Annotated in this window: 52 protein-coding genes (1 of these 52 running past the window's edge); 27 read left to right on the forward strand and 25 right to left on the reverse strand. The window is 66.3% G+C overall.

The features are described from left to right. The coding region (locus tag B0F77_RS33615) for a hypothetical protein (RefSeq protein WP_211294177.1) at positions 1 to 813 on the forward strand (813 nt) is incomplete at its 5' end. Positions 814 to 886: 73 nt separating this feature from the next. Next, entirely contained in the window at positions 887 to 1,702 is an 816-nt protein-coding gene (locus tag B0F77_RS33620) for a hypothetical protein (RefSeq protein WP_086667058.1), read from the forward strand. Between the two features lie 381 nt (positions 1,703 to 2,083). Here B0F77_RS33620 and B0F77_RS48170 read toward each other — a convergent pair whose 3' ends face one another. Further along, positions 2,084 to 2,224: a hypothetical protein gene (locus tag B0F77_RS48170; RefSeq protein WP_158102890.1), complete on the reverse strand. Its 141-nt coding sequence runs from the start codon at positions 2,222 to 2,224 to the stop codon at positions 2,084 to 2,086. Positions 2,225 to 2,369: 145 nt separating this feature from the next. Here B0F77_RS48170 and B0F77_RS33625 point away from each other — a divergent pair, with 145 nt between their 5' ends. From B0F77_RS33625 to B0F77_RS33670, 10 genes are all read left to right on the forward strand, one after another. After that, positions 2,370 to 3,248, forward strand: a complete 879-nt coding sequence (locus B0F77_RS33625) for a DNA-processing protein DprA (RefSeq protein WP_211294178.1) — start codon at positions 2,370 to 2,372, stop codon at positions 3,246 to 3,248. After that, positions 3,245 to 4,042, forward strand: coding sequence for a M48 family metallopeptidase (locus tag B0F77_RS33630; protein WP_086667060.1), 798 nt, complete (start codon positions 3,245 to 3,247; stop codon positions 4,040 to 4,042). The genes B0F77_RS33625 and B0F77_RS33630 overlap by 4 nt, the downstream gene beginning before the upstream one ends. A 57-nt stretch (positions 4,043 to 4,099) precedes the next feature. After that, entirely contained in the window at positions 4,100 to 4,942 is an 843-nt protein-coding gene (locus B0F77_RS33635) for a deazapurine DNA modification protein DpdA family protein (protein ID WP_425435757.1), read from the forward strand. Between the two features lie 104 nt (positions 4,943 to 5,046). Beyond that, positions 5,047 to 6,969: a ParB/RepB/Spo0J family partition protein gene (locus tag B0F77_RS33640; RefSeq protein ID WP_086667062.1), complete on the forward strand. Its 1,923-nt coding sequence runs from the start codon at positions 5,047 to 5,049 to the stop codon at positions 6,967 to 6,969. Between the two features lie 86 nt (positions 6,970 to 7,055). Continuing rightward, on the forward strand, positions 7,056 to 7,811 hold the full coding sequence (locus tag B0F77_RS33645) for a hypothetical protein (protein WP_086667063.1): 756 nt from the start codon (positions 7,056 to 7,058) through the stop codon (positions 7,809 to 7,811). Positions 7,812 to 7,865: 54 nt separating this feature from the next. Beyond that, positions 7,866 to 8,396 carry a hypothetical protein gene (locus B0F77_RS33650; protein ID WP_143467017.1) on the forward strand — a complete coding sequence of 177 codons (531 nt, stop codon included), beginning with the start codon at positions 7,866 to 7,868 and terminating at the stop codon, positions 8,394 to 8,396. Positions 8,397 to 8,435: 39 nt separating this feature from the next. After that, a complete protein-coding gene (locus tag B0F77_RS49275) occupies positions 8,436 to 8,777 on the forward strand; it encodes a hypothetical protein (protein WP_211294179.1) in 342 nt (113 codons plus the stop codon). Positions 8,778 to 8,854: 77 nt separating this feature from the next. Next, positions 8,855 to 9,073 (forward strand): hypothetical protein, encoded by a 219-nt coding sequence (locus B0F77_RS33660; RefSeq protein ID WP_086667066.1) that lies wholly within the window; start codon positions 8,855 to 8,857, stop codon positions 9,071 to 9,073. Between the two features lie 327 nt (positions 9,074 to 9,400). Beyond that, positions 9,401 to 9,874: a single-stranded DNA-binding protein gene (locus B0F77_RS33665; RefSeq protein WP_086667067.1), complete on the forward strand. Its 474-nt coding sequence runs from the start codon at positions 9,401 to 9,403 to the stop codon at positions 9,872 to 9,874. A gap of 625 nt (positions 9,875 to 10,499) precedes the next feature. Beyond that, on the forward strand, positions 10,500 to 10,928 hold the full coding sequence (locus B0F77_RS33670; RefSeq protein WP_086667068.1) for a hypothetical protein: 429 nt from the start codon (positions 10,500 to 10,502) through the stop codon (positions 10,926 to 10,928). Here B0F77_RS33670 and B0F77_RS33675 read toward each other — a convergent pair. Then, entirely contained in the window at positions 10,925 to 11,410 is a 486-nt protein-coding gene (locus tag B0F77_RS33675) for a hypothetical protein (RefSeq protein WP_143467018.1), read from the reverse strand. The genes B0F77_RS33670 and B0F77_RS33675 overlap by 4 nt on opposite strands. Before the next feature lie 804 nt (positions 11,411 to 12,214). Here B0F77_RS33675 and B0F77_RS33680 point away from each other — a divergent pair. Next, positions 12,215 to 13,234, forward strand: a complete 1,020-nt coding sequence (locus B0F77_RS33680; protein WP_143467019.1) for a hypothetical protein — start codon at positions 12,215 to 12,217, stop codon at positions 13,232 to 13,234. Between the two features lie 282 nt (positions 13,235 to 13,516). Further along, on the forward strand, positions 13,517 to 18,379 hold the full coding sequence (gene mobF / locus B0F77_RS33685) for a MobF family relaxase (RefSeq protein WP_158102892.1): 4,863 nt from the start codon (positions 13,517 to 13,519) through the stop codon (positions 18,377 to 18,379). A 183-nt stretch (positions 18,380 to 18,562) separates the two neighbouring features. Here mobF and B0F77_RS33690 read toward each other — a convergent pair whose 3' ends face one another. From B0F77_RS33690 to B0F77_RS33735, 10 genes are all read right to left on the reverse strand, one after another. After that, positions 18,563 to 23,839 carry an ATP-binding protein gene (locus B0F77_RS33690; RefSeq protein WP_143467020.1) on the reverse strand — a complete coding sequence of 1,759 codons (5,277 nt, stop codon included), beginning with the start codon at positions 23,837 to 23,839 and terminating at the stop codon, positions 18,563 to 18,565. Between the two features lie 130 nt (positions 23,840 to 23,969). Next, positions 23,970 to 24,545: a hypothetical protein gene (locus tag B0F77_RS33695; protein ID WP_086667073.1), complete on the reverse strand. Its 576-nt coding sequence runs from the start codon at positions 24,543 to 24,545 to the stop codon at positions 23,970 to 23,972. Continuing rightward, a complete protein-coding gene (locus B0F77_RS33700; RefSeq protein ID WP_245848974.1) occupies positions 24,542 to 26,101 on the reverse strand; it encodes a type IV secretory system conjugative DNA transfer family protein in 1,560 nt (519 codons plus the stop codon). Before B0F77_RS33700 ends, B0F77_RS33695 begins: the two co-directional genes overlap by 4 nt. 305 nt (positions 26,102 to 26,406) lie before the next feature. Continuing rightward, entirely contained in the window at positions 26,407 to 27,468 is a 1,062-nt protein-coding gene (locus B0F77_RS33705; protein WP_245848977.1) for a C40 family peptidase, read from the reverse strand. A gap of 75 nt (positions 27,469 to 27,543) precedes the next feature. Then, complete coding sequence (locus tag B0F77_RS33710; protein WP_245848979.1) at positions 27,544 to 29,013, reverse strand: ATP-binding protein; 1,470 nt, start codon at positions 29,011 to 29,013, stop codon at positions 27,544 to 27,546. A gap of 26 nt (positions 29,014 to 29,039) precedes the next feature. Beyond that, positions 29,040 to 30,545: an SCO6880 family protein gene (locus tag B0F77_RS33715; protein WP_086667075.1), complete on the reverse strand. Its 1,506-nt coding sequence runs from the start codon at positions 30,543 to 30,545 to the stop codon at positions 29,040 to 29,042. Beyond that, positions 30,542 to 31,825 carry a hypothetical protein gene (locus B0F77_RS33720; RefSeq protein WP_086667076.1) on the reverse strand — a complete coding sequence of 428 codons (1,284 nt, stop codon included), beginning with the start codon at positions 31,823 to 31,825 and terminating at the stop codon, positions 30,542 to 30,544. The genes B0F77_RS33715 and B0F77_RS33720 overlap by 4 nt, the downstream gene beginning before the upstream one ends. A 2-nt stretch (positions 31,826 to 31,827) precedes the next feature. Beyond that, positions 31,828 to 32,589, reverse strand: coding sequence for a hypothetical protein (locus B0F77_RS33725; RefSeq protein WP_245848980.1), 762 nt, complete (start codon positions 32,587 to 32,589; stop codon positions 31,828 to 31,830). Positions 32,590 to 32,639: 50 nt separating this feature from the next. Beyond that, on the reverse strand, positions 32,640 to 32,927 hold the full coding sequence (locus tag B0F77_RS33730; protein WP_086667077.1) for a hypothetical protein: 288 nt from the start codon (positions 32,925 to 32,927) through the stop codon (positions 32,640 to 32,642). Next, the gene (locus tag B0F77_RS33735; protein WP_245848981.1) at positions 32,924 to 33,982 is read right to left on the reverse strand and encodes a hypothetical protein; all 1,059 of its coding nucleotides are present in this window, start codon (positions 33,980 to 33,982) and stop codon (positions 32,924 to 32,926) included. The genes B0F77_RS33730 and B0F77_RS33735 overlap by 4 nt, the downstream gene beginning before the upstream one ends. 989 nt (positions 33,983 to 34,971) lie before the next feature. Here B0F77_RS33735 and B0F77_RS33740 point away from each other — a divergent pair. Next, positions 34,972 to 35,844 carry an aminoglycoside phosphotransferase gene (locus B0F77_RS33740; protein WP_245848983.1) on the forward strand — a complete coding sequence of 291 codons (873 nt, stop codon included), beginning with the start codon at positions 34,972 to 34,974 and terminating at the stop codon, positions 35,842 to 35,844. 7 nt (positions 35,845 to 35,851) lie between these two features. Here B0F77_RS33740 and B0F77_RS33745 read toward each other — a convergent pair whose 3' ends face one another. Further along, positions 35,852 to 36,715, reverse strand: coding sequence for a DUF5753 domain-containing protein (locus tag B0F77_RS33745; RefSeq protein WP_086667078.1), 864 nt, complete (start codon positions 36,713 to 36,715; stop codon positions 35,852 to 35,854). A gap of 226 nt (positions 36,716 to 36,941) precedes the next feature. Here B0F77_RS33745 and B0F77_RS33750 point away from each other — a divergent pair, with 226 nt between their 5' ends. After that, on the forward strand, positions 36,942 to 37,448 hold the full coding sequence (locus B0F77_RS33750) for an NUDIX domain-containing protein (protein WP_236703429.1): 507 nt from the start codon (positions 36,942 to 36,944) through the stop codon (positions 37,446 to 37,448). A 26-nt stretch (positions 37,449 to 37,474) separates the two neighbouring features. Here B0F77_RS33750 and B0F77_RS33755 read toward each other — a convergent pair whose 3' ends face one another. Together B0F77_RS33755 and B0F77_RS50610 are read right to left on the reverse strand one after the other, a co-directional pair. After that, on the reverse strand, positions 37,475 to 38,710 hold the full coding sequence (locus B0F77_RS33755) for an acyl-CoA dehydrogenase family protein (protein ID WP_143467021.1): 1,236 nt from the start codon (positions 38,708 to 38,710) through the stop codon (positions 37,475 to 37,477). An 8-nt stretch (positions 38,711 to 38,718) separates the two neighbouring features. After that, entirely contained in the window at positions 38,719 to 39,471 is a 753-nt protein-coding gene (locus B0F77_RS50610) for a hypothetical protein (RefSeq protein WP_030466868.1), read from the reverse strand. Between the two features lie 241 nt (positions 39,472 to 39,712). On the opposite strand from B0F77_RS50610, the gene B0F77_RS33765 reads away from it, so the two are divergent. Then, positions 39,713 to 41,080 carry a helix-turn-helix domain-containing protein gene (locus tag B0F77_RS33765; RefSeq protein WP_086667081.1) on the forward strand — a complete coding sequence of 456 codons (1,368 nt, stop codon included), beginning with the start codon at positions 39,713 to 39,715 and terminating at the stop codon, positions 41,078 to 41,080. Positions 41,081 to 41,137: 57 nt separating this feature from the next. Then, positions 41,138 to 41,779, forward strand: a complete 642-nt coding sequence (locus tag B0F77_RS33770) for an HAD family hydrolase (RefSeq protein ID WP_086667082.1) — start codon at positions 41,138 to 41,140, stop codon at positions 41,777 to 41,779. Between the two features lie 5 nt (positions 41,780 to 41,784). Here the strand turns inward: B0F77_RS33770 and B0F77_RS33775 are convergent, their stop codons facing one another. Then, positions 41,785 to 43,065: a helix-turn-helix domain-containing protein gene (locus B0F77_RS33775; RefSeq protein ID WP_086667083.1), complete on the reverse strand. Its 1,281-nt coding sequence runs from the start codon at positions 43,063 to 43,065 to the stop codon at positions 41,785 to 41,787. Between the two features lie 260 nt (positions 43,066 to 43,325). On the opposite strand from B0F77_RS33775, the gene B0F77_RS33780 reads away from it, so the two are divergent. The 8 genes from B0F77_RS33780 (at position 43,326) to ligD (ending at position 49,286) form a co-directional block, all read left to right on the forward strand. After that, positions 43,326 to 43,631 (forward strand): HC3 family zinc finger protein, encoded by a 306-nt coding sequence (locus B0F77_RS33780; RefSeq protein WP_086667084.1) that lies wholly within the window; start codon positions 43,326 to 43,328, stop codon positions 43,629 to 43,631. A gap of 220 nt (positions 43,632 to 43,851) precedes the next feature. Further along, positions 43,852 to 44,205 carry a hypothetical protein gene (locus B0F77_RS47315; RefSeq protein WP_143467022.1) on the forward strand — a complete coding sequence of 118 codons (354 nt, stop codon included), beginning with the start codon at positions 43,852 to 43,854 and terminating at the stop codon, positions 44,203 to 44,205. Next, entirely contained in the window at positions 44,202 to 44,882 is a 681-nt protein-coding gene (locus B0F77_RS33790) for a helix-turn-helix domain-containing protein (protein ID WP_086667086.1), read from the forward strand. Before B0F77_RS47315 ends, B0F77_RS33790 begins: the two co-directional genes overlap by 4 nt. Before the next feature lie 87 nt (positions 44,883 to 44,969). Beyond that, a complete protein-coding gene (locus B0F77_RS47320) occupies positions 44,970 to 45,497 on the forward strand; it encodes a hypothetical protein (RefSeq protein WP_143467023.1) in 528 nt (175 codons plus the stop codon). Positions 45,498 to 45,534: 37 nt separating this feature from the next. Further along, positions 45,535 to 46,503 carry a tyrosine-type recombinase/integrase gene (locus tag B0F77_RS33800; RefSeq protein ID WP_342746865.1) on the forward strand — a complete coding sequence of 323 codons (969 nt, stop codon included), beginning with the start codon at positions 45,535 to 45,537 and terminating at the stop codon, positions 46,501 to 46,503. Between the two features lie 66 nt (positions 46,504 to 46,569). Continuing rightward, positions 46,570 to 46,899, forward strand: a complete 330-nt coding sequence (locus B0F77_RS33805; RefSeq protein ID WP_086667089.1) for a hypothetical protein — start codon at positions 46,570 to 46,572, stop codon at positions 46,897 to 46,899. Beyond that, complete coding sequence (locus B0F77_RS33810; RefSeq protein ID WP_086667090.1) at positions 46,892 to 47,200, forward strand: hypothetical protein; 309 nt, start codon at positions 46,892 to 46,894, stop codon at positions 47,198 to 47,200. The genes B0F77_RS33805 and B0F77_RS33810 overlap by 8 nt, the downstream gene beginning before the upstream one ends. A gap of 94 nt (positions 47,201 to 47,294) precedes the next feature. Beyond that, positions 47,295 to 49,286, forward strand: a complete 1,992-nt coding sequence (gene ligD, locus B0F77_RS33815) for a DNA ligase D (protein ID WP_086667091.1) — start codon at positions 47,295 to 47,297, stop codon at positions 49,284 to 49,286. 59 nt (positions 49,287 to 49,345) lie between these two features. Here the strand turns inward: ligD and B0F77_RS33820 are convergent, their stop codons facing one another. From B0F77_RS33820 to B0F77_RS33850, 7 genes are all read right to left on the reverse strand, one after another. Further along, positions 49,346 to 49,963: a methyltransferase family protein gene (locus B0F77_RS33820; RefSeq protein WP_086667092.1), complete on the reverse strand. Its 618-nt coding sequence runs from the start codon at positions 49,961 to 49,963 to the stop codon at positions 49,346 to 49,348. A 125-nt stretch (positions 49,964 to 50,088) separates the two neighbouring features. Further along, positions 50,089 to 50,745: a DUF305 domain-containing protein gene (locus B0F77_RS33825; protein WP_086667093.1), complete on the reverse strand. Its 657-nt coding sequence runs from the start codon at positions 50,743 to 50,745 to the stop codon at positions 50,089 to 50,091. Positions 50,746 to 50,806: 61 nt separating this feature from the next. Beyond that, the gene (locus B0F77_RS33830) at positions 50,807 to 51,382 is read right to left on the reverse strand and encodes a vitamin K epoxide reductase family protein (protein ID WP_211294181.1); all 576 of its coding nucleotides are present in this window, start codon (positions 51,380 to 51,382) and stop codon (positions 50,807 to 50,809) included. 20 nt (positions 51,383 to 51,402) lie between these two features. Further along, positions 51,403 to 52,089, reverse strand: coding sequence for a DsbA family protein (locus B0F77_RS33835; protein WP_086667095.1), 687 nt, complete (start codon positions 52,087 to 52,089; stop codon positions 51,403 to 51,405). Positions 52,090 to 52,171: 82 nt separating this feature from the next. Continuing rightward, entirely contained in the window at positions 52,172 to 52,579 is a 408-nt protein-coding gene (locus B0F77_RS33840; protein ID WP_143467024.1) for a hypothetical protein, read from the reverse strand. A gap of 13 nt (positions 52,580 to 52,592) precedes the next feature. Continuing rightward, a complete protein-coding gene (locus B0F77_RS33845; RefSeq protein WP_086667097.1) occupies positions 52,593 to 54,626 on the reverse strand; it encodes a heavy metal translocating P-type ATPase in 2,034 nt (677 codons plus the stop codon). A 3-nt stretch (positions 54,627 to 54,629) separates the two neighbouring features. Then, on the reverse strand, positions 54,630 to 55,034 hold the full coding sequence (locus B0F77_RS33850) for an ArsR/SmtB family transcription factor (RefSeq protein WP_086667098.1): 405 nt from the start codon (positions 55,032 to 55,034) through the stop codon (positions 54,630 to 54,632). Positions 55,035 to 55,255: 221 nt separating this feature from the next. Here B0F77_RS33850 and B0F77_RS33855 point away from each other — a divergent pair, with 221 nt between their 5' ends. After that, positions 55,256 to 56,038, forward strand: coding sequence for a sulfite exporter TauE/SafE family protein (locus tag B0F77_RS33855; RefSeq protein ID WP_245848984.1), 783 nt, complete (start codon positions 55,256 to 55,258; stop codon positions 56,036 to 56,038). Between the two features lie 70 nt (positions 56,039 to 56,108). Here B0F77_RS33855 and B0F77_RS33860 read toward each other — a convergent pair whose 3' ends face one another. Both B0F77_RS33860 and B0F77_RS33865 read right to left on the reverse strand, forming a co-directional pair. Next, positions 56,109 to 57,308 (reverse strand): trans-sulfuration enzyme family protein, encoded by a 1,200-nt coding sequence (locus B0F77_RS33860; protein ID WP_086667100.1) that lies wholly within the window; start codon positions 57,306 to 57,308, stop codon positions 56,109 to 56,111. 21 nt (positions 57,309 to 57,329) lie between these two features. Beyond that, positions 57,330 to 57,671, reverse strand: the final stretch of a protein-coding gene (locus B0F77_RS33865; protein WP_086667101.1) for a cysteine desulfurase family protein. The gene runs 807 nt beyond the window's last position; 342 of the gene's 1,149 nt are visible here — the last part of the coding sequence; its start codon lies off the right edge, out of view — the gene reads right to left on this strand; its stop codon occupies positions 57,330 to 57,332.

Consider the following 57,671-nt stretch of genomic DNA (forward strand, 5'->3'; position numbering starts at 1 on the left):
CGCGCCGACTCGTTCGAGATGGTCAACCGAGCGCAAGCCGCCAGCCTTCTGGAGCTGGCCGCGCTCTCCGCGGAGCTTCGGTGCCAGGTTGCCGACCTGGCTGACAACGCCTTGAGCTCGGAACCCGTTCCCCTGCAACGTCTGCGCAACGTCACAGGTCGCATGAACGGGTTGACACAGACGCTGAGCAGAGCCGCGCACGGCTACACCGGCGCCCGGACCACCGACATGCTGTACCGGACCGTCGACGACGATCTCCGGTCCCACAACTGGACGCCTCGACCTGATCAGGGCCTCCAGGGAGCCCTGCCACCGATCCCGATCTCAGAGATCGGCGACGGCGTCCGAGGCTTCACCCGCGGCTGGCACCGCGGACCCCAATGGATCACGTTGTGGTTCACCAGTCCGACGACGATCGCCTACGCGGACAGCAGCGATCATGGCCGCCTGCCAGACGTCGACGCCGTACATGCGGTGATCACCTCTTCTCGCTCCTTGTCCGCGTCAGCGTTGGCCGAGTGGGCGGCTGCATGCCAGCAGGCCCACATCACTCCGTTCGACGCGCCCTACAGCCGAGTGTTCGAGCATCTCCGCGCCGGCCCTTGGTTCGAGATCGAGGTCGACCGATGCGACGAGTACGGGGTGCGGACACCCGGCGGTCTCGGCAACACCTCCGAGTGGGCGAGCCCGAGCGATCCCGACTTCAGGCTCTACGCCTGGGGAATCGGCGATGAGCCCGCTCACGTCCGCTACTGGGCCGGCCCCGTGGTCGACATGGCCCATCTGGTCCAGGTCACCGGCGAATACCGCTGACGCTTCCCGTTCCAGGCGCCTCCAGCTCGAGCTGGCGGTTCCGCACCCCTCACGAAGGTCGAGGCGAACAACCATGCCCATCAACAACCTGGCGAAGGCTTCTCCGAACGAGATCGATGCCGAACTCGCCCGCCTGAACGTGGAACTCACCAAGGCGGAGCAGACCCTCGTGGCGCTCAGGAAGCGTCGTCGAGATCGCATCGAACGCGGCGAAGTCGATCTGGCGGACGAATTGGTAGTCCAGATCGAGCAGGCGTGTTCTGCTGCCGACGCGTGCGAAGCCGCGGCAATGCCCTTTGAGCAGGAGTTCACACGGCGCGGTGGTTGGACGCGCGCCTGGCTCGTGCTCAACACCGGCGGGCACGTGCATCGCACCACCGCCTGTCGAACCTGCTTCCCCACCACGAAGTTCGCGTGGCTCACGCATCTGTCCGGACGCGACGAGGTGGAGATCGTCGATCTGGCCGGCAAGGCCGCCTGCACCGAGTGCTACCCGAGCGCACCGGTCGAGGTCCGAAACCAACCTAGCCGAATCAAGACCTCTGAGCAGCTCGCACAGAGCGCCGGGCGAGAGCAACGGGCACGTGCAAAAGCTGCGAAGGCAATCTCCTCCCCTGATGGAACTCCTTTGCGCACCAAGCACTGTGGACTGATCGAGACCGAGTTCACCGCCCGACGCTCGTACGCCGACTTGCTGAGCTACGCCAGGTACTTGACGCGGCAGAACGTGGTCTTCCACCGCGCCAGCATCGCCGAGCACCAGGAAGACGCACGACTCATCCTCGCCGCGCTGTCGGCAAAGCACGGCCGCACCGAAGACGACCTGCGTGAGGAGCTCGCGCCCAAGGTCGAAGCCAAGTGGACGCGCGAGCACAGCAAGTGGGGATGACGACCCAGCCCTGATGTCTCTCTCACGTGAAGCCCGAAGGAAGGTCCAATGTGTACACAACAGTGGGCTGCCATCCCAGTGTTTCCGTCATGCCCTGAATGCGGCGGCGACCTGCAGCTTCGTCCGGAGGAAGACCTCCGGTACGTCTACTGCGTTCGCGGCACCTGCCCCTTCAACGGAGACAGCGCAGGCGATGTCGTCATCCAACACCTCCAACCTGACGCGGGCTGGCCCCGCCCAGAGATGGAAGGCCGCAAGGTCCCCTGGGTCACACCGGTCATCGGTGACCGAGTCGCCTGGGCAGCACTCAACGGGGCACGTGTCCGTGAGGCGCTGCGGCATTGGCTTTGTCAGGTCTGCGGTGAGTCGTTGGACCGGCGATCACGAGCGTGGGTTGCGGTTTTCGAAGGTGTCGTTGCTGAGGGCGGCGCGATGCACAAGCGGTGCTTTGCCTTCTCGGCAGCCGCGTGCCCTGCTCTTCGCAAGGAGCGTGCGCGCACCGTTGTCGTCGAGGTTCGTCACGGTGACCAGCGCAACGACTGGGAGGCGGTCATCGGACGCCTTGTCGCCCAATGCGTGTCACACGGTCAACTGCCGGATTTTCTTCCCCTCTAGGAAGTTTCTGTCGCTTCACCCTCGCGATCAGGCCGCTGACAAGGAGCCGATCATGTCCTCAGATGCAGAGCTTCGCGCTCGTCTCTACTTGTTGCGCGTCTCAGAACGTCCAGCACCGGCACTGCAGCAATACGTCGCTGTTCACGGTCCGGTGGAAGCTGTCGTTCAGATCCGGGAGGGAACTGCACCAGCGGCAGTTCTCGGCGAGATCCGTCGGTCCGACATCGAGATCGACGACGACCTGGACGCCATCGAGCGCGGCGAGGCGCGTCTTCTCACACCGGAACACGACGACTGGCCGTTCGGCCGCTTCAGCGGGCTCACAGCCCGCGGAGCGCCGCTCGCGTTGTGGCTCAAGGGAAAAGGATCGTTGGCCGACATCACGAAGCGAGCCGTGACGGTGACCGGCTCACGCGCTGCGTCGGCCTACGGTCAGTCCGTCGCCGAAGAGTTCGGCAACGGATTCGCACGTGAAGCCGTGACCGTCGTCAGCTGCGGTTCCTACGGAATCGGCAGCGCGGCGATCCGCGGAGCCCTTGCGGCTGGAGGCCGGGCGGTTGTCGTGCTCGCCAACGGAGTCGACCTGGCTCATCCACGCCCGCACACCAGTCTGTACCGAGCAGTGATCGACGATGGCGGGTTGCTGGTCAGCGTGTATCCGTTCGGGGCTACGCCGGCACGTCACCGATTCCACGCGCGTTGCCGTCTGCTTGCGGCGCTGACCGGCGCGACGGTTGTCGTAGAAGCGGGAAGGAGAAGCGGATCGTTCGCGGTGGTGGGCGTCGCCAACGAGCTCGGCCGACGCTCCTACGGCGTACCTGGGTCGATCTATTCCGCCAGCTCCCAAGGCGTCCACGAGCTGCTTCGAACCGGCGCGGCAACTCTCGCCACGTCTGTCGAACACATCGCCTACGAGGACGGTCTGCAATGACCGACGCCGGCCACCTTCTCGCTGCTCTGGGCTCGCTCGGACTACCCAGCGAGTGGCGCACGACAGTGGTGCTCCGTCCACAGAGCCGCCTGATCACGATCAAGATCAGGTCAAATGGTGCTGTCGCCGTCCTGGTACCGACCGCGGCCACCACGGAGCGAGTGGTGAAGTTCGTCAGTGATCGTCGCTCCTGGATCAATCAGCAGCGCGAACGCTTCGAGCTCTGCGCGCCCAGGTATCCCGCCAAAGCACTCGTCGACGGCGAACCCTTCGACCTTCTCGGTCACCGCTACCTGCTCCGCCTCGTCACGACACCACCCGGCGACGTCGACAAGCTTCCCGCAATCGCCGGGGACGGCATCCTCTACGCGAAGCGTCAACGTCCCGACGTCGCTCGTCGTGCGATCGCGGGGCTCTATCGCGATGTCGGCCTCGAATGGATGCGACAGGAAGGCCGTCCGTACGAAGTAGACGGTGGGATATCCGGACTCTCCTACGCCGTGCGCGACCTCGGCCGAAAGCGCTGGGGCATCTACGAAGGTCCGGACAAGCACCTCGTAACGATGCACTGGACGGCGTTCGCCCTCCCGATGCCGCTTGTCGAGTACGTGTTCGTCCACGAGCTGGCCCACGCCACTCAGCCCACCGGGCGCGCTCATGGTCCGCAGTGGCGGCAACGACTGCGCCTCTGGATGCCCGACTGGCGCCGACGACACGCCGATCTCCTCGGGATGTGCCGCCGCGCCTGGTTCGGCGATTGCAGGTCTGGCGACACCCCGAAGCCGCCGCTGTAGAACGGACGGTGCTCGGTGATCACGCGTCCGCCACGGCCTCGCGCCCAGTGGCCAGCGATGCGGGATCTCACTCCGGTGCCTTGGACGCGGTCCCGGATCGCGCGAGATCCAGCACGCCGGACGACTTTCTACCTCGGGACGCACCGTCCGTGGTGGCTGGCCCACAGCCCGGTACCTCTGTGCGTCTCCGCGCACACGCTGGCCACCTATGTTCCTGGCGGCCGCGGGATGCCTGTCGCCGGCGTGCCTTACATCATCGACAGCGGCGCCTACACCGAGATCCGGGACCACGGCACGTGGCGGTGGGACGAGGACCAGTACGGCGGCATGGTCTACCGCTTGATGGACGAGATCGGGACCCCGGACTTCGTGGCTCCGCTCGACAGACCGGCCGAACCTGAGGTTCTCGCCCGCGCCGGCACGACGACCCTCGATCACCAGGAATGCACGCTGGAGTCCTATCTGTACCTGGCGCGCGAGTTCCCCGCGGCGCCCTGGCTGCCTGTGCTCCAAGGCTGGACTCTGGAGGAGTACGAGCGGCACGACGCCATGTACCGCAAAGCCGGGATCAACCTGGCCGCGCAGCAACGGGTAGGACTCGGGTCGATCTGTCGGCGCGGTTCAGTCCAGCCCGTCGGCGCGATCGCCGAGCGATTCGCCCGCCGCGGCTATCGGCTGCACGGCTTCGGGTTGAAGACCACTGCACTCCGTGCCAACGCACACCACTTCGCATCCGCGGACAGCATGGCATGGAGTGATCAGGCTCGGCGCACCCGATTGCGGCTGCCTGGCTGCCAGCACGCCGGTATCTGCAACAACTGCCCTCGCTGGGCTCTGACCTGGCGAGAGACAGTCGTCACCGCTATTCGCGACTCCGAGCGGCGCAACTTCTCGCACTGAGCAAGCCCGTCGCTTCCGCTCCAGAAATCCACCTTCGTCCCGGCGCATCACACATTCGCGCCGGGGCTTTGCCATGCCGTCAACTCTGAAGAGAGGCCGTCGCCATGAGGAAGCTCCGCATCAAGAGCAACACGAGCCCCGAACAGGTCGTCACCCTGACCGCCGCGGATCAGGCTCGCCGCTATCCGTACGTCATGCACGGCGTCGATCCGCGGACGCTGCGCACGAACCAGAACTCCCGTCGGACGCGGGATGTGCGCGAGGAGCGATCTGATCTGGTGTCCGCGGTCGAACAGTTCGGACTGGACACGCGAATCTCGATGATCACCGTCGCTGACGAGCCGGAAGGCCTCACCGTGCTCGTCGGCCACCACCGCCATGCCGCCGCAGTAGCAGTGAAGGAGGACAAGAAACCCGATCTGCTCATCGACGTCCTGGTCCACGCGCCCGGCACCACTCCGCTGGACCTGACAGTCGCCCAGGCCATCGAGAACATGAACCGCCAGAGCTACACCCAGGACGAGGAGGTCGCTCTCTACCTGAAGCTCGAGGGACTCGGTATGGACGCTGGTGCCATCGCCAAGGTCCTGCCCCGCGAGACCGATCAGGTGGAGGCCGGTCTGGCCGTGGCCGCCACCACGCGGACCCGTGCGGCCGTCGCCGAGCTGCCGGAGGTCGACCTGCTCGTCCTGTCCGAGCTTGCCGAGTTCGAGGACGACGAAGCACTGCACGCGCTGCTCGTCGAGGTCCTGCGCTCCAGGCCTGGCACCTTCGCCTGGGAACTCAAGCAGGCGCGCAACGCGAGGGAGCGCAAGGCGAACGAACAAGCCGTCCGCGACGAAGCCATCCGCGAGTTCACCGACAAGGGCTACGCGATCCTCGACGAGGACGACCAGCTCCCCGACACCATCGAGGAACTCGAGAAGCTTTGCGCTGCAGCTGACACAGCGCCGATCGACCCCGCCCAGCACGCTGAGTGCCCTGGCCGTGCGGTCCACCTCTGGGTCACCTACCAGCTCGACGTGCGGGCGACCGAGTACTGCGTCGACTTCGCCTCCCACGGACATCGCACCATCGCATCAGTCGTGATCTCCTCCGCGGAGGAGAAGCTGCGCGACGCGGGCGTGCTACTCGTCGACTGCGAAGGTGACAACGTTGTCGAGCTGGAGCGCCTCTTCCACGACGCCGACAGCAACCACGCGTTCACCAGCGAGGAGCACGAGAACTGCCCCGGCCACGCCGCCTACGTCGACGACGACCTGCACGGAAATGAGGCCGACATCCGCTTCGTTTGCACCGACTACATCTCCAACGGCCACGTTCTGGACCGCGCTCTACCAGAGGAGCCGAGTCGCAGCGCATCGTGGAAAGCCTTGGAGGTCAAGCGTGCGAAGTGCAACAACGACCTCTGGGAGGCCGCTGAGCCAGTCCGGAGGGATTGGCTCAAGGAGTACTTCAAGCCGTGGCGGAGCGGCAAGGTCGCCGCAAGCCACAACGGCAAAGCCGCATCTAAGCCAGCAGCCACGCGGGCAGTCAAGGGCGTCGGTGTGAGGACGTCGAAGGACCAGGGCAAGCGGGCTCCCAAGTTCGATCTGGCTCCCAAGGTTCGGCATCTGCTCACGCGCGCGACCGTGCAGGCGACCCAAGTCATGAAGGAGGCTTCGCCGTCGCACCGCTACGCGTGCGAACTCCTCGGTCTCACGGACCCGACCGGGACCAGCAACGCCGAGCATCCGATCGTGAAGGAGCTGCGCAAGCAGACCGTCGGCGAGGACCAGATCACGATCATCCAACTCGCCCAGCTCCTCGGTGCTTGCGAGGAGTACTTCAACCACGGCTACACCGTCAGGGATGCCAACACCACCTGGCGCCAGCAGATCGAGGACGTCCGCTTCTACTTCGAAGCGCTGAAGGCGCTCGGCTATCGCGGCTCCCACGTCGAGCAGTTGGTCCTCAACCCCGAGCTGGACAACGAGAAGTGGCCTCACCTCGCCGGCGACACCGCCGGCCTCGACGAGGCGGCCTAGCAGTCCATCTCACCCCTGTCAGGCCCCGAGCTGCCATCCCGGCGGCTCGGGGCCTTCTCGTTACCACACACGGAGAGGACCAACCCGTGTCCACGCTGGATCCTGCGACTGTCGAACTCACCTTCACCAACGGCTTCCGCCATCTCGTCCCGGCCTTCCTCGCCGCCCGTGTGCGGGGCATCGACTCAGACGGAGATCTGCTGGTGCCGCTCTGCGACCGGCCGTCGATGCTCCGCGACGACCACACGGAGTACCTCGTACCTCTCACACCTTGTTGCCGAGCCACAGGCAAAGGTGCCGAGTGCAGCACCGGCGTGGTCTGCCGCAGCTGTTTCGAGGAGGTCGGCATCAAGTACGGCCTTGACGGCCAGATCGTCGCTGAGGTCTCCCTGATGACACCAGTCAAGTCAGGACCTCTAGCTGTACGAGTTGCCGTCGTACGACCAGGCAGCACGAACGCGTACGTCGTGACCAAAGAGATTCACGTGGGAGCGCGTCTGCCGGGCGGCCTGCTGATCACTGCGATCGAACCCGCGCTCAGTATCGACACCTGCTATGACTGCGCCCACGTCTTCAACGAAGGTGCGCCTGCAGTGCATGTCGTCCAAGACGAGGAAGCTCTTGCGGCACAACGCGATGTTCTGCATCTGCATTGCGCGCAGATCCGCAGCGCGGACTCCCTTCGCTATGTGGTTGCCGAACAACACACGGCCACCTTCGCCGCGCTGCGGCAGTCCGTCGAGAGGCTGACCCAGTCGACCCACCGCAGTAGCAAGATCAGGAACGCCATCAACGACCTGTCAACGGCATTCGACGCCTACAGCGCGTTGTTCGAGAACTGATGCACCGCACGTTTTCGGTCGCCAGCTCCCAGCACTCGTTCTCCACCTTGCCTGGTGGCAGTTCACGTCAGTTCTCGCGACGACCCGTCAGAAGGGATCTGTCCGATGGAGTTTCCCAAAGCTGCAGCGCTCACCGCCGAGGACATCTCTGCGCTCATGTCATCCGACGCGGTCACCTTCCTGTTCGTTGCCCGAGCCGGCACTGCAGTCGCACGAGCCACCAAGACCTGCGAGGAGCTAGACAACCGCACCATCGCGTGCGGCGTCGAGATCGTCGGGTTCCAGCTAGAGCGGCCCTTCGACGTCGAGTGGAACGAGCATGCAGCCGTCACCACGGTGTGTCGAGCCCGGCTGTTCCAGTCGGACCTGTCTTGGTCGACCGTCCTGAACTTGCTGCGGCCGGGCGATCGCCTCACACAACGATGGCTCGCCGACGCTCGCAACGACACCCTGCACGACGCCGGCCTCACGGTCGACGAGCTCGCGATCGAAGTCGGTCGTGGCGGTCCGCCGTTGGTCTTCCACGTGCTCAGCCATGTCACCACACCCGACGACCCATGCCGGTTGGTCCTGCGCCGCACGTGATCGCCTCCGGAAACGAACCTCATGGCCAGGGAGAGCAGCATGTCCGAGCCTTCCACCTCCACTCCCGAAACCGGCGTCAATCCCCCGACGCAGGACTATTCACGCGGCGAGTCCCCGGATCGTTCGTTGCTCTCTGCGGTGACCACCCTCGGCGATCTCCGGGCGCTTCTCCCGATCCTGAACAGCGACCGTGCGATGTTCGCGGCGGCCGGCGTGATCGCCCACGCCGCGTGCTCCGGCCAGTTCGACAACGAGGAGCTCACCGTCGTGGTGACCGATCTCTGCGCAGACCTGTTGCACCTGGTCGATGCCCTGGGCATCGACCACGCCGAGCTTGCTGCCGACAGCCAGTCCTACTACTTGGACGAGCTCGGCCGCTGATCCGCAACGCTCCCAACCGAACGTCCGCCTCCTCCCACGATCGGAGTCGGCTTCAACCGCAGAATGAGGATCACGTCGTGACCAGCTCTCCGATGCTGCTCTACGACCCACTCCAGGTGTGGTCACAGGTCTTCAGCAACCCAACGCTCGCCGCGGCACTAGCCGACGTCTTCTCCTGCATCGAGATCAACGTCATGGCCGGGCTGCTCGACGAAGCGGGCGAGCGTCATGCCTCGCGACGCTGGCTGTCCCGCCACCTCGCAGAGTGCCTCACGCCCGAACGGCACCTGAACTGACGCACATAGGAACCCTCTGCCCGGCGCACGGCCGACCAAAAGCACGGGGCAAGTTGAGGAGTGAGGGTGAGCAAGGTCCACCCGAGGGACCTGTCGATCTGCGCCGACGCTATCAGCTCGTTCCAGGTCCGCGCCGATGAACCCGGCCCGAAAAGCACGGGCCGGAACCCCCGCCGCCCCCTGCGGGGCCTTCCACGACCTGAGCTCCGAGACGCAGATCGACAGCCCCCTCGGGCGAACCCACTCGAAGTAATGCCAGCGGGTGGGCGGATTCGAGAACCGGGGAGGTCGGGATCCGATCACCGAATCTGACAAGGAGTTCTCGTCATGGCTGGAGAGACCACCATCACCGTCGTCGGCAACCTCACCGCGGACCCGGAGTTCCAATTCATCCAGAGCGGTGCCGCGGTGGCGTCCTTCACGGTCGCGTCCACGCCCCGCACCTTCGACAAGCAGTCGGGCGAGTGGAAGGACGGCGAAGCGCTGTTCCTGCGGTGCAACGTGTGGCGGCAGGTCGCCGAGAACGTGGCCGAGTCGCTCACCCGCGGTTCACGAGTGCTCGTCTCCGGACGGTTGCGCCAGCGTTCCTTCGAAACGAAGGAAGGCGAGAAGCGCACTGTCGTGGAGCTTGAGGTCGACGAGATCGGCCCCTCGCTGCGCTACGCGACCGCGAAGGTCAACAGGGTCAGCCGTGGAGACGGCGGCCGGCCCGTTCAGCACGCCCCCGTGCCAGCCCAGGATCCGTGGAACGAGGCACCGCACGCCAACGCTCGTGGCTTCGTCGGCGAGCCCGCGTTCTGACCCCTACACGGAGCGGGCCCGGATGCACAGCGTCCGGGCCCGCTCCGGCTGCGGTGGCCGATGAGGGCGCCCGACATCACCCACCTCGCCGTCCTTCACCAGTTCTCTCCGGCCGATCAGCGGCGCGCGTCCATCCACCTAGGACGCTGCAGCCCGATCCCCCTTGGCCGGACGCACCCGCCGCGCCCCAAGCGGGTTGCGTCCGGCCAAGGTCGGCCGCTCCGTCCTGCACCCGATGAACCTCAATGCTCTCCGGCCGAGCTGAGGCGCGTGCTGCCACCCCACAGCACAGCTGCCCGCTCGCCCTCGGCCAGGCGTGTGCGAGACCCCGCATCGCCACGCCTGGCCAGGGTTGTCCGGCTATCCACCACAGAGATCCAGGATGGGCTCCTCCACTGTGGACGAGCTTGGAGGTGCGCCCCGACGAAAGAGGTCTGTCGTGCAGAAGCAGACAAGCGATCGGAGGCTCGGCACGCCGACATGTTCCAGGTCGAATTCTCACCCGATCGTGGGACAAGGCCAAGGAAGAGAACCCGCCTCAGCACACGAAGTCAGCACGACCGCTCGTCCACTCCATCACCGGTTCCGCGGACCGCACCGCCGACGTGCTCTACCCTCAAATCACATGAGGATCACCGCGCTGGTCGTGTTCCTGCGTCTCATCGGCGCTGGCGGAGTCGGCGCCTACGTCGGCGCCGCGGCCTCCGGTTTGATCGCCGTACTGACCGGCAAGGTGTTCGCACCAGGTAGCCCTTGGACGACTGGGCTGCCGTTCCTGGTCGTGATCGGCGCGGTGCTCACCATGGGCATCGCGCGGCTGACGCGTGCTTGGTTCCTGTCGGCTGTCGCGACCTGGCGCATTCTGTGGGGTGCTGCGGCCGGAGCGGTACTCCTACCGCTGGCGGTCGCCGTCGGAGAACTCGGAGATCTCGCCCCCATAGCGGTCGGCCTCATGGCCGTCGGCTGGGTGACCACCGTCGTCCTCTGGATTCAGTGGTTCCGTCGACGTTCCAGCCACGCCCGCCGACAGACCGCCACCGAACGAGCGAGCTAGGCGAGCGTCGCCGCTGCGGCCGGGTCCGCCGGGCCAGGTGCCAGGCCTGTCAGGACAGGAGGCTCGCCGGCTTCGACGGTGGACTTCCGCTCGTCCCTGCCTGCCGCGATCAGTCGCCGAGCCGTCTTCTCGTCCACTCCGAACAACGTGGCGATCTGCTCGCCTGTTCGGTCTGCCTCGGCGGCGGCCAGCGCTGCGCGGCCCTGCTCGGCCCGGTGCTGCTCAACCACGACGTCGCGCCGTTCGTGAAGTCGTGCGATCGCCAGCTCATGAGGAGCCGTACGTCGTTCACACTCCTGCTCCGCCTCAGCGATCTTCTCGTCGGCCAGGAAGTACACCTCGAGAGCAGAGTCGACATTCCGCTCGTTCTCGCGCTGCTGTGCAAGCTGTTCTACGTGCCGCTCGCGCGCCGCAGCCAGTCGCCTGCTGACCATGGTCGACCGGCGTGCCCGACGCCTGCCTCCGGCTCCAGATGCAGCCATGCCCTTCTCCCTCCCGATCCGTCTTTAGATCCAAGCGAACGACACGGTGAGAAGAACGTCAACGAAAACCGGCCCAGATCGGTTGTTTCGCCGACACCCAGGGGAACACGGCGACAGACCGAGCCATCGAACAGCGAAGGCGTGCCGACCCAATGGACCGGCACGCCTTCGTGCGTCGTCGCATAAGCCCGCGAGGGGCTCACCGCACAACGCGGATCTCGCCAGAAACTGCGACGACAAGTTGCCAGCGCACAGGACTCAGTAAGACCCGAACCGGCATCGCAGAGTCTAGCGGGTCTGTGACCGCGGAATGTGCTGAGGCCAGCCGCCGCAGGCGTCACGACCGCCGCGGGCAAAGCCGCCGTGACGCGACTCCGAACTCTCCAAGCCGCCCAGCTGCGCCTCAACCTGCCTGCGGTGAGTGGTCACCTGAGCCCCCCTGCCCTCAATCATCTTATGCCGTGCCAGCCGCATCAAGGCACCCCAAAAACATTTTGCCTCCGCAAGCTCCGTCAAAATCTTTTTCGGGACCCACCTTGACCCGGCCGTCACACCACAAGGACCGGCAGGGACAGGGGGAGCGGGGAGGAATGGGCGGCATTTCAACAATTGAGCTGCCGCGCTCAAAGCGTTGACCAGCAGATATCTTGCAAATCGCGCGCCCGTGAATATGCAGATACACCCCATCGTGCTACTTCAATTTCTTGCGAAGCGCCCTATTCGGTCACTAGGATCAGAATTGCAATAAAGAAGCGCCGGGAACGCCAGACCCGGTGAAGCACAAAATCAGTAGTGGGGTAATCCATGTCTGCAGATATTTCTGTTCCAGAGACCATTTCCGAGCTTGCCGAGCTGGTCAGGTCAGGCAACATCCGCGCAGCCCGCAAGCTCGGGCGGAAGTTGCTCAAGGTCGCGCCCACGCGGACGCTGTGGGTGATCGCGCGCATCGCCAACGAGCTGGACGAGCGCCCGCACACCGCCCTCGCGTTCATCAACCACCTGTTGGAGACCGCCCCGAGCGAGGAAGACCGTGCGATCGTCGCGGCATGCTTGCCCGAGCCGGGCGAGACGCGCCGGACCGTTGAACGGAGCTCCCAGCGCGCGCCGCACTGGAACAGCACCAACAAGCACGAAGCGCCGCGCGATCTGAAGACCGAGCAGCGGAACGAGCTGCGCCGCAAAGCTCGTTCCCGTCAGGAACAGGCCGACGCCGCCGGGTTCGCTCGCTACCGCGTCGACAGCGCCGGAGTTGCGGACGGGGATCAGGTGCCGGACCGCCACGACCGTGCGGCCGCCGAGCAGGTCTACGCCTCAGGGTTTGACTACGACCGCGCGGCGTTGTACGCCACTGAGGTGCCGTTCGCGTGCCTCGCGTGCGGGATCTGCCGAGGACGCTATGACCTGAACGGAGCGCGCGTCCAAGCCGGACATGGTGACGACATGCTGTGTGGCGAATGCCGTGCGGCGGGTTGCGCAGGTCTCCCGGAGTTGGTGGTTGGCCACAGCCTTGCAGACCTTGTGACGGCCCGTTGCTCGTTCGTCTGGGCGAAGCACGGCGACGTTGTCGCCCGTGCACTACTGCGCTCCGACTGGCGCCACGCCCCTACGGATGCCGTGCGCGAGATCATCACGGACTACGCACGCGCTTACCTTTCAGCCGAACCTCCCACCGAAGCACGGCAGGACGTCGCCGAACTCAGCGACTGTGTGACGTGCGGAGTCCAGCGCGAACCCAACGACACCAACGCACCTGCCGCCGACGATGGCCAGTGCGCCGCGTGTCGAGAGCTGGCCGCCGAACTGGACGAGCTGGCCGCCGCGTAGAGGTCTCAACGCACGGCCGCGTTCCCAAAGCCCCCGGTTTCCGCCGGGGGCTTTCGCATGCGCACCGCCCCAGTGCCCAGCTATCCAGCCCCCTTTCCGTGCTCCGTCGAGCCGTCCCCGCCGCGCCAGCCGCTCCCCCGTCGCCGTCCGCTGCCCCGCCGGCACACAGCACCTCTTGCACTGTGAGTGCTCCACGGTTTTGAATCGATAAACCACCGAGTTTTGCACGCTATTGGCGCGCGTGCTGGACGTCCTTTCACGACCGAGTTTGAGCTGGTGGTTGTGATCGGCGTGCGCAAGCTCTCGCCCGGTGGGCACCAGTACCTCACCGGCTCGGTGGCTTGTGCGGACCGCGGTCTGGAGGCCGGCGAGTCACTGTCGGACTACTACTTGGCGCACGGCTACCCACCTGGCGAATGGTTCGGGCGCGGCGCAGCCGTTCTGAACATGCACGGCGAAGTCACGGCCGCACAGATGAACGCGCTGTTCGGCGAAGGCCGCCACCCGGACGCAGACCGCATCCAGGCGGAGATGATCGCCCTCGGTCACACCGAGGCGGAAGCCTTGTCCGCCACCAAACTCGGCTACCGATTCCCGCAGTACGACGGCGCGGATCGGTTGCGCGGCAAAGTCATCGAGGCCTACAAGCGACACAACCTCGACAACAACCTGCCGCCAGGCGCTCCGATCGATGACGCCACACGCGCGGACCTTCGTCGCCTCGTCCTGTCACAGGCTTACGCCGAGGAACACGAAGGCCAGCTCCCTTCAGAGGACGAGCTGACCAAGTGGCTCGCCGCTCAGAAGAAGGCCATGAAGTCGGCCGTCAGCGGCGTAGAGCTCGTTTGCGCGCCTCCAAAATCCGTCAGCGTCGCCTGGGCGCTCTCAGACAAACGCACCCGCGAGCTCATCGTGAGTCTGCATCGCCAAGCCGTGCGCGACACCCTCACCTACCTCGAGAACACCGTCGCGTACACCCGCAAGGGTGCAGGTGGGTACACGCAGCACGACGTGAAGGGGATCGCCGCAGCAATCTTCGAGCACTGGGACTCCCGCGCGGCCGACCCGCATCTGCACACCCACGTGCTGATCAGCACGAAGGTGCAGAGCCCGGATGGACGTTGGACTTCATTGGACGGTCGCACCGTCCTCGCCGCTGCAGTCACGTTGTCGGAGTACTACAACAGCCGTGTTCGCGACCTCTGCCGCGAACACGGTGCCTCGTGGACCGAACGCCCCTCTGGTGGCATTGATGCGAAGCGGCCGACGTGGGAACTGGACGGTGTGCCCGCCGCTCTGCTGACCGGCTTCTCTCAGCGCGCGGCCCAGGTCGAGCAGGACCGCGCCCGTCGAATCGTTGAATTCCGCCAACAGCACGGCCGAGAGCCTTCTCCCAAGGAGGTTCTCGAGATCTCCAAGCGTGCCCAGTACGGGACCCGAAGCAACAAGCAGGCGCCGCGGTCACTGGCCGAACACCTCCACCGCTGGCGTCTCCAGGCAGAGAAAATGGTCCCCGAGCAGGTGATCGATGCACTGGGGCAACGAGTGTTCGGCGGCCACGCCGACAACATCTCGGACTTCAACCTGCACGAGGTCGCCAAGGCAACGCTCGCAGTTGTCTCCGACCAGCGCTGTCACTTCAACACCTGGAACATCGAAGCCGAAGCACATCGCCAGACCGCACACCTACGTGTCGCGGACGGTGGCCGCGACCAGTTGATCGCCGATGTCGTGCGTACGGTGCTGCAATCGCCTGACCTCGTGTCGCTGGAAGCGCCATCGCTCGTCGCCGAACCGAATGCCCTGCGGCGACGTTCCGGCGAATCGGTCTTCGTCGAGCACAACAGCCAGCGGTTCACGACCGGCCGAACCTTGCGCGAGGAGTCCGCCCTTGCGACCTGGGGTGACCTCACCAACGGCAGTCGTCTTCGCCCCGAGACTGTCGCCAACGCGATTTCTGAAGGGGGTTCGCTCAACCCCGGCCAGCGCGCAGCTGTCGCCTCGTTCGCGAAGTCTGGGCGCCGAGTGCAGCTGCTCTACGCCCCAGCCGGAGCCGGCAAGACCACTGCAATGCGGGTCTACGCCAACGCCGTGCGCGCGGAAGGTGGCCGGGTGTACGCGTTCGGGCCGAGCGCACGGGCCGCGCACGTGCTCGCCGACGCGATCGACGCTCGCCCGCACACCCTCCACCAGGTCACCTTCGCGCAGAAGATAGGCGTTGCGGAGAAAGCCTTTCCGTTCCGCCGCGGCGATGTGCTCATCATCGATGAGGTCTCGATGGCGGGCACCCACACGTTGCACGACGTCGTCGCCTTTGCCCTGCGCCGCGGAGCGGATGTCAGATTGGTCGGTGACGACAAGCAGCTCGCAGCAGTGGAAGCCGGTGGCGCGGTCCGCTGGTTCGCACACGTCCACGGCGCCGTGCGGCTCAAGGAGGTCGTGAGGTTCCGCGATCCCGGCCAGCGGGCCGCATCGCTCGCACTCCATGACGCTGATCCCGCCGGCCTCGACTACTACTTCGACCAAGGCTGGATCTCTGACGGCAGCCGCGAAACGATCCGAGACGCCGCACACCGTGCCTGGCGCAACGACCTCGACGCCGGCCACCAGTCTCTGCTGATCGTCCCGACCAACGACGACGTGACCGCGCTTAACCTCGAAGCCCGAGCGCTGCGCATGCTCCGCGGAGATGTGAGCGACAAGGGTCGGGCCGCACAACTTCACGACGGCACCCACGCCAGCGCCGGCGACTGGGTAGTCACCCGTCGCAACGACCGGCTCCGGACGTTGTTCGGCGGCAAGGACTTCATCAAGAACGGCGACACGTGGGACGTCGTCAAGGTACGTCGCGACGGTGCGCTGAAACTGCGGCACCAGGTCAGCCGCGGCACCGTGGTGGTGCCCTGCAGCTACGTCACCGAGGAGGTCGAGCTGGGCTACGCGGCCACGATCAACCGCGTCCAGGGCATGACAAGCCGCGGTTCCGCGCATGCGATCGCCACCCACGGCATCTCTCGTGAACAGCTCTACACCCTCGCCACTCGCGCCGTGAACGACAACCGCATCTACGTCGAGACCCACCAGCACACCATCGACTCACACCAGGAGACGCCGCTCGACCGGACCGCACGTGGCGTGCTGGAGGCCGCGCTCACCCGTTCATCGGCCGAGACTGCCGCCAACGAGGAGCTGCGCAACGCCCTAGCGGCGGCCGAGTCGTTGAGCACGTTGGTCGGCCGTCACGACTACGTCGCACTGCTGGGCGTCGACGAGCAGGTTGAGGCGGTGCTCGCCGACCAGGTTCCTGAGCTGCTCGACCGTCCGGCCATCCCGGTGCTGCGCCAGACCCTCCGCACAGCCGAAGCCCTCGGCTGGCAGTCCGGACCATTGCTCGCGTCCGCTCTCTCGGCCGGCCCACTCGACACCGAGGACGTCGAGGATCCAGCGGCTGTGCTCCAGTGGCGTGTAAAGCAACGGCTGCTGGACAGCGACCCGCCCGCGCGGGTCTCCGCTCCGACCTTGGCCGACACGAACCGGTGGCGCAGCATCATCGAGCAGCATGCCCCTGCGGCCGCTGTCGAGGACAACATCTGGGAACCGGTGTGGCACCTTGCAGCCGCAGCGTCCGTGGAGGGCCTCGACGCCGACACCGCGATCGCCGACACCGCCCGCTGGCTTGCCGCACGGCCAACGGCTGATCCTCTGCCTGACCACCGGTTCGCCGCCGATGCCTTGCAGGCTGCGCTCCTAAAACAGCGCGACGAGGGCGGCGGGTGGCGCTCTGTGCTGCCATGGCTCGCGCATCCGAACCACCAGCAACTCCGCGATACCCCAGAGCTGTTCGACTATCTGCTGGGCCTGAACGAGGCGATGGGCGCGCGTGTCGAGGAGTTGCGAACGCTCGTCGTCGCTGACGAGCCGGCATGGGCAGCCGGACTAGGACCGCGCCCCCACCACGATCCCGCTGCTGCCGAACTGTGGGACGAGCTGGCGGGGCTGGGCGCGGCCTACCGGAACACTTACAACGTCACTACCAACGAGCCCCTTCGCCCACTAGGCGCAGAGCCCAAAGGCGACGGTCCACGCGCACGTGCGTGGCAAGACCTGATCGTCCGGTGGACGCCGCCGTCCACAAGCGACACCTCACACCCTGACCGCACCAAGACCAACCGACCCAGCACCTTGGACAGGATGCGTGACGCGATCGACCCGGACGAACTGCTAGCTGTAATCGCTGCCGACGAAAACACTTCCTCACAGCCCTTCGAGGACTTGCACGACCTCGTGCGCCGCTACGAACGGAGTGCACGAGCAGCCGACGAACAGCACCTCGAAACCCAGATCACTCACGTCCTCGCCGCCCGCGCCCCCTCTGCGCTCGGGCAAGACGCCGAACCTGCACTGCGCTGGCTCCTACACCTTGCGCACAGCTGGGGTTGGACCATCGAGCAGGCAGTCCCTGACAGCGACAGCCTCTCCGGCCTCGATGGCGCACGCGATCCGGCCGCCGTGCTCTACCGACGGGTCGAACAGCGCATCCAACGTGCCGCCGCGCCAGGCGAACCGGAGCGGCCCCGCGGCCCACTCCCCTGGCTCGACGCCGCGGATCCAGCTGCGCTCACCGACCGACCCGAACTGGCAGAGCACCTCGACCAGCTCGCCCGGGCGATCACCGAGCGCGCGGCCCAGCTGCGCCAGGACGTCGCTGAGTCGCAGCCGCGTTGGTCTAGCGGTCTCGGCCCGCGTCCCATCGACTCGACCGCCGCATCCCGGTGGGACGACCTGGCCGCAAGCGCTGCGGCCTACCGCGAGGCATACCGCATCACGACCAACAACCCAGACGTCCCGCTTGGGCCACAGCCCCGCAGGGACGACTCCCGTAGCCGAGCCTGGAACAAACTCAACGAACAGTGGAGGCCAGTCGTGACCACACCTGAAGATCAGTTCTCGTCGAACGAACGCCGGATCGCAGCTCTGCGCGACGAAGTGATCGAACGAGCCGGAGATCTCCGCGACAACGTCGAGGTAATCGAGGCAAGGCTAGAAGACGCGCTTTCGGCGTGCACCGATGCCGCGCACCACCGCTACGACGAGGCGGAGGACGTCGACGAACGGTGCGACCTCAAGTCCAGAATGGACCATTAAGCCAACAGCATTTGTGTCTATGTGATTTATGCGTGCAACGCCAGTGTTCTCCTGGGACGGTATCGCGAACAGCTCGGTGGCGTGGACGATTGGCGCGCGTTCCGGAGGTCGTGTCGGAAAGTGATCAGTCCCGGCAACGCGCCGGACTGATCAAGGTATGTCGCGGTCAGTGTTGTCGCGGCCCTACTCGTCTAGTTGCTGGATCCTTACCGCGGCTCGATCACCAGCACCAGCCAGACCGTCGATAATGCGGTGGTAGCGGCTTGGGGTATCCCCCAGGGCCACGCCCGTGCTGCGAAGCCCCATAACCCATTCCTCAAGCAGCCACAGGTGGTTGGCAATGAGGTCGTAGCGGCCGTCGATGATCGATTCGATCCAGGTCAGCGCGGTGGTCGTCTGCCACCGCACGGGTGCGCTCTTGGCGAATTTGATCACGGCGTCGACGGCTTTGGGGTTGCGTCGGCCGAGGTGCAGCCACCGGTCGGCGAGTGTGCCGAGTGCGTCTGGCTGAATCCAGTTTTGGCGGCAGCGGGTGAGAGTGCTGTCGATGTCGGGGTCCCAGGACCTCGGGTTCGGGGTGGGCAGCAGCGCTGCGACCATGTAGTCGAAATCGTGATGCTGGGAGCGCAGAGCAGTGCCGTCGACGACGGAGTCGAGGGCGATTTGCAGTGCCCAGGGCCAAAAGTCAACCATGGACCGCCGGAGCTCCTCGCGGTAGGTGAAGACAGTTGCAAAGCCGTCAAAGAGTTTGTGAAGGGCGTCGCTGTCGGTCGCGTAGCTCGTAATGTGCGCTTCGATGGGGCCACGGTCACCTTCGAGCGCGACGGTGATCATTCGCTGGGCGATCGGTTCGTGAGTGATGTGCACGTGATGGTCGTAGCCGTTGTTCCACCAGTGGGCGAGGCCTCTGAGGTGGGCTTCCCATAGTGGACCCCGCAGCTCAGCGATGGCACTGTGCAGGCAGGGAACGTGGCGGGCGTCGACCATGCACGTCAGCGGCATGCGCAGGCGGTTGACCAGAAGCGCGTTGTCGGCGACGGCCGCCAGGGACTCGTGTACTGGTGCCGGTAGCGGATCGGGTCGCCGCTGATGGGTCTGCTGGTCCGGCGGTCCGAGTCTGCTGTCGATCAGGCCCGCTGTAGCGGCGGCCCACACTGGTGCGTGCCGGCGGCAGCGGTCCGTGCCAGTGGCGGCGTCGCCGCCGAGGTCGTTGTTGATGTCGCACGCCGCGGCCCACACCGGCTCGCAGCCCAGTGCGTAAATCGCACGCACCTCGTCGAACGGGCTGGTGGCCAGGGAGTGCAGGCACTCCTGGATGCGCGACAGGTCCAGGCCAAGTTCGTCGAACGGCGCGAGCACAAGCAGAGGCGCGCATGCCGCTGCGGCGCGGTCAGCGCCCATGGCGAACATTGACCCGCTGTAACCCGTGTCGTTGCCGTGGGGATTGTCGGCGGCCCAGATCACCGCATCGACGGCCCACTCAAGATCAGCGGGCGTCACCGTTGCCAGGTCCAGCGCGTGGGCTCGCACGGCGGCTGCGGCCACGGCGACGAGGGCGTTCTCCGGCCAGGGCATGCCGGTAGGCGGGTGCTCGTTTTCGGCGATCGCGCGTGCGGCGGCGAGGTCGTCGGCGAGGGTGTCGACAGGCCAGTGTGCGGGATTGTCGTTGTGCCGGCCGTAGCGGTTCTGCAGTCCGTACAAGGTATTGGTCGTGTCCAACTCCGCAGTGCGGGGTGCGAGGACGTTCTCAAGCCGTTCGGGTCGTTCGAACTCGATGCGCAGGTGGTCGCCGTCTCGGCTCATCCGGTAGTTGTCGATGCGGAACTGTTCAGCCCAGCTCTCGATGACCGCGAGGTGATCGCGGTTGTCAACGGCGGAGCCGCCGAGTTCAGCGCGGGCGGTGGCGATGAGGCTGTCGCCGATTGCCTGGAGCTGAGCCAGACGGTCGTCGTCGCCGGCGAGCCTGGCGTTGATGACCATCGTGCCCACGGTCTGCTGGAAGGTCTGCCGACGCCGCTCGGACCCGGTCAGCTTGTCGGCGTCAGCGTCGCGTACGCGAAATCCGTAGTCGCTGCTGACGCGGGCGTGCTCGAGATGCCAGACGTCCGGGGACGCCAGGAACGGATCGAGCAGCGCGCCGGTGATGTGTGGGTGCCGGGTCAGCGCGCCAACTAGCAGCGCGGGCATCGCGAGATTGTGGCAGTCGCGGAGCAAGACCTCGACAAGCCTCTGCGCGGGAAAGTCCAGTTGCTCGAGCATGTAGTCGACGAACCGTTCCAGCGCGAGCAGCGCGCTCATGCACGCATACGGACCGACACTGGTGCCGCGGTACCACGCCCACACGTGGCTGTCGCCGACATAGAGGCGGTCACCGATTCCCGGCACATCAAGGTGTACACCCTCGAGGTCACCCGCGCCGGTTTCACTGGCAGGGGCACGCCGACCCGTGAGCTTCTGCACGCGAACGCTGGCGGCGTGGTCGAGCATCCTATTGATGAAGCCTATGGTGTGCATGGGATTGGTGTGCAGCAGGCGGAAGAACGGACCGTAGAACCATGCGGCCCGAGGCACACCGAATCCCGGGGTGAGACCGTGCTTGAAGTCGCGGATGCCGTCGTCGAAGTCGTGACCTCCCCAGCGATCGTGCACAGCCTTTTTGATGTAGTAGGCCTCGGCGAGATCGAGCAGCAACGTGGGTCGGGTCGCCGACATGCTGACCGCGACGTGGACCGACTCCACAGCGGCATTGAGGTGTCCTGGGCTGTCGTTGGCGACCTCACGCAGATACGCCTCCGCCCGGTCGTCCGCATCGGGCCCCAGGCACGCCAACGCTTCGATCGCGAAGTCGTCGTAGAGGGCAGGGTCGCCGTCAAGAATGACGTCACAGATCTCACGGCGCAGAGCATGCGGCTGTACGTGTGTGGCGGCCATGCCTCGCAGCCAGGCCAGCACCAGGTCCTGGATGACCTGGTGGACGGTGCGATGACCCGACCGTGGCTGGCCCTCGATCACAGGTCGTTCGCAGAACATGACCTTCACCAGTGGTGCGAGCGCGAACGCGTCGCCAACCTTGCCGCTGATGTAGCGGGTCTCGGCCAGACGCAGCAGCGTCATCAACCCGACGCCATCGTTCTCGGTCAGAGTGCCCCACAGCCTGCGGACGGTCTCATCGGCGTCGCCGAGCGTCAGAAGGGCTTCGTAGGGCACTTCCCGCCACCGCTCCCCCTCGGTGGCGGCGATCTCGCTGAAACTGGCCGATAGGCGTGCCCAGGCGTGGGGGTTGCTCCGGTCGAGCAGGGCAGCCTGGCAGCCCAGACGGGCCGCGCGGATCGACCAGCGCGGGGCGCCGGCCACGGCCAGCGGCTGCCACCCCTGTGTGATGAACAGCCGACAGAGCGCGAAATCGCGGAATAGGTCCGTTGCGAACTCATCACCGGGTGAGAGAGCGGGATTGTGGGGCACCCGCAGCACGCCGTCCGAGCGCAGCTCGGCCGAGCCGGTACCCGCAGGTGCAACGGCGTCGATGCCGAGGGTGCGCCTGGCCACGCTCAGAGCCGCTTGTTCTCGGTCGTGGGGGGAAGCACCGCCCGGCGCATGGATTTCATCGCGCCGGATGAGGCTGCGCCACACCGCGGAGAACACATCCGCCTCGCACAGCAGATCGGCGGGATCAAGGACCGCGCCGGTCCTGAGCAGTACGTCGACAAGGCCAGGCCGCCCCAGCAGCCATTTGGCACGTGGATCACTGCCCAGCCTGGCCAGTGCGGTGAACGTGGTCGTGAGGCCGTCGCGCTCGTCGTCGGACAAGGGGCCCACCACATGTTCGGCCGCAGCACGACCCGATCCGGCCAGTTCTATGCCGTGCGTCAGCTCGTCGCAGACTTGGCGTGAACCGTCAGTGCGCGTCACGGCCACGACACCGAAGCCAGCTCTCAGCGCGGCGGCGGCAACGGTGCGAAACACCTGACCTTTGCCTTCCAGGACCGACTCCGCGCCGTCGATGAGCACAATTCGGACGGGCCGCACTCGCCCCGCCGCCAGAACATCGTCGACGGCGTGCCCGCCCCACTGGCTCTCCAGTTCCGCCACGGCGTGAGGCAGATCGCGCAGGCTCAGACTGCACACAGCCGCGCCCTGCTCCTCGAGCTCCTCCAACGCCCGCAACGACAACGCGGACTTGCCGACGTCGGGGTCACCGGTGACCACCACCGCGCCGGTGGACGTGCCCACCGACCGCATGGCCTCCACCAGGCGGGCGCGTTCGCCGGAGCGCTGCAGCTCCAGCGACTGCGAAGCCGAACGCAACAACGGGCGGATCGACTCGCGCAACCGTATACCGAGCCGGTCGATCATCTCCCAGGCGCGCGCGAATCGGGCGGAATGTGACAGCGGGAAGTCGGTCAAGGCGCGGCGGATCACCGACTGCGTCAGCACTGCCGCTTGTGGTGCCCACACCCCCACTTGATCTTCGAGCCGTGAGAACAGCGCGTCCGCGGTGGCGGGCGTGCCGTTGTGCAGCATTCGCTGCAGTGCAGTGACCGCTGCGGCGCGGTCGGCCCGGTCCGTCCGCTCCAGGCGCAAGCTCCGTATGCTCAGGCCGAACAACAGCCGCCAGGTCAGCTCCTGTGCACTCAGCCCACTGGCCGAGTCCAGCTTCTCCGCTGCTTTCTCGACCAGAGCCGTGATGTGTTCGAGCCGGTTGCGCAGCTCGGCGTTGGTTCGCCCTGGCTCGCTCACGCGACTGGCAAGCGCCTGCGCGCTAGGAAGACTCTCGGCGAGTGCTGCCAGCTCGGCCAGCTGCGCTATCGCGTTGGCGTTAGTGGACACCGCGAGCACGATCCGCCATCGCCCCGACGACACCTCGGACCAGTGCTCGGTGACGATCACCAGGAAATCCCGGATCAAGGGCACCGACTTTTTGTCGCTGGTGGTCAAGGCGGGGTTTCTGCGTACCGCGATCGACGAGCGATGCGTTCCGCCATGGTTGTCGCGGCCTTCCAGAACGATGTCATCGACAGTGCTGACGTCACTGGCCTGCAGACGAATCGTGTCGGCCGACAGGGCACCGCCCAGTTCCTGCGATGCCTCACCGGCCAAGAACCCAGCGATCAGGCACGCCGCATAGGAATGTTCGAGACGGACGCCTCCGCCGCCTGTGGAGTACGGGCTCGAACCTGTCTCAGACTCCTCGTCGGCAAGCGAGTTCTCTGCCAGCCAGGCGCTGATCGACGGGTGAGAGACAACGAGCCGCCACAGGGTCGAGCGCCCCGACTTCGTCGAGGTGGCGAACCCAGCGTTGGACAGAGTCGAGAGTGCATCGTTCGCCGTGGTCGGAGACACCTTCAGCGCGCCAGCGATCTTGCGGCCCGAGAGGGGCTCGGGGCTCTCGGCGAGCGTCTTTAGGGCCCCGTATGCGGTATCGCTGAGTGTCGCCTGCAGGGTCTCCGCCGCTGTTGCCATGGCGCGAACCCTACCGGTCTATGTCCAGAATTTCTGGACATAGACCGGTAGGGTTCGCGTGTCGCTACAGGACCGAGAACGACGTCACGCGGCGCTCCTGATCTTCGTACGGTGACAACGCCAGCAGCCCTCACCTGAGCTTTTCATCAATCTCGTACCGGTCCCCGCGGGCTCGCCCGTCGTCGCGGTGGTCTCCGTCGAGGCAGTCGGGGCTCCCCCACTCACGGGCAAGTCGGTCAGCGAAGCCTGGTCGCCACTGGTGCAGCCACTGCTGTGCGTCCCGTTCGGTAGTGTTCGGGCCAACGTTAGCCGCACGCCAGCTGTAAGCAAGCGCCGCGACCTCCATCGCCAGTCCGGGATGTTGGCTCCAGCACTGAGGAATCGGCCGAGCACGGCTCCCGTCAACGCCAACGAACGTGACATTGTACCAAGCCACGAAGTTGTCGACGGTGTTCCGCGGATCTCCGTCTCCAGCAGGGTCGCTCTCGGCAGCTGCAGGCGGGCTGAACCACACCCACGGGGCTGGCTCGGCCACAGCTTCCTCGTCCGCACTGGACTCCGGTCCGGGTCTCGCAACCAACTGGTTGACCCTGTCTTCGACGCGGCGCAGCTTCCGCGTCAGCGCCTCGACGAGATCAGTCAGCGCCGAGATCTGAGCATCCCGGTCTCCCACATCGGCACCCGACCGCGCTGCCTCGCCGCTCATGCCGCGAATCCGCCGAGCTGGCCGGTCCTCAACCCTGCTCCGACAGCGAGCCCGTCCGAACCGAGCTCGACCTGCCCGTCGCGCACAGCCTGAACGTGGCTGCAGATCATCTTCCAATCGGGTCGTTTCCGCACATCGACGGTACGGGCCAGGATCGGGGCAAGGTGGCGGTGGATCACCAGAACGCGACCGCGGCGCACGCGACGAACGTCGCCTGGCCGGTAGGTGGGCACCGTCTCCAGCCCGACCGAGGTGCGGGCATGGCCAAGAAGGCCGTCGCTTTGCTGCTGGTACCGACGACGATCGTGATGCCCCGTCAGCAAGGAAACCCACTCCAAGGTGGTCCGGTCCTTGATCCCGCCCCAGACCGACAAGGTCGTGGTGTTGTCCAACAGCTGACGGGTTCGCTGGGTACCGAACGCATCTTCCAGTGCTGCCACGGTTTGAGCGCCCCAGTGGATGAGCACGCCACGGCCGGCGGAATCGGAGATGATGTCCGGGACCTGCGGTACGGGAGTCGCGTTCGTGATCTCGTCGAGGATCGCGGAGGCAGGTGGGTCGAGGCGGCGGTTCGGAGAGTGCAGCGCCATTTCCTGCGCAGTCGTCAGCCAATGCTCAACAAGCGCAGTAAGAATCGGCGCGGCCTGCGCGGACTGGTGCTGGCCGGCGATCAGGTACAGCGAGCCTTGCTGTGCCAGGAACTCCCGCACATCGAAGTCCTGGCCGGGAGCAGGAGTGCACAGCTCTCGAATCTGCGGGGCCATGAAAGGCTCGATCACCCGCCGCACGCTCAGCCACACCGCGTCTGATGTCTCGGCGACCAAGCCGATCTCCGAGCGCAGGTTCCGGGCGTACTCGTGCAGGCCGGCCTGCTGCAGCAGCCGGACCGGTTCCTGGTCGACCGGCTTGCTGATCGCCCACCGCACCAAGTCGTCGACGCCGCGGCCGTGCGTCGCAGCAGCCAGGAAGTAGGCCTGCAGCACCACTTTCGCTCTGTCGCGGAAGACCTTGTCGTTGCCGCCCAGCCCGGTCAGGCCTACAGAGGCGGCCTCGACCATCGTGTGCGAACGGCGGTACGCCACGGTCGTGTCGTCGCATCCCTGCATCGGCCACCAGTGCACTCGAGCCGGCCAGGAAACCGTGCCGGTCAGGTCGATCAACTTCACCGGCGCAGCAGGACGGCGGCCGACGCGGAGCAGAGCGGTGAACTCCAACAAATCGGGCTTCGTAGTCGAGCACAGCAACGCACCGGGCGCCGCGATCACCTTGTGCACCAGGTCCTGACGGCTCTTGCCGGACTGGGTCGGGGCAAGAGTGCCGGTGGGATTCTCGAGCGGTGTGCACATCGGCTCATGCCACTGCGTGAGATGCAACGGCACCGCTACTTCCTCCAGCGGTGCCTGCCGTACCTGCGCACGAGAGAGGCTCGGCCGGGTCCATGCAGCGGTGCGACGGCCTGCAGCCAACGACAGTTCTTCCCTGACATCCTCGCGTTTCGCGTGTCCTGCTGCAGTTGGGCCGAACCGCCGCCAGGCGGACAACACCGCGGCCAGCATCAGTCCGCTGAGGACGACCAGCAGCATGCTCGTGACGGTCCAGTACAAACCGGTGTGCGAAGAAAGGGTGCTGGACCACGGCTCGCCCAGGCCGATGGCAGGTTGTCCCGGCTGCGCGACGATGCCGAGCGCCTGGGTCAACCAGGTGTCGAAGCCGGGTAGCTTCCAGGGCCCGCCGAGCAACACGGTGCTCAGCGCGACGCCGAGCATCAGCACGCTGGCGACAGCAGCGAGTGTGCTGAGCGCGGCGACGATCAGGCCAATCAATGCCAGGTCACGGTCGCCAGTGGGCGACACCGCGGTCCTCATGATCGCGGGTCCCCGCCGGGTTGTCCGCCAACAACCCGGCGGATAGCAACAACTTTTGATTCCCAGGACTCAAGCTTGGTCAGGATGACGCCGTGGTCTGTGTCGTAGGCATCGACAACGTAGCCGTGGCCGATGTACATGCCGACATGGCCGGGGCGCACCGCGGTGCCGTCGGAGCCGGGGATGAACAACATGTCGCCCGCCTGCACCTTGGCAAGCGAGCCAACCGCGACACCGTCGTACATCTGGGTGTAGGTCGTTCGGGAGATCTTGACACCGGCATGCGCCCAGGCCGCCATCATCAGCCCCGAGCAGTCGAAGGAGTCTGGACCGGTGGCGCCCCATACGTATGGGCGGCCAAGCTTGGCCAGCACGTAGGTCACGGCGGCTCGTTGCTGCGGCTGGGTCGGCAGAGCGAAGTCTGCAGGGAGCTTCTTAGGGTCGACCTCGCCGAGTTCGCCACTGCCCTTGTCCGGGCAACCGCTGAAAGCGAGGTCGACCGGCAACACAACATCAGCACCCGACGAGGGCACGGGGTTGTCCGGACCGCTCCAGTACTTCGCGGTGAGCGCGGCAGCCTCCGGTTCGCGCGGTCCGTATCGCTCTGGGAATTCGGAGCGCTGCACGGCCTGCTCAGCCTCACCGGGTGGTTTGGTGTGCCAGCCTGCCACCGCGAGCAACGCGTCGTAGAACTTGCCGGCCGCATAAACCGGGTCGAGCAGCTGCGCCGGGCTGCCCCAGCCCATGCTGGGGCGCTGTTGGAACAATCCGAGGCTGTCGCGGTCGCCGTGAGCGACGTTGCGCAGTTCGGACTCGACCATAGCGGTGGCCAAGGCCAGAACTGCCGCGCGCTTGGGCAGCTTTCGGCCGACGGCGACGGCCACGATGATCTGCGCGTTGGTCAACTGCTCCGCGGTGAACGGGTGGTCACCGACCTGCTGGGTTACGCCGCCAGGCCCGTACCCGGCGGACAGGCCGGATGGTGAGCACGAGGCGGCCGCAGCGAATACGCTGGTCATCGAGAGCAGGACGGCGCCCACAAGGAGCGCCGGGATCACGACTACTACATAGACGGCAGCAACGACCCCACCGACCACCGGTGCTGAGAACGCTCGGGGCGCTGCCACGGTGACCTACCCGGCCTGACGCAGCTGTGCGTTTGTGTCGAAGACCCGCCGCTCCGCGCCCGACAACACCGTCTGGACCTTGTAACCGGGCGCGTTCTCCACCTTCCACAGCGCGCGGCCCTGGCGATCCATCGCCCAACCCGTGATGACCTCTTGCTCGCGTTCCGACAGCCCCAAGGCTTCGGCGAGCTCATCGGCGACTCGTGTGGACTGACCTAGCAGCACGCGAGTAGAGCACAGGGCGAGAAGGTCTCGGGCTATGGCAACTTCCTGCGAGCCTGCCGCGCCGACCGACATAAGGTCACTCGGCTTGTGTGCGATCAGGACCTGGATGCTCTTCTCGATGCGGGACAGCCGCAGTTCTGAGTCGGCGGCCTGCACGGCGCGCAGCCCGAGCCGCATCTGCCGCCACATCTCGTCGCGCACCACGATGCGGATGTCGCCGTCGGCCTGCAGATCCGTCGCCATGCTCGACCACGACCCGAGGCAGGTCAGAGCGACTGCGATCGCTTGGTCGCCACGGGAGCGCAACAACGACAGGTCCATTGACTGCACTGGCGCGTCCCAGTCGAGCCGGATGTTGGTTTCCTCATCGAACAGGCCGGCCAGCGGGCCGGAGATGAGATTGCCCAGCGCGTCAGTCATCGGCCGGAGCGCGTCGAGGAACTGACGGCGGTCAGCGAACCGGGTGGTCTCACACAGCACGTTGTCCGGGTCTGCCAGCACCCGCTGCACGTCGGGGATGGTGATCGGCCGCAGCTCGGTGTAGCCGTCCCCGATACCCACCAGTCCCCGCAGGACCGCTGAAAGCACAGCCTCGTCGGTCACGGTGGGCTCGTAGCCCTGCGCATCGGCCAGCGCCACCAACAGCTTGACCCAGCGGCCGAGGACACCGGCTAGTTCTTCGCGTTGACGGGAAACCGACCAACTGTTCCAACGGCTGCGCAATGGCCCAAGGTCCAGCGCGTTGAGTCGAGCAGGGCTCCCTCGACCGAGCGCGATCGGCGTGTTGCCCATTGCACGGACCAGCGGGCTGTACTCCCCCTTGACGTCTCCGGCGATCAAGCTGCGGAACCCGAACATCATCATCCGCAGCAGGAACGCCGCGATCGTGCTCGACTTACCGCGACCGGGTTCACCGAACACGATGAGGTTCGGGTTGGTCGACAGTCCACGTAGGACCCATTCGACGGGGTGGACGTAGAACGCACCGCCCGACAACGTGTCGTATCCCATCCGCGCCCCCACCGCAGGCACACCCGCGGCGGCCAGCAGAGGGAACAAGCCACCGATTTCGCTGGTGGCAGCCTGGTAGACCGCAAGTGGCGCCTCGACAGGCGACCAACCTTCACCTGGGCGCGCCCGACCTCGCCGCGGTGCGATCGGCCGGTTGACCCGATCTCGGGCTGTCCTCGGCTGCTGTGGCGCACGTGTCGTATCCGGCAGCGCACCGAAAGTACCGAGCAGCTGAGCCACGCTGCGCTCACCAGCACGTCTACGGCTCACAACAGACCTCCTCGCTGCCGCGGCAACCCGATCCCGACCGGGAGCACGGCTGCAACGAATGCGGAGTCCTGCGCCAGTTCCAACCTGAGCAACCGGAATCGACCGCTCGCGTCGTTCTCCAACCGCGCAGCGTGGTCCTCGACGTTCCAGCTGCTCGGCACGGTGACTGACGCCGCCAGGGCAAACCGCACAACCGAGTGACCAGCAGCGACAGCACGCTCCTGCACGAGGGCACCGCGAGCATCGCGCTCCTCCATGGCGGAGGCGTTGAAACCCTTGCGCCGCTTCATATCTGTCATCACGTTCGTGCGAAACCTGTTGCCGCGAACGGCCCGCTGCGCACGGCGCGCATCAAGAACCTCATAGTGAATGGCCAAGGTTCGCCGCTCCCCTGCCGTACGAACAGCGAGCAACGGACCGAGGCTGCCGAACACGGTGCCCGCTTCAGGCATCAACGCGGTGTAGGCGACGGTGGTGAAGCCGTCGTGGGTGTAGGAACGTGCGGATGGAACAGGTGTGGCGGTCGGCCCGGCCGCCGCCTTCTCCAACCCCCGACCGCGGGTGCCACGTTCGTTTGCCGCGGCCAGCAACGCCCGTGCGGCTGGGTTGAACCCGGTACGAAGGGCTTCGGCCATGCCCGGCCCGTCCAGCCATTGGACAGTGCGAGCTCCGAGTGCCTTGAGCGGGTCCTCCAGACCGTCCAGTACCCGATAGAGCGCCTGCGCGCGACCTGCGACACCGCCGCCGGCGGCAGCGGCCGGCTTGCGGAGCTTGTCCTCCGAGCCGGACACCACGACGAACAGCTCGTGCCTGACCGAGACGTTGCCGATGATGTGGTCCAACTCGGCGTTGGCCTGACGGGCCAGCGCAGGCGCGTCGCGGATCTCATGATCGCCGCGCCACACCTCGTACTCAGTTCCGTCGTCCGGCACGGTGCGGACCAGCAGGCTCAACCGATCTACGACATCGCGGTGGCCCAGCGACAGCAGCAGGGTGCCAAGCCGATTTGCCAGCCGCTCACACTGCTCATCGGACAACATTCCGACACCGGAGTGGGTCAGCCTGGCGGCCGCACCCCACCGGCCCTCAACAGTGTCGTGTATCAAACAGACACGACCGACGTCCCGAAACTGCGGGCCGTCCGGAAAGCTCACGCGCTGGAGCGCACCTGGCAGGTCAGGCTCATTCGGGTCGACTGGCATACCGGCGGCGGCCTTCGACTGCCAGCGCGACCAGCCGGTGATGATGCCGACCTCGAAGAGCACAAGGTGCGCCAGCCAACGCATCGCGGGACGGCCACGCACCGGAACCACCACGAGCGCGGCGATCGTTCCGCAGACCAACAAGAGAATCCCCGCGTCTGCAAACCGACCAGCGCTGATCGCCCACAACACCGGCGCCCCCAGTGCGATGCAGACAAGTGCCTGCAGTGGGGTCAGGCCCATGATCCAACCGGCGTGCTCACGACGGTCAAGTCCTCTGTAGATCCGGGGCGTGGTCATACGATCACCGCCGCTTCCTCAGCTCCTGCAGCAGCTTCGCCGCCGCCTTTGCCTTCGGCTCCGTAGTCACCCGAAGGGCCGGTGTTGGGGCTCGACGAGACGACCGATCCGGTATTGGCGGCAGGTGGCACGGACTCGTGGTCATCGTCGGGATTCGGCTCGTCCGATCCGGCGCCGCTCGAGTCGTCACCGGACGTGGCGCTCTTGTTGTCCTGGTTAGAGTTCTGCGAGGCAGAATGGCTGCTTGACGACTGTCCGACGCCAGTCTCGTCCATCTCGTGCTCGGCGTACTCAGCGGCGGCTTCGTCGAACCGGCCGGTGTTTGCATCTTCCTGGGAACCGCCGCCGCCCCCTCCGCCGCGTGCACCGGACGCTGCCAGAGCTGCCGGATTGTTCTCGCCGTAGGAGTCGACACCTGCTCCGGACAGGGCATCACGGAACGCAGCACCGGCATCGCTGTTGGGGTCCACGAAGGCGAACAGCCGGAACAGGACGAACGGGCAGCACAACGAGATGATCAGCACTCCAACACCCGCGAGCAGACCGGACAACCCCTTCGATCCACCGGAGATCGCGATTCCCAGCACCAGAGTCATCGCCAGCATGGCCTTCATCGCGACGCACACCATCAGCCACCGGCACGTCCGCCAGAACCACGAGGCGGTGATGCCGGACAGCAGCCCAGCCGCCGAGACCGGCACGGTCGCGACCATGACGTAAACAGCCGCTTCGCGGAAGAGCATCTCCAGCACGTAGCCGATTCCGGCCGGGATCACTCCGATCAAAGCTGCGATGCCGAGCACGGTGGCGTTCACCCCGTCGCCGGCCGCGTCGAGGAACCCGGTCGCGTTGAGTGCGTCGGTGAAGTTCTCCGCCCGTAGTCCGTACTTCAGGATCCCGGAGGTGAGCCCGTCGACCCCGGCCAAGAACGCCGCGACGATTCCAACGGTCAGGGCGAGCGCAACGCCGTACTGCACGGGTCCTCCCACCAGCCGTAGAAAACCCCGGCCGCCCCGCAACGTCGTGGCGATCAGTTGCCAGAAGAACAAACCGAGCGCGAGGACACCGCTGATCCACAGCATCATCGGCCACAAGATCGAAACCGGTCCGCTACGCGTGTCCACCGTGAACACCGAGAACTTGTCCGCCAGGCCGAACGCCGCCTGCAGGACGAACAGGGATGCCCGCCACAGAGCCAGCATCGCGGCCTCGAACCCGGTGACGATCATGTCCCGGACCGGTCCGCCGAGCGCGTTGCCGATGTCGTCGAAGGGCCACATCTCTAACTCAGCTCCCGATAGCCGGCCTTCACCATGTCCGCGCTACCGGGCCAAGCGCAGGGAGCCGCCGCTGCCAGCGCGCCGGCAGCGATGCGCCACCCGGTGCCGGACCAGCGCATTGCCTGGCAGTCGCCGACTCCCGCCGCCACGGCTTCGCCGTTGAACCCGACCGAGAATTGCCCCAGCACACACACCACCACGTAGTGGCTGGCCGTGACCGCGCCTTTCACCTGGCCATGGGTGACGAGGTAGCTCGCGGTTAGACCAGTGACCGAGCCTGCCGCGGGCAGTTGCGCACGCGCCCGCATGGAACGCAGCAATGACGTCAGCCCTGTCGAGCCGGGGTCCGGCGCACCGGGTTCGGAGAGCTCGCGATAACCAAGGGCGTAAACCTGCGGGTCGGCGGAGGCCAGCGCTGTCTCGTTGAGCGCCTTCAGCTGTCCGAGCGCACCTTCCGGCGTCTCGGGGAATCCGCCGGGTATCCAACGGCCGTTGGTGATCGTCGGCGCTGCGACAGCAATGGCGGGTCCGGCAGAACCTGTCGTCATGGTCTGCGGCTGCGCCGCCTGGGCAGGCAGCTGCAACATGGGTGCTGCCGCCAGCACGTTCTCGTCCTGGGCCGCAGTGCCATTGCTCGTCACGGTCTCCGAAGTCGATGTCGGAGAGCTCGTAGATGCGCTGTGCGGGTCCGTGGCGTGGTGCGCGACCACGACCGCCGCAACGGCACCCAGCAGCACGACTGCGACAATTGCGATGCTGCCCAACCTGAGCCCAGCTCGTGCGCGGCGGCCTGTGCCCGGCGGCTTCGCGGCCATCACTTGACGCTCGCGAAGTGGTCGATGATCTGCCAACCGATCCCGTAGAGCAGCCCACCGGCGATGGCGCACAACATCATCACCAGGCCGATCCGGCCAGCTCGGTGGTGATCCACCCAGCGACCGCCCGCCCACACGATCAGGCCGGCGAAGAACCCCAGCACCAGAGCCATGCCGGCGCCCCACTTCGCATTGCCGACCACCTCGACGATCACCTCGCTGCCAGGCGGGGCGACCGGTGTCGGGTTCGGGATGTCGGCCAACACCGCCGTGACGTACGTGATCATGGCCGTCCCTTCATGCCCTGCCACCCACGAGCGGCCTGCGGGAGAAGTCCCCATCGGCTGAGCAACGGTGTGATCGCCTGCCGCAACCGAAGAGGTGTGACCGCCGCGGTAACACCTGACGCGGCGAGTTCGGGGTCATGCGACACGAACACCGCGCTTTCGAGCAACGCACACACCCGACGCCCCGCAGCTCCAGCGACACCCGCGGGCCAGCGTTTGGCGCCCATCACGACCAGCTGGACAGGCGGGCTGACCACGCCGGTGACCACCCAACGCTCGAGGCGAGCAAGCACCTGCTCGGCGTGCAACAGCGAAGGACGACTCGGTCGCACCACCAGCACCGGCAACGGCGCGGGAGTGCCTCGACGCAACCAGGCCCCAGCGCCGAGCAGCGGGTGCGCCGCCACCCGCCAAGGATCGTGACCGAGGTCGACGACGGTGATCTCCGGGCGCGGGCCCTGCGGAAGCCAGAACCGCGGAGGCGGCACCATGCCCGGAGCAATGACCGGCAGAGTCGTTTCCAGGCGTGCCACCAGCGCATGCGCGCGCCAGGAGAAGCGAATGTGGACTTGTGGGTGCGGCTTGGTCAACCACGGGCCGTCCGAGCGCGCGGCGATGGCCAATCCCGACCGCGGCGGGTCAGCCGGATCGATCAGAAGCACGTTCCGATGTGCGAGCTGCAGCGCATCGGCCATCAAGGCGGTGAACACCGACGCGCCGGCGCCTGGCGATCCGGCCAACACCGGAATCACCAAGCCAAACCCGTTCCAGTCGACCGGGGCAGCCGCACCTGGCTGCAAGCCCTGACGTTGGATCACGGCGGCAGCGGCTGCCACATCGGCTGCCGCGGCGTGTGCCGCTTCGCCGAATGCAGGGCGACGAACGCCGTCTGCGGCTTTGATGGCGGCCGCGAGCATGCCCGCATCGACTGCCGCGTCGACATCGGCGGCCTGCAGTCCCCGCCACGCTCGCCGGGCGACCAGCGCGAGCTCGTTCTCGAGGACCTGGACGCCCTCGGGTTCGCTCGGCGTGCAGGCCGTCCCGACGAGTGGCATCGGCGATTTCCTTGGGGGCGCAATGGAACTCGCCGGTGTCGAGGAGCCGCTGGCGGCCGGGTTGGTTTCGGTACCTGCTGGCGGAGCACACCGCTGTGGGCGAAACGATCCTGCCGCGAACGGTTTCGACCCCGCGAAACCCGACGGTGGATTCTGCCCTGCCGCACCGGCCCATGACTCGGCACCGACGCAACCAGACGCTGGATCACGTAGCGCGCTCGCAGAGCCGCCCAAAGCGTTACACGCCGACAACTCTCGACCCACAACAACCATTATTCCCCCCTTCGAGCAGGTTCCATTGGACATGGCGACCCTGAATCGAATAACACCCGAGCTACGACGCCCAGCAGATCGGCAGCGCGGACCGTGGTCGCACAACTATCAACGGGATACTGCAGGTCACAGGAACCGACACAGCCTCATCACACATAGCCGGCACGCCTTCTTCCATCCAACGGAATTTCCTTCACCCAGCCAAGCCGCACACCCAGCGGGGTTCATTGACACTTCATTCCTGAGGATATTCCGAAGTACCGAAGCGTCAACCATTCCGAGCATTAGCGTGCACATGACTCGAACCCACCCGTTCCGCGACCGGTTCCAATCGCCGAAAAATGGGCAAAGTTCAGAACCCAACTCTTCCAGTGAGCAAAAGTCGTACCCCGCTTCGCCTTGCTATAGGCAGACCGCAACTAGCCACGGCGACTCAGCTCTCTGCGATGGCATGTGCCGTAACCGTGCCGTACGAGCCAACACCCAGTCGGGATTTAATTTAGTCACCACTGAAGCAACTGTAGATACTGGTTTGACGGCGGTTCGCTTGGCGCCGGCACGCACTGTGGGTGACGTTTAGTGGTTGGTGACTCCTCAACGGGTTCCCCGTCCAGTCGCGCGACGCAGACCCCGTTGGGGGAATCCACCTTGCGAGCCCTCCCTTGGAGTCTTTCCAAGCGATACGAAGGGAGTCGCAACCAAGGCGAGAGGATCCCGTGTCCAAACAGCTTGACCATCCGCCAGCGCTCGACGGCAGCGTGCGAGCACGGAACGTGGACCTCAGCGAGGCCGACGCGCAGTTCCGGCAGTGGATGCACGAAAACCTCAGCCACGCGGCAGACCACTTCGGGCTCACCGTTGTAGGACAAGCTAGGCTCGGCTGGCTCGATAGGTCGATCAGCGCACGCGTGCAAGCAGCTGACCGGCAGCTCTGGCTTCGAGTGGCGTCCGAGGACAAGCAGTGGACCGGCGGCGACTTCTGGACCGGCAACTTCGCCGCCAACGTGTTCGCCACGCTGTCCAAGCCGCGGGTTCTCGACGTCTACGAGTGGGAGGAGTGGCGGCAGCAGCGTGCCGAGTTGATGACCTTGGCTCCAGGTTCACCCTGCTCCCCCACCGACACGTTGAGCCATGCCATCGACCTTCCCGATGAGTGGTGGACGCAGCTCCGCAGAACGATCCAGGTGGTCGCGGCGACACCTACCGACCGCATCAATGCCGATCAGGCTCTGATCACCGGCAGGATCCAGCAGCACTTCGGGAACTCGGTGAACCCCGTCGTCCGCCAATGGGAAACCGTGCACGGCGACCTGCACTGGGCGAACCTGATGGGACCAGACTTCAGCTTGCTGGACTGGGAGTCATGGGGCCGCGGTCCAGTTGGGACAGACGCGGCCACACTGTTCTGCTACAGCCTTCTCGTGCCAGAGACCGCTGATCGAGTGTGGCGCACCTTCGCCCACGTGCTCCACACCGACGCTGGACAGCTCGCCCTGCTCTACGTCGCTGCCCGGCTGCTGCACCGAATCGACAAGGGCGACCACCCGGACCTCGCCGCACCACTGAGGAAGCTCGTCGAGACCTTCTGAACTGACGTCAGACTGCCTCTTCGAGTGGCCACGGCGCCTCCCCGAGGCGAGCGATCAAGGCCCTCGACTCCTCCGAATCCAAACTGGACTCGCTCAGCGCACGTACGGTCGTTGCGTAGCCATCTAGCGAGGCCTCGTCCTCGATGAACGCAGTGGAGTTCTCGCACTCCACGCACACAACGGGTTCGTACTTCGCGAAGGTCAAGCGGGTGAACGGCATGTCCATGCCGACGTGCGCGCCGATCTTCGTCGGCATGATCCGGATGACGATGTTCGAACGGACCGCCCTGCGCAACAGGTGGTGAAGTTGCTCCCGGCGCACGTCAGGTCCACCAACAGGCAGGGACAGCGCTAGTTCGTGGATGTAGAACGTGCAGGTCAGTTGACTGCGGCGTAGCTGTTCCTGCATCTTCAGCCGCACCCCGACACGCGCTTCCACTTCGTCCGCTGGAATGTTGGGCGAAGCTGACATCGCCGCACGCATGTACGCAGGTGTCTGCAGCATTTCCGGCAACGCAAGCCCTCGCCAGCTGACCAACGTCTTGGCCGCGGCGATGTTCTCCAAGAGGGTGCGGTGGTAAACCGGCGGACAAGTTCCGTGCACTTGCAACCAGCTCTTGACGTGCGCCACCGGGAGCAGTGACAGGAGGTGGTTACATTCAGCGGGCTCCACCCCGCAGATGCCCAGCAACAGGCCCAGCTCGACAGCACTGGTGCCACCCTTGCCGTTGAGCAGCCCCGAAAGCTTGGCCGGGTCCCAGTCGAGCCGCTCGGCGAGCGCAAGTGAGGAGCTGAAGTCTGTGCGTGCGATGGCCGTTCGAAGCCCATTGCCGAGCTCACGGCCTCGTACAGTGGAAAATCGTTTCGGCATCGCGCGCGCCTTTTCCCTGCTGTAGCTGAAGGTCTGTCCTGCCAGACAGCAACAGCCAACCTCGCCTGCACCGGTTCGCACCAGCTCGCGAATCTCGCATCGATCTGGCGGAGTTCTCACATCCGTAGGCCTTTACCTGCAAAGACGCTCTGATGGACGAAGCTTCCACGATCGGGTGATCGCCCCGATTCAATGCGCAGCGGGCGAGCTGGCTAGGGTGCCGCGGGTGACCACATCGGAGTCTGCGGACAAGGTGCTGCCTGTCGAGCAGTACGTGGCTGGCTTGGCCCGCAAGCGCATGGCCGCCGGAGTGCTGTTTCGCGACAGGGCGGGCAGGGTGCTGTTGCTCGAGCCGTCTTACAAGCCGAACTGGGAGATTCCCGGTGGCGCAGTGGAAGCGGACGAGTCACCGTGGGCGACAGCGACTCGTGAGCTCGCTGAGGAGTTGGGGTGGGAACGGCCGCTAGGTCGACTGCTCGTGGTGGACTACGTGCGGCCACAAGACTCCCGTCCTGAGGGTGTCGTGTTCGTCTTCGACGGCGGTGTGCTCGACGAGACCGATCTGGTCGGCATGGTGTTCACGGATGGCGAGATCCTCTCCGCGAGCTTCCGAAGCTTGGACGAAGCCCGGAGCAAGGTGAAGCCGCTGCTGGCTGACCGTCTGGCAGTCGCCGTGCAGGCTGCCGAGCAAGGCGCCACCGCGTTGTGCGAACAGGGACAGCGCGTCGCGTAGCCCGGTTTACTGCCGTACCACCCCGGTTAGCCGGTCAGCGCGACCGAGTTCAGTTGGTCCCGTGGCGCCGGAACAGCGGTGATGCCACCAGCGGTGTCCTTAGTGGCCGTGTGTTGCTTGCCCGCTGTCCGGTAGAGGCTGTCGTGGATGCCGTCGGCGAACAGCAGTCCACTCAGGTCCCGGCGGGTTTTGGCGGTCTGGCAGTCGGCGCGGAACCCGGACGCGCCAAGCAACAGCGCGAGTTCCGCGGTGGCGGAGTTGGCGGTGTCGATGCCATGAGCTTTCGTCGCCGCACCCCACAGTTCCGCGTCAGCGTGTCCGCCTTCAGCCAGCTGGGACGCCATGACGGCGCCCAATAGCGCGGTCGCGAGCTGGACGTGCGTGCGGCCGAGAGTGATCAGCGCTGAGTCACGCAGTCGGTGCACGTCGCCGATGGTTTTCCGCTCGGAAAGCCGGGCGGTCACTGTGTCGAAGACTGCGGCCGCGCCTCCGAGCGCGGTGGCGGTGACCAGCGGTCGATACTCGGCGAAGTGCTCGCGGAGCAGCCCCATCCCTTGCCCGTGCAGAACCTCCTCTGGCTGCACCTTCACCGCGTCGAGGTCCAGGACGCCCCACGTCCAGCCGGCCAGCCCGGTCGGCGGAATCGGCTGACGGACCATGCCCGGTTCGCTCGCGTCGACTGCGGCGGCGACGAGCTGGCCATCCGGGGCTCGGAAGAACAGCACGAACACCGCGGCTTCGGTCAGGCGGCTGATCCAGGTCTTCCGGCCAGTTACCGTCCACGTTCCGTCCGATCCGGCGACGGCGCAGGTCCTGGTTTCCGCCGGACGGGATCCGCCATGGGGCTCGGTGACCGCGATCCCGGCCAGGTCGCCCGCCAGCAGCCGCGGGATCCACCGGCGCTTGGTCTGCGGACTGCCGTGGCGGGCGATGAGCCTGCCGTGGCCGAGTCCAGTGGTGTCACGCAGGTCGATATCGCAGTAGCCGCACATGAACTGCGTCAGCACCCGAAACACGTCCGGTTCCCCGGTCGTGTCGACGTGGCGGGCGAGGTCCTGCCGAATCATCCGCAGACGGCCGCTCCTCTCCGTGCCCGCAGGGAGGTCCGGTCCCACCGGATAGCGCCTCAGGGCTCGGTCCAACCTCTCCGCGACACTCGTGAGCCGGGTCCAGTCGATCCTGCCGCCGGGGTCGAGGACAGGCTGCAGCGGCTGCAGCCAGGTCTTGATCGCCTCGGTCGCTGCGGGTGCACCGTCAGGCATGGCCGGTTTCACCGGACCTCTCCCTGCACGCGGGCCGGACGGCCATAGGCCAGCACTCCCGGTGGGACATCGCGAGTGACCAAGGAGCCGGCCCCGACCAGTGCGCACTCACCGATCACCACACCTGCCAGCACGACGCAGCCGCTGCCGACCTTGGCCCCGGTGTCAAACCTCGGTGCAGCGAGTGTGGGCTCACGGTCCGGATCACGCCAGGTCAGCGTCCTGTCGTTGATCGTGCGGACGCCGGCGCCCAGGAACACCCGATCAGCTAGCACGGTCGAACTGGTGATGTGCGAGCCAGGTGAGCAGCGCACGTCGCGGCCGATGCGGGTCTCGCGTTCCACGGTGAGGTGGTGACCGAGTTGCGTCTCCGTGCCGACCTGCACCGCTGTGCGGAGCAGCGTGTGGTGCCCGACCAGTGTGTTCACGCCGATTCCGACCTCGGCATAGACAACCGCGCCCGAGCGAACAGTCCCTCCTGCGCCGATCACTGTGCCGCCACCGACACCAGGACGGATCTTCCCGACGGCGTAGCCGAGTTCGGGCTTTCCGATGACGGTGTGCTCCTCAACGCGAGCCTGCTCGCCGATGGTCGTGCCGCCGTGAACCACGGCGAACGGCTCGATCACCGCACCAGAGCGGATCACGACCGGACGCGGCGTGCCCAGCTCATCAACCGGAATGAACATCGCGTATCGGCTGATCACGACGTTGCTGTCCGCGTGCAACAGGCCTGCGCGGTCGAGCTCACAAACAGTCATCTCCCGACCAACGGCAGAGAAGTTCGGCTCCGACGTTATTGGGGTGCTCATCGTCGTCCCTCCTCCTGCGGCAGGACGGTGGGCTGCCGCGGCAGCACCCAGAACACGACCTACGCCACCTCTCTGACCAGCGAAGTTGCTGGACCCGGTGCGCCGTTTGCAGGGTGTGCAAATCAGCTGGCACGCACCGTGATCGTTTGGATACGCTGAAACACCCTGCTCTGAGTGAGGAGTGCAGGCGATGGATCCGACTCGCGCGATCTGGGACTCCCAGGAGGTCCGAGTCGCTGTCGATTCCGGTGATCTCGGCGCGATAGTGCGTGCCGTCCGTCGCGCCACCCCGCTCACGCTGGCCGATCTCGCGGAGAAGTGCGGCTACTCCATTTCCACGCTGTCGCGGATGGAGCGTGGCAAGCAGCCACTGCGTGACGTTCAGGTCCTGCGGTGCCTCGCCAAGGCGCTGCAGATCCCGCCGCACCTGCTCGGTCTCACCGACACACGATCACGGTCCGTGCACGCGCCGCGTCCCGTCGCTAGGGTCAACGTCATCCTGGCGCCGGACGAGGAGACCGATCCCATGCGTCGTCGCACGCTGCTCGCGGGACTGACCAGTCTGGCCGGCACCGCGGTACTCGGTGCCGGAACTCCGTCCTGGGCCAAGAACGACCCGGTGGACGCGCTTGAGCGCGCGCTGCTCGCTCCACCCTCAACGGGCGCCATCCCTGTGGAGGTCGCCGAACTGCGGAGACAGGTAGCCGAGGTGCGCTCGGTGTTCCAGCTCGGCCACTACACCGAATCCGCCTCCAGGCTGCCCGCCGTCTTGTCGACCGCGATGGCCACCCGCGCGGAAGCAGAGAATCCCGCCGACGCGAACAGTCTGATGGCCGACCTGTACACGCTCGCATCCGAGCTCATGGTCAAACTCAACCGCACGCAGTCCGCACTGATCACAGCAGACCGCGCGGTGCAAACGGCCCACGACACGGACGACATCCTCACCCAAGCCGCCGCACATCGCGCGTGGGCGATCGTGCTACGTCGTACCGGGCACGCCGACGCCGCACAGAGCCTGATCTCCGACTCCATCGAGAGCTTGCAGCCTGATCTGCACCGCGGCCCAGAGCACCTGTCGGTGTACGGATCTCTGCTGTCCACCGCTGCCTACACCGCAGCCGTCGACGGTGACCGCGACACCGCCCTCGCCCTGACAGCAGAAGCAGTCGAGGCGGCCGCCAGGCTCGGCTCAGACGGCAATCACCGGTTCACCGCCTTCGGCCCCACCGGCGTTGGCTTGTACCGGATCAGCGTCGCCCGAGCCCTCGGCGACTACGGCGCCGCGATCGAAGCCGCAAGGCGGATCAACCCGGCCGCTATCCCGGTGGCCGAACGACGTGCTCGCTACTGGTCCGACATCGCCCACGCCTTCCACGAGTGGAACAAACCCGAGCATTCCCTCCGCGCGCTGCTGGCTGCCGAACAGGCCTCCCCTGACGAAGTCCGATACCGCAAGCCGATCCAGCAGATCACCATCAGCCTGCTGCGACATCCGACAGCGCGCGCTCTGCCAGGCTTGGAGGCCTTCGCTGCCCGTACAGGCGCGGTCGCGTAGACGCCCAACTGGGCGGAGCGCTCGCTCAGCTCATCCCGATGGCGTATGAGTAATTGCATGGTCACTGCTGTCGTCTTCGACGTCGGAGAAACGCTGTTGGACGATTCGCGCGAGTGGGGTGCGTGGGCCGACTGGATCGGCGTACCGCGACACACGTTCTCGACAGTTCTTGGCGCGGTAACAGTCTCTGGAAGAGACAACGCGGAGACCTTCCAGTACTTCCGGCCAGGCTTCGACGTCGCGCACGAACGGCAGTTGCGCGAAGACGCCGGGCTGGGCGAACAGATCGACGAGCAGGACCTCTACCCCGATGTCCGGTCAAGCCTCGCCGCGCTGCGCGGCCTTGGACTCAAGGTTGGGGTTGCCGGCAACCAGACCACCCGTGCAGGCGAGCTGCTGCGGGCTCTTGCCCTGCCGGCAGACTTCGTCTCGACGTCCGGGGAATGGGGCGTTGCCAAGCCATCGAACGCCTTCTTCGATCGCGTTGTCGAAGCTGCTGCTGCGCCCGCGGAGCAGATCGTGTACGTGGGAGATCATCGGGACAACGACGTCGTGGCCGCGAAGGCGGTGGGACTGCGCACGGCGCTGATCCGCCGCGGTCCTTGGGGATACCTCTGGGCCAACGATCCGTTGGTGGAACGGGATGCCGATTGGGTCATCGACTCACTCGACGAGCTTCCTGCGCTGCTCGCTGACTAGACCCGTCAGATCGCCCGTGCTCCAGCCCAAGCTGCGAGCCCAACCACCCTGCTGTTTCCAGGACGGTGCTGGAGCAGCGAAGCGAGCGTGCTCTTGACCTGAGGATGTTCTCGCGTGTGTTGAGGAGCTGCGTCGCGCGCCATCTCGATGCAGACATAGGCCTCTTCATGGTGGCCCAGCTCGTGCTGCGCGTTACTCAGCTCGATGTAGTAGTGCGAACGGCGCTCCGCGGGCAACTCCCCCGACGGATGCCATGTCGCTGCCCGCTCGATGCCAGCCGGGTCGCGCAGCTCGGTGGCCACCGCGAGTTCGTGGATGCGAATCGACTGCGGGCCAAAGGCAGTGCCGCGGTAGACGCCTTCAGGAACCCTCTTGGCCGCCTCGTTGGCCTCACTCAGATGGTCTCGGGCCGCGCGAGGATCGCCGATCCGCCCGGCCACCACTGCGGCTCGCATGTGAAGGGATCCATAGGCGGCAGCAACGTGTTCATCGTCCAGATTGGACAAAGACGACTCACTGGCGGCCTTGACGAGTGCTCGACCAGCAGTGCTCAGATCACCGCTGGCGAAGAACGTCTCGGTGCGGACGTACTCGGCGGCTGCCACGAGCAGCGGGTCATTCGCCTGAGCCGCGGACTGCCGCATGAGATCGATGAGGCGGGCTGAGAGATCAAGGTATCCGAACTTGAACGCTATCCCGTCCGCAGCGCGAAGTGCGAGAGCACGAAGCAACGCGACCTGTTGCTGCTGCAGGCCTTCCATAGCGAGCTGCCCTGCACGCGCCAGCTCTGCGAGGAGGTCCGGCAGGGCGTCGGCAAGAGCGCCGTACCTGGCTTCAAGACGGTGCTCGTTGACGCGAGCCACGTCTGCGCTGATCTCAACGAGCGTACGAGTGGGCCCATCATCAGGAAGATCGAATGCATCGAGTGCCCGCCGCACAAGCGGGATGACTCCGTGCACCCGGTCAAGGCTGTGTCCGATCTGGATGGACCCACGAGGATCACGTCGAGGCTGGCCTGATCGACTTCCGATCGACCGCATCTCGACACACTCGTCCGCCACTGTGAGCAACGACTTCTGCGGATGGAGAAGCTCCAGCAACTCACGGAGACTTGTGAGTTCGAGCGCTCGCACGAGCCGTCGCTGCGTTGGCGGTTCAGGAGTCGCCTCGCCACGTTCCCATCGCCCGACAGTTCCGGTGGTGACGCCAAGGTGCAGAGCAAGCCGCTCCTGTGAGAAACCCACAACCTTGCGGCGCTTCGCGAACGCCTCCCTCGGCGTGGCCATCGATCCCCCTGATGTGAATGCGCATAGTTCACCACGAGCCTAGCTTGGAAGGTGCACAAAACAGCGGATCAGTCCAAAGATGTCCAGCTTCACCCAATCGGGGCATCCGCACGTTTGTGCAGGTAGAGGCGCCAGATGATAGATCCCTGCTAGATCGCCGGCAGATTCGTGGGCTGGATTCTCAGCGGCGCGGCAATTTGAGTGGATCACTACCGACATCGCGCGCAGATCGCGCATACGTCCGCGGGAAGTGATCGGGCATGACTCGCAGCTACAAATGGCAACCGCATGACGGGGCGCGCCACGCGCTACCGAGTTCACTCGCCGAAGGCGACCCGGGAAGCACGTTGTGCGGCACCGAGGTCACCACCAAGTCCGACAAGTGGCCAGAATCCGAACGTTGCTGGCCGATGTGCAGGGCGTGTGACCTCGCCTGGCGCGAGGAGGAGCAGATCCTGCCATGGCCTCGCGAGGGCATGCAGCCCGTGACTGAATCCGCGCAGATCAAGGAAGTGATCACTCCCCTCACGAGCCGCTCCTACGAGGACGCCCTCCGTGGAGCGTGATCGCGAACCAGCCGACATCGGATACGTCCCGTGCGGTGTCGAGCAGATCGCTCAAGATGAGGCTCGACTTCGGCAAGACCCAGACAGCAGACTCGGAGCCTCCTGGGGCCTGCGCGCACTCGGTCACCACCTGCAGTCGGAACCCGAACTGGTCGAACGCACGCTCCAGTCTGTCGTCACCCACGCGGACCCGCGGATTGCTGTCTCCGCAGCGAGCATCTTGGCAAGGGTCCTGCTCGACGGCGTCCCACAGGATCAACTCGTCTCGCCCATCGCGTTCCCGATCACGTTCGCCATCCCGGAGGACGTGGACGCCGACGATCGCGCAGCGTGGTACGAGAACGTCAAGGTCGCGTCCGCCTTCGTGTCCGCACACGCGGCACGGGATGCGGTTGCGATCCAGCGCGCTGCATCGCTCCTGGGCGGCGCTGGCGCGTTCGAAGTGCTGGTCGTTCTGGTCGACTCGGCGGCGCGGAAGCTGGAGCGCCATGCTGCTTGGTTCGGTGAGGCGTTGCGTTCCGCGGAGCTCCCGCACGAGGCTGCGCCAAGTCTCGAGGACACGGATAGATCGTGAAGTTGGTCGACAAGGTCTCCAAGGACCGCCGACTGTCCTGGAACCGCAAAGGCGGATTGGTGTTGACCGCGTTCCTCGAACGCGTAGGCCTTGAGCTCACGGCAGTGCGACTCCGCGAGCTGACCAGGCTCTCAAACGCGGATCTGGCCAACCAGTTACAGCGCTTCATCAAGGGCGGCGTGCTGACCCGCCGGACTGACCTCGAGGCGTTTCCGGCAGAGGACTACTTCCTGCTGCCACAGGAAATGCGCGTTCGCGCGCGGACCACACTGCAGTTGGCCGACGATGCCGAACTGAGGGAACTCACAGAGGAACGCGGCCTCGACATCGAAGCTGCCTTCGGCCGGTTCTCGACCCGGCAGCCTTACAAAGTGGCTCTCGGCAAGGCGCTGCGCGACGTGCGCAACGACCTCACTTGGAGCCTCACAGACGTGGCAACCGTTGCGCCGGTACAGGTATCGGTGGCAACCCTGTCCAACTACGAATGTGGCGTCACCCTTCCAACGCCGATCATGGTCGCCCAGCTGGCCCGCCTCTACGGGGTGAACGCGGTCGATCTGATCGTGCACGCCGCGTGCCACTCAAAGACCGACAAGAGGGTGCAACAGCTGAAGATCGCCGACCCGACGTTCCGCGCGGTACTCACGCACCTGTACGCCGCTCATGATCAGCAATAGTGGCGGCTCACTCAACGACTCCCCAGCGTTGCACGTCTTAAGCCAGTTCGCTGGGCATCCACACATACGCGCGGTTGCATAAAGCTCATGACCGCGACAACTGGCACACGGGACGGCAGGGAGCGCCGTAGATACCGACCAGGTCCTACGACCGCAGGGGCAATAATCGGCGCGGTCGTTCCGGACTCCCTCACGGCAGCGTGCCTGAAGACGGAGCCGCTCCCCTCGATCAACCTCAGCGAGCTGTCGCGGGACGGCACGATCCACTTCGGAATGGCCGCGATCGACGACCACGGCAGGTTCACCGACCGCCGGATCCTTCGGACGCTGAGCTGGGAGCCAGAAGGCCGGATCGACATCGCGCTACACGGCGACATCATCGTTGTTCGCTCAGTTCACTACGGAACTGACCTGGTCTCGCCCAGAGGTTTCATCAAGCTGCCGCTCCCGATCCGGAGGTGGCGTTCCCTGAACGCCGGCGACAGACTGCTGCTCGTTTCCATTCCCACGTCGGCAGTGCTCTTGGCGTACGACTGCGCGGCGTTGGGGAAAATTCTCAACGCGTACCACGCACCTGCTGTCGGACTCGATCATGCAGCGCCCAGATGCAGCTGATCTAGCTACAGCTCGCGCAGTGCTCGAGCGGCTAGGCGTGACCCCCGAGGATCTTCTCGACGCGCAGCAAGCTCCAGGCGAGCACGTGCCAACCTTCGCCGAGTTCGTGCCCGTTGTCGCGACCGCGGTGAGCGATGGGACCAGGCGCCTCTACGGAATCTATTGGGCTCGAGTGGTGACGCTCTGGGGAACTCGAACGCTCGATGAGCCTACAGCTACTGAAATCGCAGCGTTGGTCGAATCCACGAAGTCGCGGGCTGTGGTGCGGCGCAACAGTCGTGGCGGCCGGAGCGCTGGCGAGCACATGGTCGCCGCGCTGCGCTGTCTCTACAAGTTTGCGGCCGCCGATGACCACATCGCACTTGCACGCAACCCCGCGCTGCTCGTCGCAAAGCCTCGCAGGATCCCGTCGACACGCCGAGGCCTGCAGAACGTGCGGGTCGAGGAGGTCGCGGAAGTCGCGTCCACGACGGGGAACGACCCAGCGCTCGACGCGCTCCTCGTCCGCCTTCACCTGGAAACGGCCTGCCGCACTGGTGCTGCGCTCGCTCTTCGCCCCTGCGACATCGACGAAGAACAGTGCCTGATCCTTCTGCAGGAGAAGGGTGGGGTCTTCCGCTGGCAGCCAGCATCTCCGACCCTCATCGCGCACCTGATCGACCACGGCCTCGTGCGCGGCAGTGTGGATCCACGAGGTCCGCTGCTCCGCTACCGAGATGGCAGGCCCCTCACGAAGCGCCGCTACGACGGCCTGTGGGCACGCGTGCGCCGACAACACGAGTGGGCTGCACGCCAGCTGGTCAGCACACATTGGTTGCGCCACACGACGCTCACCTTCGTTGAACGCAGGTTCGGACTGGCCATCGCCCAGGCCTACGCAGGCCACTCGCCGGCAAACAACTCCGCGACCACAACGACGACCTACGTCCGCGCCAACGAGATCGAGGTCGCAACCGCGCTGTCCGCACTCACGGGCGAGCCGCACCCTCTCGCCATTGGAGCGTGAGGTGGAGGAGACGCCGCACGTGTCTAAGCGAACATATGTGCGAACGCAGTGATAGGTTCTCGCCTCATGGATCGGCAGCTTCTCGAACCGTCCCAAATGGATGGTCAGCTCACGTACAGGTTCGATACGACCGGCCGTCGGGTGGCGCTCCTGCCCGCGCGATGCAAACTCGGTCGGCACACCCTCGGCCACTCTCAGTTCCGAGCGGTCGTGCACGACGGCGAAGCCCACATCAGCTGCCTGGCCTGCGCCACCGACACCCCCGATCACTTCTGGCGGCTGACCGCCACGGCACCCGCACCCGACAGGGCGGAGCTGTCCGAGGAGCTTTACCTCGATCTCGTCCAGAGCCGATCGCGGGCTGCACTGTCCTCAAAGGGCGGCCGACATGATTAACAGCCCATTCACCATCTGGGAGGGCGACGACGTACACGGCCGCAGACCAGTGATCACCGGCGTCTCGGTCAGCCTGGACGACTTGTTCGCCCGCAAACCCGGCGCCAAGCGGCATGTCATACCCACTGGACTCGACTTGACCGGTGCGGTGAAAGGGCAGCTCCACGGCCGCTTTCCCGGCGTCGAAGGCGACTGGCTCGGCGTCGTCAACTACGCGATCAACTACGCCGACGGTCGGCGAGAGAAGCTGTACGTGCCCGACCAGCTTGTCTCCTTCGACGTGCTGCGGTTACGCGAGTAGACGGAGCTGACCTGCACCGACGCGCGAAGTTAGGCCGATCGGGTTACCTTCAGATTCCTGGTGAGAGGGCAACACACCAGGAACGGAGGTCACCATGGCCGCAGCGCACAGCTCCGTTCCCGCGTGGATCGACCCCATGCTCGCCAAGCCCGACGGCGGCCGTCTCCGCGAGGGCCCGCAGTGGGCCTATGAGTACAAGCTGGACGGCTACCGCGTGGCGATGCGGATCGCTGCGGACGGCACCACGGTGCTGACCAGCCGTAACGGTCTCGACCTCACCGCCGAGTTCGCTGAGCTGACCGGCGTGCTCACCGCGGCGCTGCGAGGGCGCGCCGCGGTCCTCGACGGTGAGGTCGTGGTCTACAACGAGGCAGGCCAGATCGACTTCGGCCTGCTGCAGCAACGACGAGGCCGCTTCCAAAGGCACCGCACCGCCCGGCGAACTGACCCGTTCGACGACGTCCCGGTCCGGTTCCTGGCGTTCGACCTCCTACAGCTCGACCACCAGCTTCTCCTCGACCGGCCGTACGAACAGCGACGGCAACAGCTCACCGAGCTCCCCATGCCTGATCCGTTCCGGATCACCGTGGTGCCGTCGTTCACCGCCGACGATCTGTCCGCCGAGCGCCTGACTCCGCAACGGCTCCTCGAGCGCGTGGCAGCAGAAGGTCACGAAGGCCTTGTCGCCAAGCGGCTCGATTCTCCTTATCTCCCAGGCAAGCGGCCCGACTTCTGGTGCAAGCACCCGCTCGTGCAGACACACGAGGTCATCGTGTGCGGCTGGAGGCCTGGCCAGAGCGGCTTCACCGGCACCGTCGGCGGACTCCTGCTCGGCGCGCACGACCCGGACACCGGCGACCTGGTCTACATCGGCGATGTGGGCACCGGCTTCACCAGGCAGGATCGCGATCAGCTGCGCGACCGGCTGCAACCGCTGGAGCGCCCCGGCCACCCGTTTGCAGTCGCGCCCCCGCGTGAGGATGTCGTGCGTGCTCGATGGGTGGACCCGGTGCTGGTCGGCGAGGTGCGGTTCCGGCAGTTCACCCGCGGCGACGACGGTCGACTGCGGCACACCGCGTGGCGTGGTTTGCGCGCGGACCGCGATCCGTCCGAGGTGATCGCACCGCAGCCAGGCCGCCCCAGCCCGCAGCGTGCCGCCGAGTCGCCCGAGATCGGCAGTCGCGTGACGGTCAACGCGGGTGGTCGCACACTTACCCTGTCGAACTTGGACAAGGCTCTGTATCCGGACGGCACGACCAAGAGCGAGATCATTGCCTACTACAGCAGGATCGCTCCGATCTTGCTGCCGCACTTGCGCGACAGACCGGTCACGTTCGTCAGGTTCCCCAACGGGGTACACGGGCAGAAGTTCTTCCAGAAGAACACCGACGCGAGCGCGCCGGGCTGGCTGCCGACCGTGTCGTTGCGCAGCGGCGGTTCCCGGCGGGGAGCCGACGCGAACGAGATCGTCCGGTATCCGCTGCTGCACGAACTCGCGGCCCTCGTGTGGGCCGCCAACCTCGCGGCGCTCGAACTCCACGTTCCTCAATGGACAGTTGCGGACGGCGCACGAGAACTGCCGAACAGACTCGTGTTCGATCTCGATCCCGGACCGGGCACCACGATCGTCGATTGCTGCCGGGTGGCCGAGTGGCTGTACGAAGTGCTCGTCGCCGACGGGCTTGCCCCGGTCGCCACGACTTCCGGCTCGAAGGGGATGCAGGTCTACGCAGGCATCGAGACGACCAACGCACAGGCCCCTTCGGCTTACGCAAAAGCCATCGCGGTGGCCTTCGAGCAGGAGACACCTCAACAGGTGACGGCCACAATGACGAAGGCGCGCCGTGAGGGCAAGGTGTTCATCGACTGGAGTCAGAACAACGCCGCCAAGACCACCATCGCGCCCTACTCGCTACGCGGTCGCGACGAGCCGACCGTGGCAACACCGGTCACGTGGGACGAGGTCCGCGACTGCCGCAAGCCGGAACAGTTGGTGTTCACCGCGGACGATGTGCTCGAACGAGCAGACGACATTGGCGATCTCTTCGAATCCGTCGACCAGCACCGCGTACCCCTCCCTGGTTGATGTCGATAAGTCGGGCTGGTGAACGCTGTGGCGATCCAGGTAACCCCGCACGCAACCGCTCAGCTGGCCGACGAGCGAAGTCGGCCGAGGCCGGGCAGAAACCGGCCGGCGCGCGAGGCGTAAGCCTTGTATGCCTCGCCGTGCGTGAGCAGCAGGTACGGTTCCTCCACCACACGGACCTGGACCTCAATCGCGAGTACGAGCGCAACCAGGGCTCCCAGAGCGATCACGTTGGGCGCCAACAAGGCCAGGCCGACGCCGGTCGTGATCATCGCGGTGAAGACAGGGTTGCGCACGTGCGCGAACAGGCCGTGCGTGACCAGCGTAGTTGCTTCCGCCTGATCCACACCGATTCGCCAGGACGTGCCCATCACCCGCTGAGCCGCCAACGTGGCCGCGACTCCGCCGGCCGACAGCACCGCGCCGATAGCGTGACCGCCTCCTCCATCGAGAGCATCGACCGGTGTGAGCACGCCGGCGAGCTGCAGCGCGGGGGCTGCCAGGCCCAGGACGAGCGCCGCCGCGAACAGCGCACCGCCCCACCATTCGAGCGAGCCCATCGGGCCGCGGACACCAAGGAAGCCTGTGGACCCTGTCGCGCGCCATTGCACCCAACTGCGCCAGCCGAACGCCAGCGCCAGGTAGACCACGGACATGCCCAATGCCAAGCCGGCCATCCGACACTCCTCACAGAATCTCGCCCGCGCTCTCCGCGAACTCGTGGACGTTGTCCTGGCGGTCGACACCGACTCCGTGGACGACCCGGTGACCACAAGGTGGCTATAGGAGCGGCGTGCTGATATCAGCCAGTGCCGAGCGGCTGCGCGTTGCGGGCGGTGAGCATCGCCTTAAGTGTCAGCACTTCAGCGTCCTGGCTGGTCGCGATGGAGTTGGCGAGATTTCGCACGACCGGAGTGGCCGCCTTCTCCGCCGCGTACCGAGACATCGCGCCGCCACCTTCGTGGTGCCGCGTCATCAGCTGCAGGAACAGCACGTCGAACTCCTTGCCGCTCAACCCGCGCAGGCGAGCGAGCTCCTGCGACGTAGCCATGCCCGGCATGCGGCCACCGTCCACACCGGACGCGGAATGGTGGTGATCACCGTTCATCCACGTCATCAGCTGGCCCGCGGGCGCCTGCTCGAGCTCGCCCCACATGTTGAGCCAGCCCTTCATCCGGCCGACCTGCTCGAGCTGTGTCGATCCGATGTCGAACGCGATCTGGCGCACGTCGGGGTCGTCGCTGCGGCTTGGAACGAGGTTGGCCATCTGCACGGCCTGCAGGTGGTGCCACGACATGTCCTGGTTGAACCCAATGTCGACCGCGGTCGGTGCGTTGTCGGGCGAGCTGGAACGGCCGATAGCGATCCCTCCAGCCGCACCGAGCAGCACCAGTGCGATGCCGACCGCTATCCCGATCACCCGCCGGGACCAGTTCGGGGCCGTCGCCTGCGCGTCCATCAATTGCCTCCAGAATGGGGGCGGCGTTGAACGGCACGCCCCAAGGTGATCAAGACTTGAGTCAGCCGATCAACGTCGACCAGTAGAACCAGAACGCCTGCAGCACCGCACCGGCGATGAGCAGGTACCACAGGATGAGCACCACGCTGTGGTAGTCGGCCAATGTCGCCGTTGCTCGTCGTGGTGACGGCAGATGCCCTTGCTCCAGGTTGTGCAGCGTCGTGTACCAGAAGATCGGGATCATCACGACCCACACGGCCATGCAGTACGGGCACAGCGCGCCGATCACGTACAGGCTTTGAAAGATCAGCCAGTGCACGAACACGACGCCGAACGTGACGCCGGCCTGCAGGCCGAGCCAGCACCAGCGCGGTAGTGCAGCTCCGGTTGCCAGCACCACGCCGATCGTGACGACCGCTGCGAACCCGGCGATGCCGAGCAGCGGGTTCGGGAACCCGAACACCTCGGCCTGCGAAGTCTTCATGATCGAGCCGCAGCTCAGCACCGGGTTGATGCTGCACGTCGGGACATAGTCGGCGTTTCTGAGCAGCGCGATCTTCTCGACGGTCAGCACGAAGGCCGTGACCAGGCCGATCCCGCCGCCCGCGATGAGCAGCCACGGGAGCAGCCTGGTCACGAACCGCACTTCGGTTGACGTCACTTGGCCAGTTCCCGGTCGATGGTGGCCTTGAGCGCGCTGTAGCTCGGCGGACCCTGGAACTTGGTGCCGTTGACGAAGAAGGTCGGCGTGCCCTGGACTCCCACGGTCACGCCGTCCTTGCGGTCCTTGAGCACGCGCTCCACAGTGGCCGGGTCGTTCACGTCGGCTTCAAACTTGGCCATGTCCAGGCCGAGGTCACGAGCGAATCCGAAGAACGTCTCGCGGTGGGAGACCTGTTGGTCGCCCCAGCTCGCCTGACTCTCGTACATGCGGTGGTACATCGCTTCGAGCTTGCCCTGCTTGCCCGCGGCCTCCACAACAGTGGCGGCCAGCTCGGCGTTGCGGTGGGCGGGAACCGGGAAGTAACGCATCACGAACGTCACGCGGTCGCCGTACTCGCCCCGCAGCTTCTCCACGCCGGGGTAAGCCGCACGGCACGCCTCACATTCGAGATCGAGGAACTCGACCACGGTCACCTTGGCGTTGGGCACGTCGTTGAGCTTGTGACTGTCGGGCCGGACAAGCGCGGCCGTCGCAGGCGCCGGGACGGGTCCGACGGCGTTAGTGGGCCCGGCCTGCTGCGGCGTCGAGGGCCCGGTGAGCTTGCTGATCAGGATGAAGCCTCCGACCACCACCACGACGACAGCGATGATGATCAACGAAAGCCTGGCGTTCTTGGTCATGACGACATACCTCTGCAACGGTGCGAAGAATGTGGACGATCACGTGCCGCCCCAGCCGGAGGCTGGAGCGGCACGTGATCGTCTACGTCCTCAGCACGCAGAGCTGTGTGAGGCGCACACCCGGACGTCGATCCGGACCCTGCCACGGCACTGGCACGGACACGGCGCTCGCCAGGAACAGCCTGGGACCGAGCAGTCCCGCGATCACGAGCAGGACGGCGAGCAGCACCGCCAGGCAGGCTTCGGACACTCCGCCGAGGTCTTCGAGCAGATCCGGTGCGGCCTCACCGGTGATCGGCACGTCCGCGAACACCTGCGTCCCCACGGTCGTGCACTGTGAGGACCAGGCGACGTCCCGCTCGCACGGCGTGCCCTGAAGCAACGCGATCCCGACGACCAGCGCGAGCACGGCGAAGACCCGCACGAGGCTCACTCGCGCGATCATCCGCATGCTGCCGGCGCCAGACACGCGCACCAGGCTAGCGGTCACGAACACGCTGCCTTCAGCATGCGTCGCAGCAGCCGGAGTCGCCCTGCTTCGGCGTGCTCGCCACCGTGAGGTTCAGCGCCTGCGGCGTGGTCGGAGCGACTGCGGTGACCTCGGGAAGCGGAGTGCTCTTGGCGGCACGGATGGCGTTGAGGATGACCAGCACCTCGGCGGACTCGTGCACGAGCACGACAGTGGCCAACCCCAGAACACCGAAGGCGGCCAACGGAATCAGCACGCCGATGATCGCGAGCGACAGGCCGACGTTCTGCAGCATCACCCGGCGGGCGTGGCGGGCGTGCGCCAGCACCTGGGGCAGGTGACGCAGGTCCTCCCCCATCAGCGCCACATCGGCTGTTTCGATCGCCACGTCGGTTCCCATGGCGCCCATGGCGATGCCGACGTCGGCGGTGGCCAGCGCGGGAGCGTCGTTGACGCCGTCGCCGACCATGGCGATCTTGCGGCCGTTGCGCAGCTGACCGACCAGCGTCGCCTTGTCCTCGGGCAGCAGTTCGGCGTGGACTGTGGTGATGCCCGCTTTGCCTGCCAGAGCCGTTGCGGTGGCGGTGTTGTCGCCGGTGAGCATCGCGGTGTCGATGTTCAGGTCGCGCAACCTGCTGATGACCTCAGCAGCTTCGTCACGCAGTTCGTCTCGGACCGCGACGGCGCCGAGCAGAGTCCCGTCCCGCTCGAGGAGCACCACGGTGGCGCCGGCCTGCTGAAGCCGGTTGACCTCACCGCGCAGCGATCCGGGATCAACCCAGCCGGGCTTGCCCAGCCGCACCGAGGAACCGTCCAAGGTTCCGGTCAGGCCGTGACCGGGCACCGCGGTGACGTCGTCGGCGGCCGGCACGGTGTCCGCAGCTTGCAGGATCGCGCGGGCCAGCGGGTGCTCGCTGCGTGCCTCGAGCGCGGCGGCGGTTACCAGCACCTGCTCTCGGGTGCTCTCGCCAGCGGGCAGGACGTCCACGACGCGGGGAGCGTTGCGGGTCAGCGTGCCGGTCTTGTCCAGGGCGACCGTGCCGATGCGGCCGAGTTCCTCCAGCGCGGCGCCGCCCTTGACCAGCGCACCTTGCCTGCTCGCCGCACCCACTGCGGCGACGACGGTCAGCGGAATGGAGATCGCCAGCGCGCACGGGGACGCGGCGACGAGCACAACGAGCGCGCGTTCGAGCCACACCATGGGGTCGCCCAGCAGCGCTCCGATCCCAGCGATGAGCACTGCCAGGATCATGATCGCCGGGACGAGCGGGCGGGCGATGCGGTCGGCGAGGCGCTGCCCGGTGCCCTTGCGGTCCTGGGCCTCCTCGACGATGTGCACGATCCGTGCCAGCGAGGAGTCTGAGGCGCGTGCGGCGACCTCGACCTCGATCGCGCCGCCGCCGTTGATCGCGCCCGCGTGCACCGTGTTGCCCGGTCCGGCCTCGACCGGCACCGACTCGCCGGTGATCGCCGACAGGTCGAGGTTGGTGTGGCCGGTGCGGATGATTCCGTCGGTCGCGGCGCGTTCACCGGGTCGCAGCACCATGCGGTCGCCGACCACGAGTTCGTCCGGCGCGACCTGGAGCTCGGTCCCGTCCCGCAGCACCGACGCGGTAGGCGGGACCAGGCCAAGCAGTGCTCGCAAGCCCCGGCGGGTGCGTGCGATGGCGTAGTGCTCCAGGCCTTCGGCGATGGAGAACAGCACGCCGAGCATGGCGGCCTCGGTGATCTGTCCTAACGCGACAGCGCCGATCGCGGCGATCGTCATCAGGGTGGCCACCCCGACCCGGCGACGCAGCAGGTTGCGCACCGCTCCCGGCACGAACGAGGCCGCGCCCACCACCGCCGAGGCCAGCGTCAGCCCGTTGCCCACCAGCTCCGCTCCCGTGGAACCAAGCCAGAACCCGGCCGCCAACAGCACCGCGGCGACAGCGGCCAGTTGCAGCTCGCGGACCTGCCACCAGCTTCCCGACCCCTGCTCGGGACCGTGGTCGTCGACCTGCGGGTCGTCTTGCGCCGTCGTTGTCCTTGAGCGCGGCTCCTGCGGCCCGCAGCATTCGTCAGCCACGACTCACCCCTCCAGTGTTCTGCTGTCGGCCATGCCCGCGGGCACGACCTCGTCCGTGTGCTCTGCCAGAACCGCGGCGACCAGCACCCGGCCGCGGCCGGTCAGCGCGTACATCACGAGCCGGCCGTCACGACGGGACGACACCAGTCCGGCGATCTTGAGCTGCCGGAGGTGGTGCGAAGTCAGGTTCTGCGCCGCGCCGACGACCCACGAGGCGTCACACACGCACAGCTCCCCGCCGGTCAGCAACGCCGCCGCGATCCGCAGCCGCGTGGGATCACCCAGCGCCCGCGCCGCTGCCGCGGCCGACTCCACCGAAGACAGCTCAGGCAGACCCGTCCGGATCTCCTCGGCGTGCGGCAAGTCCAGGCACAACAGGTCACAGGTGTCCCGGCGTTCCTCAGTCACATGCACATCCTAACGCTCATTGATACGTTGGAACAGACTTCGGCGGCCTCATATCAACGCCTGTTGCTATGTCCTCACCGAGAACCCGCAGGACGACCAGGCCGACGGCGACCGGGCGAGGCATCCCAACGTGCGGGATCGGCCTCGTGGTGCCTGGCTATCGTGATCGCGGCCCGGAGACGTTCGGGCACGGGGAAACCTGTCTTTCAAAGGACGAGTGCGTGGCCTGGCACCAGTACGCGTTCGGCTTCGCCGCGGGATTGTTGATCTCTCTGGTGACAGCGCCGGTCGGCGTCTCCGGTGCGGTGTTCCTCTTGCCGGTGCAACTCAGCGTGCTGGCCGTTCCCAGTCCGGCCGTCACGCCGACCAACCTGATGTTCAACATCGTGGCCGCGCCCGGCGCTCTGCTCCGTTACCGACGGCACGGTTCCCTGGGCGGTCCGCTGACGCGCCAGCTCATCGCCGGCACTCTGCCCGGCGTCGTCGTAGGCGCCTTGATCAGGGTCTTCGCGGTACCTGGCGCCCGCGAGTTCAGGCTCATCGTCGCCGCAGTCCTGCTACCTCTCGGCGTATGGCTGTGCTGGCGAACCGTACGGCCGCGGCATCACGGTCAACGCCGTCAACCGTCGCCCAAGCTCGTCATGACGCTCGGTCTGGTCGCTGGCGCGGTCGGTGGGATCTACGGGATCGGTGGCGGCTCGATCCTCGGCCCCGTCCTCGTGGGCTTGGGCCTGTCGGTCACAGTTGTCGCACCGGCAGCCCTTGCCTCGACGTTTCTGACCTCGATCGTCGGTGCGGCAACCTATGCCGTGCTGTCCTTCACCACCTCAGGGGACATCGCACCCGAATGGCTGCTCGGCCTCGCCTGCGGACTGGGTGGTCTGCTCGGCGGCTACCTCGGCGCCCATCTCCAACCGCGCCTGCCCGACGTCGTGCTGCGGCGCCTCCTCGGCGGACTCGCCATAAGCCTGGCACTCCTGTATCTCGTCCAGGCTTTCCGCTGACCACGTCGTGCGAGGCCAGCCGGGACATCGCCTGTTGCGGCAGGCATGAGCCCACCGCAACAGGCCGAGCTCACGCGGCGTTCAGCGCCTGGGCCAGATCGGCGATGAGGTCTTCGGCGTCTTCGAGGCCCACCGACAGGCGGACCAGGCTGTCCGCGATTCCGCGGCGAGCGCGCTCGGCCGGGTCGAGGCCGTGGTGGGTCGTGGTGATCGGTTGGGTGACGAGGCTTTCCGCGCCGCCGAGGCTGGCGGCGATGCTGAAGACGCGCAGCCGGTCCACGACCGCTGCGGTAGCGGCTGCGTCGCCGTCGACGAGGAAGCTGAGCATCCCACCGTGGCCGCGCATCTGTGTCTTGATGATGGCGGCCTGGTCACCGGTGGCCAGGCTGGGGTGGTTGACCCCGGTGACGCGCGGGTGATCGTTGAGGAACTCCGCGACGGCGGTGGCGGCGACGTTCTGCGCGCGGACGCGGACGACGAGGGTACGGATGCTGCGGGCGAGCAGCGACGCGATCTCCGGGGCGATGACCTGGCCGAGGTTCTTGCGCCAGGTGGCGATCGGTGTGAGCAGTTCGGCGGGTCCTGCGACGGCACCGGCGGTGAGGTCGCTGTGGCCGCCGAGGTACTTGGTGGCAGAGTGGATCACCAGGTCGGCGCCGTGGTGCAGCGGGTTCTGGTTGACCGGGGTCGCGAAGGTGTTGTCCACGACGACCAACGCGCCCACGGCGTGTGCATGCTGGGAGATCGTGACGATGTCGAAGACGTCGAGGGTGGGGTTGGTCGGGGTTTCGAAGAACACGATCCGGGTGCGGTCGGTCAGCACGGACGGGACCTGATCGACTTCGCCCGCGGTGAGGAACGTGGTGTCGATGCCGAGCTGGGGCAGGTTCTCGCCGAGGAGTTCGAACGTGCCGCCGTAGACGTCGCCCAGGCACACGATGTGCTCGCCGGTCTTGGTGTGGGACAGGAAGGTCGCGGCTTCCGCGGCCATGCCGGATCCGAACGCGAGTGCGGCTTGGGCGTCTTCGAGGTCGGCGAGTTTGTGTTCGAGGGAGCGGATGGTCGGGTTGAGGCCGTAGCGCGTGTAGAGGTTGCCCTCCGCGCGGCCCTCGACGACGTCGAGGAGGTCTGCTGTGGAGTCGAAGGCGAACGTGGAGTGCCCGTAGAGCGGTGTGTGGATGGCGCCTTGGGGATCACGGACGTCACCGGCGTGGACGCACCTCGTGGACAGGCCGGCGCGACGCTCGGGCGTGGGGTTCGCCTCGGTCATGGGCTCCTGCTTTCTGTGGTGTCAGCTGGCTGCGGCGACGATGTGGTGTGCGGCCTGGTCGATCTGCTCGGCGGTGCTCCAGCGGCCCAGCGACAACCGCAGGGCGCCCAGGCCGCGGTCGGCGGGCATGCCCATGGCCGTGAGCACGGGTGAGGGCTGGTGGTTGCCGCTGTGGCAGGCCGAGCCGGTGGAGGCGGCGATTGCCGTTGTGGCGTCGAGCAGTTCGTGTCCGGCGATGCCGTCGATGCTGATGTTGAGGGTGTTGGGCAGCCGGGCCGAGCCAGGGCCGTTCAGGTGGACTCGGCCGGGCAGTGCGGTGGTGAGCCGGTGGTGCAGGCGGTCGCGCAGCTCGCGGATGCGGTC

This window comes from Lentzea kentuckyensis, from assembly GCF_002150765.1.
Classification (GTDB): Bacteria; Actinomycetota; Actinomycetes; order Mycobacteriales; family Pseudonocardiaceae; genus Lentzea; species Lentzea kentuckyensis.

What these genes read in the sequence shown, in the direction of transcription:
- B0F77_RS33640 (WP_086667062.1), top strand. Translation starts at nt 5,047, where the DNA reads ATGAGGAAGCTCCGCATCAAGAGCAACACGAGCCCCGAACAGGTCGTC.
- B0F77_RS33735 (WP_245848981.1), bottom strand. Translation starts at nt 33,982, where the DNA reads ATGCCACTCGTCGGGACGGCCTGCACGCCGAGCGAACCCGAGGGCGTC.
- B0F77_RS33860 (WP_086667100.1), bottom strand. Translation starts at nt 57,308, where the DNA reads ATGACCGAGGCGAACCCCACGCCCGAGCGTCGCGCCGGCCTGTCCACG.
- ligD (WP_086667091.1), top strand. Translation starts at nt 47,295, where the DNA reads ATGGCCGCAGCGCACAGCTCCGTTCCCGCGTGGATCGACCCCATGCTC.
- B0F77_RS33755 (WP_143467021.1), bottom strand. Translation starts at nt 38,710, where the DNA reads ATGCCTGACGGTGCACCCGCAGCGACCGAGGCGATCAAGACCTGGCTG.
- B0F77_RS33745 (WP_086667078.1), bottom strand. Translation starts at nt 36,715, where the DNA reads ATGCCGAAACGATTTTCCACTGTACGAGGCCGTGAGCTCGGCAATGGG.
- B0F77_RS33635 (WP_425435757.1), top strand. Translation starts at nt 4,100, where the DNA reads ATGCGGGATCTCACTCCGGTGCCTTGGACGCGGTCCCGGATCGCGCGA.
- B0F77_RS33675 (WP_143467018.1), bottom strand. Translation starts at nt 11,410, where the DNA reads ATGGCTGCATCTGGAGCCGGAGGCAGGCGTCGGGCACGCCGGTCGACC.
- B0F77_RS33715 (WP_086667075.1), bottom strand. Translation starts at nt 30,545, where the DNA reads ATGACCACGCCCCGGATCTACAGAGGACTTGACCGTCGTGAGCACGCC.
- B0F77_RS33825 (WP_086667093.1), bottom strand. Translation starts at nt 50,745, where the DNA reads ATGGACGCGCAGGCGACGGCCCCGAACTGGTCCCGGCGGGTGATCGGG.
- B0F77_RS33665 (WP_086667067.1), top strand. Translation starts at nt 9,401, where the DNA reads ATGGCTGGAGAGACCACCATCACCGTCGTCGGCAACCTCACCGCGGAC.
- B0F77_RS33730 (WP_086667077.1), bottom strand. Translation starts at nt 32,927, where the DNA reads ATGATCACGTACGTCACGGCGGTGTTGGCCGACATCCCGAACCCGACA.
- B0F77_RS49275 (WP_211294179.1), top strand. Translation starts at nt 8,436, where the DNA reads ATGTCCGAGCCTTCCACCTCCACTCCCGAAACCGGCGTCAATCCCCCG.
- B0F77_RS33765 (WP_086667081.1), top strand. Translation starts at nt 39,713, where the DNA reads ATGGATCCGACTCGCGCGATCTGGGACTCCCAGGAGGTCCGAGTCGCT.
- B0F77_RS47320 (WP_143467023.1), top strand. Translation starts at nt 44,970, where the DNA reads ATGACCGCGACAACTGGCACACGGGACGGCAGGGAGCGCCGTAGATAC.
- B0F77_RS33820 (WP_086667092.1), bottom strand. Translation starts at nt 49,963, where the DNA reads ATGGCCGGCTTGGCATTGGGCATGTCCGTGGTCTACCTGGCGCTGGCG.
- B0F77_RS33625 (WP_211294178.1), top strand. Translation starts at nt 2,370, where the DNA reads ATGTCCTCAGATGCAGAGCTTCGCGCTCGTCTCTACTTGTTGCGCGTC.
- B0F77_RS33620 (WP_086667058.1), top strand. Translation starts at nt 887, where the DNA reads ATGCCCATCAACAACCTGGCGAAGGCTTCTCCGAACGAGATCGATGCC.
- B0F77_RS33770 (WP_086667082.1), top strand. Translation starts at nt 41,138, where the DNA reads ATGGTCACTGCTGTCGTCTTCGACGTCGGAGAAACGCTGTTGGACGAT.
- B0F77_RS33780 (WP_086667084.1), top strand. Translation starts at nt 43,326, where the DNA reads ATGACTCGCAGCTACAAATGGCAACCGCATGACGGGGCGCGCCACGCG.
- B0F77_RS33630 (WP_086667060.1), top strand. Translation starts at nt 3,245, where the DNA reads ATGACCGACGCCGGCCACCTTCTCGCTGCTCTGGGCTCGCTCGGACTA.
- B0F77_RS33720 (WP_086667076.1), bottom strand. Translation starts at nt 31,825, where the DNA reads ATGTGGCCCTTCGACGACATCGGCAACGCGCTCGGCGGACCGGTCCGG.
- B0F77_RS33805 (WP_086667089.1), top strand. Translation starts at nt 46,570, where the DNA reads ATGGATCGGCAGCTTCTCGAACCGTCCCAAATGGATGGTCAGCTCACG.
- B0F77_RS33835 (WP_086667095.1), bottom strand. Translation starts at nt 52,089, where the DNA reads ATGACCAAGAACGCCAGGCTTTCGTTGATCATCATCGCTGTCGTCGTG.
- B0F77_RS33810 (WP_086667090.1), top strand. Translation starts at nt 46,892, where the DNA reads ATGATTAACAGCCCATTCACCATCTGGGAGGGCGACGACGTACACGGC.
- B0F77_RS33700 (WP_245848974.1), bottom strand. Translation starts at nt 26,101, where the DNA reads ATGCTGGCCGCGGTGTTGTCCGCCTGGCGGCGGTTCGGCCCAACTGCA.
- B0F77_RS50610 (WP_030466868.1), bottom strand. Translation starts at nt 39,471, where the DNA reads ATGACTGTTTGTGAGCTCGACCGCGCAGGCCTGTTGCACGCGGACAGC.
- B0F77_RS33775 (WP_086667083.1), bottom strand. Translation starts at nt 43,065, where the DNA reads ATGGCCACGCCGAGGGAGGCGTTCGCGAAGCGCCGCAAGGTTGTGGGT.
- B0F77_RS33695 (WP_086667073.1), bottom strand. Translation starts at nt 24,545, where the DNA reads ATGAGCGGCGAGGCAGCGCGGTCGGGTGCCGATGTGGGAGACCGGGAT.
- B0F77_RS33690 (WP_143467020.1), bottom strand. Translation starts at nt 23,839, where the DNA reads ATGGCAACAGCGGCGGAGACCCTGCAGGCGACACTCAGCGATACCGCA.
- B0F77_RS33670 (WP_086667068.1), top strand. Translation starts at nt 10,500, where the DNA reads ATGAGGATCACCGCGCTGGTCGTGTTCCTGCGTCTCATCGGCGCTGGC.
- B0F77_RS33680 (WP_143467019.1), top strand. Translation starts at nt 12,215, where the DNA reads ATGTCTGCAGATATTTCTGTTCCAGAGACCATTTCCGAGCTTGCCGAG.